We start from the raw sequence: 57,671 nt of genomic DNA on the forward strand, positions 1-57,671 counted from the left end.
TTTTATCCGAAATGGAGATCATTATCCTCGCTATGAAAATATTTATTACATCAGAACAAAAAATCAAACTTGAACGTCTTCACGACACCACTCGTGATGGTCAGGTACGAGACAGAATAAAAGCGATCCTTCTGGCTTCTGAAGGGTGGAGTTCTGTGATGATCGCCCAGGCATTGCGACTCCATCAGACCACCGTTGACCGCCATATCAGTGATTACCTTAATCAAGGTAAACTTAAATCTGACAATGGAGGGTCTGATAGTTTGCTTTCCCGAGAACAAACTGATTTTTTAATCAATCACTTATCTCAACATCTTTTCCATCACACCCATGAAATCGTGGCCTATGTTGCTCAGCTCTGGAATATTACCTTTAGCATTCCCGGCATGAATAAATGGCTACACCGTCAGGGTTTTTCTTATAAAAAACCTTGTGGCGTCCCTCATAAATTCGACGCAGAAAAACAGCGACAATTTATTGAATATTATGAGAATCTTAAAGTCACAGCGAAAGACGAACCCATCCTTTTTCTTGACGCGGTTCACCCGACTCAAGGCACCAAACTCAGTTATGGCTGGATGCGAAAAGGCGAGAAAAAAACCGTCAAGACAACAGGAAGCCGGACTCGCCTGAATATATTGGGTGCGCTCAACCTGAATGCCATTGGTCGTACGGTGTTCCAGGAATATCAAACCATCAATGACTACAATATTTGCTGTTTTTTCAATGAAATAAGAAAGTCTTATCCTGACTATCATCAAAAAATTCATCTTATTGTGGATGGGGCGGGTTACAACAAAGCTCATCTTGTTAAGGAGTGGGCTTATGTTAGCAATATTGAGTTACATTACCTTCCTCCCTATAGCCCAAATTTAAACCCAATAGAGCGATTATGGAAGGTCATGAATGAACAGGTTCGAAATAACCGTTATTTCGCTGATAAACATGAATTTCGAGACAAAGTCTTCAAATTTTTCACCACAACGCTACCGGATATAGCGGACTCGCTGATGTCGAGAATTAACGACCATTTTCAGGTGCTAAAAACTGCATCTTGAAGTTTCTTGGGTATATGCAGAAGAATTCCATCGTCAGGACCAAAAAGCCATTCAAACTATGCAACGCGTCACTTCACTGGAGACACATCAGTTTGGGGGGCATAACATTAAACAAACTTATATTTGTGATAAATTTCCACTTTGTGATGAGAATAATGATTGCATTGGGATCTTCTTTCATATGTATAAACCTCAAAACTTTTCTACTGCTTACTATTATGAAAAAACCTTTCCGGCAACGCTGGAATTCATCCCTCCCAATGACACGTTAACGCAACTTGAATGGGAGGTTCTCTTTCTAACCTTGCGTTCATGGGATGAGGAGAAAATCAGTGAAGAATTGATGATAAGCGCCGAAGATGTGGTTAATCATATTCAATCAATTTACCAAAAATTCAATTTGCCCTTACATGCAGAATTAAAGGATTTCTGTAAAGAAAATAAATTTGATCTCTATGTTCCTGAAAGGTTTGTCACTGTTGGTAACAAAGAATTATAAACTCATTATTAACTGAAAAGTAGGATTCAATTATGAAAAAAATTAATAATATAGATATCTCACTTCAGATCATTAATACAATGCAGCAAAGTAATGAACCCTGGGGGATCAAAGATAAAAATTCATGCTTTATTTATGGCAATCTGGCACTTAAACGTCTTGAAAATCTTCCAGATTCATTTAATTATGAAGGACGGTATGATTATGAGCTTCCTTGGGATGGCGCTGAGTTTGCAAAAGAATTCGTTCTTCATGATCAAAGTGTAATGAAGAGCGAAACAACAGTATGTTCGCTTGAAACACATATGTATGGAAACAATAAATTCTTATCATCTCATATTTGTGAAAAATACCCACTATATAATGATGAAAACGAATGTGTCGGAGTCATTTTCCACGGATGGGAAGCTCAGGATTTCTCATTAACCCGTCTATTTTATGGAAAACTCCCGGCATCTATTATATTTCAACCACCTACTCATTTATTTACCCAACGGGAATGGGATGTCATTTTTCTCTCTTTACATAAATATACCAGTAAACAAATTGGCAGAATATTGAACATTTCTTATCGTACTGTTGAACACTATACGGCACAAATATACAGAAAGGTTGGTGTTAGATCTGCTCAGCAATTGGAGGAATACTGTCGCTTTAACAACTATGATCTTTATGTACCAGAAAAATTTTTACGCTCTGAAAGCAGCATTTTGTTTTGAGTCTCAACGACAGGAAGTGGCCGAACTGAGTTATCGGTATATACCGTATTTATCGGAAAAAGCGGGCATGACTTATTGCGCAACGACCTCATCTACTGCCTATTTTAAGGAAAAAACGGCAGTTTATTTAACGTTGAAAAGCTATCTATGATAATAATGAGATATAAAAATGTGACATATATCTCATAATAAAACAAAATTGTTTAGGTATTTTTTCGCTCAAATATTAATCCATTAATAATAGTGTGTTTTTTGAATTATTTTTAACGACTTTAATAGCGTCTAATCATTCGTGTCGCCCAACAGGGCGAAAATCATTGCCTTGGTGATAAAGGCATTAACCGGCTGATATTGTTATCCGTAGGCATTTTTTTCAATAGGATTATCTATTGAGTCTAATTCATTTCCTGAGCAAATGAGCAAAGTGAAACCGATGATGATAGGAATAGGATCAAGGATTGTGAAAAGATTGACTCTTATTATTATTAATAACATTCTTACCGATCGTTAATAAAATGTTCATAATTTGTTTGTAATATTACATCTTTACTCTATTTTGTGTAATAAAATTACATAAAATAGAAAATATAGCGATAATAACGGCTTAAAAGTGGTCTGATAAGTGGTAAATTTTCATTTTTTGCGATAAAATTTTAAACAATTTACAGATTGATTATTTTTAAGATTCTGCGGAAAAGTGGGATCATTTTAAAGGAGGGCTAATATGTCTTCATATCGTGAATATTCTTGGCATCAGGTTCTTTTACGACGAATTGGCGTTGTCACTTTCGGTATCTTGGCGTTTCCGGTTATGTTGTTTCGTCGTGATCGCGTCCGTTTTTACAGTTATTTGTATCGTGTATGGGTAAAAACCAGCGATAAGCCCGTATGGTTAAAACAGTCAGAGCAGGTTATGGCAGTCAGAAGTAGCTGACAACTGACAATTGGTGGCAGGTAACGGTATATTATTGCAATACAATCAATACACAGGACGAATATGATGCGTAATATTGAGCTGGAAAATGTGATTAACCGAGAACTGAAAATTGATGAGTTTCAGGATTATGCCCCCAATGGTTTACAAGTTGAAGGGCGTGCTCATATTCAGCGGGTTGTTACGGGTGTTACTGCTTGTCAGGCTTTATTGGATGAAGCGGTTCGTCATCAGGCTGATGCCATTATCGTTCATCATGGCTATTTTTGGAAAAATGAGCCAGCAGTGATCCGTGGTATGAAACGTAATCGCCTGAAAACTCTGCTCTGTAATGATATCAATTTATATGGTTATCATCTGCCCCTTGATGCTCATCCATCACTGGGAAATAACGCGCAATTGGCCCGCCTGATTAATGCGAAAGTTGTCGGGTTGATTGAGCCATTCGTGCCGCATGGGGAATTTGAACAGCCGATAACGCCGGTGGAGTTGGCTGCACGTATCGAACAGGCGCTGGGTCGCCAAGCGTTTTATTTGGGCGATAACGCACCGGCAGAGATTCGTAAGCTTGCTTGGTGTACCGGCGGTGGTCAGAGTTTTATTCAGGCAGCGGCCGAATTCGGTGTTGATGCTTTTATTACCGGTGAAGTGTCAGAGCAGACGGTTCATATCGCCCGCGAAATGGGATTGCATTTTTATGCTGCGGGTCATCATGCCACCGAGCGTTATGGTGTTAAGGCGTTGGGAGAGTGGCTGGCTGGTCATTATGGTCTGGATGTCACTTTTATCGATATTCCAAACCCGGTTTAATCACGTTTTCTTAAGACGGAACTCAACAACCACCGACTAAGGTCGGTGGAAGAATACCAACAAAGATGAACTTGATATGACAAAGGGCACTGAGGATATTCATTTTTTGCCTGTTATTGTTGGTAGTAAGCGTGCTGGATTATTTCAAACAATATTAGGGGCTGCGATGTTGCTGGGGTTGCGCATTTAGAGGTACATTATATGTGTAAATTGCCAATCTGGTATTTCGAAAAAGTCTTGGAGGTTTCTATGTTTTGCGAAGAAAAAGTAGCTCAAATGGCTGCCTACCTGCTGCATAAGTGCGGCGGACGCATGGCATATCTGAAACTTATGAAGTTGCTTTATCTGGCGGATAGAGTATCTATGAATGACTACGGATACTCTATCACTGGTGATCGAATGGTATCTATGCCTAAAGGGCCAGTTTTATCGCAAACCTTAAATTTAATTACTGGAGATTACGCCAGTGATGAATTTGGATGGGGGGCGTGGATTAAAAGTGAAAAGAATTATGAAATTTCACTCAAACGGAAAAAAGATGTAACAAGGGATGATTTTGAATCTCTTTCTGATGCTGAATTAGGGGTTCTGGATGCCATTTGGGAACAGTTCGGTCATATGAGCCGCTTTGATATTGTGGAGTATACCCATAAACATTGTACTGAGTGGCAAGATCCAGGCGGCAGTTCTTATCCTATTTCACTAAGTTCTGTTTTTATCGCTGTCGGCAAATCACCAGAAGTTGCTGAGAAATTGGCGCGAGAGTTAATAGAAAGGCAACAACTGGACTGTTTTCTTCAAGGATTGCGGTAATGCCGGGTGGGATTTTAAAGAAAGGAAGTTTACTTATCCCATCCGGGTATACAGATCACTTATACCCGTCATCTTTCAAGTTTCCTCTTTGTTGGCTGCACTCGCTCACCCAGGTCACATAGTTATCTATGCTCCCAAGGATTCACTCCCTTGCCGTCGCGATGCATCTTGAAATCCATAGGGTATATATATTATCTGCTGTGATCCAGTTTTTTACCCTAAAAAAACTAAGACATGTTTTCTGGCTGTAAATATTAGCTCTTTAAAACCGGACATACCGTATGATCGAACATGTATATTGAATTGTGGCGATCATCCTTTTATTAGACATCCGAGTTTTGTTTTCTATGGTCGTGCTGATATTTTTGGTTCAGTAACAGTTGAGCAACATATGGCTGCGGGCGATATTAAAATCCATGAACCATGTGGTGATTCTGTTTTTAATCGGATCCTTTCCGGGTTTGATATATCTCCGCATGTAACTTTAGAAATTCGAAATTTCTATAAAAAATATTGTAACCCGAATTCTGGATAAAAAGTTGAAGAAGAGCCTGTTCCTAGAGCAAAGTTTTGGTGAACGCCAAAAACCGTTCCGGGGAGGAACAGGCAATGAACAAGTTAGTTTAAATTTTCTGCGGTATCGATGATTTCTGCCAAAAATTTATGCCTCATTTGGCATCAACAGTTAATTAAAAACGGATGACTCAAATATCACCGGCAGGGCTTCCCTCTTCCAATTAAATAAAGCCCTAACTATTAAGTTAGAGCTCTTATCGTAATTGGATTTTATTATTATTTTTCAAGCTGGCTGTCAAAATCACGTTTTGTGTAGCCGGTATAGAGTTGACGTGGGCGAGCGATTTTCACGCCAGCATCATGCATTTCATTCCAGTGAGCGATCCAGCCGATAGTACGGGCAATGGCGAAAATAACAGTGAACATAGTGGATGGAATACCCATTGCTTTCAGGATAATGCCTGAGTAGAAATCCACGTTCGGATACAGTTTCTTCTCAATAAAATAGGGGTCGTGTAGAGCAATACGTTCAAGCTCCATGGCAACTTCCAGCAGGCTATCATTCAGGCCAAGTTCATCTAGTACTTCATGGCAGGTTTCACGCATGACGGTTGCACGAGGATCATAGTTTTTGTAAACACGATGACCAAATCCCATCAGACGGAAAGCATCATTCTTATCTTTGGCACGTTTAATAAATTCCGGAATATGTTCGACCGACTGAATTTCTTCCAGCATACGCAGACAAGCTTCGTTTGCACCGCCATGAGCAGGCCCCCAAAGAGAAGCGATACCTGCGGCAATACAGGCAAATGGGTTGGCGCCGGAAGAACCCGCGGTTCGTACTGTTGAGGTAGACGCGTTTTGTTCATGGTCCGCATGTAGAATAAAGATGCGATCCATAGCACGTTCCAGTACTGGGTTCACTTTATATTCTTCACATGGCGTAGCGAACATCATGTTTAGAAAGTTGCCTGCATAGGAGAGATCATTGCGTGGATAAACGAATGGCTGACCAATAGAGTATTTGTAGCACATGGCGGCCACTGTCGGCATTTTTGACAGCAGGCGGTATGCGGTAATGTCACGGTGACGTGGATTGTTCACGTCCAGAGCATCATGATAGAAAGCAGCTAGAGCGCCAGTAACACCACACAGTACGGCCATAGGATGCGAATCACGGCGGAAACCATTGAACAGGCGATGGATCTGTTCGTGAATCATGGTGTGGCGGGTAATGGTTTTTTTGAATTTATCAAACTGTTCTTGTGTTGGTGTTTCACCATACAGCAGGATATAGCAGACTTCCAGATAAGTGGATTTTGTCGCTAGCTGGTCGATAGGGAAACCACGGTGCAGCAATACACCTTCGTTACCATCAATGTAAGTGATCTTGGATTCGCAAGATGCTGTGGAAGTAAAACCAGGGTCGTAGGTATAGAAACCTTGGGAGCCGAGAGTACGAACGTCGATGACTTTAGACCCAAGGGTCGGTGTTAGCACGTCCAATTCAATAGCAACTGAACCATCTGGGGTTAGAGTTGCTTTGTTATCTGCCATTACAGTCTCCTTAGCGCTTTCATTTTTATAACTTTTAACAACCACGGCGGAAAGACACCGTATAGAATTTATCTTAATCAGGCTATTTTATCGATCATTCTTTGTCATCAAGAACGGGCTTGGACGGTGCTCTGACAAAAGCGGTCACTTTTGAATGCACTTTGGTGTGGCCCGCGCCGGTGAGCGATTTGTGAGTGAATCGTCTCTTACAGACTGTGCGCATACTCCGGTTGCTGTGCAATCTGTGTTCCCAATTTATTGACAAAAACGACCTACACCCATGATGCCTGGTGGAATTGGTTCTTATACTGTGTCCCCTGACACTGTACTACCGGGGAAAAGCTGAAATCAGGCCAATATCACATTTAAGGCTGAAATCTCACCCCGGACGACAATGGTTTTTAGGTTGTTAGCGAATTTTTGAGAGTTATGTTTTATGCATTGACTACAAAAATGATTATGATTCGTGTGGACTACACAGTTACATAACTTTAGCTTTTCTTGAGGTCTTTCCTCTTATCAAAAATCAATCTCAAAAGTGTTTTCAACCATATATGTAAGATAAATGTTTAAAGTTTGTCAAACAAGATAATTAATTTTGTGCAATATGTTTGAATCGTGATCTTAATCACTGTTCAGTGGAAATGTAGCTAATCATATTGTGTTGTAATTGTAATAATAATGTGAAGCACATATACTTCCGCCAGGTCTCCGGATTACCCTGCTGTAGGAGCACCCAGCGTAACTAAATCACAACATTTTTTAACATGAAGGATCTATCGTTTGATTAAATGTTGTGTCTTTGTATCCTCTTATCGCTGTCTGATTTCCGCCCAGGTCCGGAGGAAGGAAAATAATAAAAGAGCTGTGTGGGCAAAATTGTGAAAAAACAAAGACCTGTCAACCTTGATTTGCAGACGATACACTTTCCAGTCTCTGCAATAACCTCGATCTTGCACCGTGTCTCCGGCGTCATTACTTTCGTGGCAGTAGGAATTCTCCTCTGGTTGTTAGGAATGTCTCTCTCCTCGCAAGAAGGGTTTCAGCAAGCCGCCGATATTATGACGGGATTTTTCGCTAAGTTTATTGTGTGGGGCATTCTGACCGCACTGGCTTACCATATCTGTGGTGGTGTCCGTCATATGCTGATGGATTTCGGCTACTTGGAAGAAAACTTAGCGGTCGGTAGTCTCTCTGCCAAAGTGGCAATCGGGATTGCTGTTATTCTGTCGATTCTGGCTGGAGTACTGGTATGGTAAGTAACGCATCTGCATTGGGTCGCACGGGTATCCATGATTGGCTATTATTGCGCGCGTCCGCAATGATTATTGTTTTATATGTTCTTTATATGCTGGGCTTTGTCGTCACAACGCCGGATATCACTTATGAAGTTTGGCGGGGTTTCTTCGCCTCATCCATCACTAAAGTCTTCACTGTGCTGGCACTGTTTTCCATTCTGGCTCACGCCTGGATTGGTATGTGGCAAGTACTAACTGACTATGTAAAGCCGTTGGCACTGCGTTTAATGCTGCAATTGGCGATTATCGTTGCACTGATGGCTTACTTGATTTATGGAACAATTGTGGTGTGGGGGGTATAGATGAAGCTGCCAGTAAGAGAGTTTGATGCAGTCGTTATTGGTGCGGGTGGCGCTGGCATGCGCGCTGCACTACAAATTTCACAAATGGGATTATCCTGTGCTTTGATTTCCAAAGTATTCCCAACCCGTTCTCATACTGTATCTGCGCAGGGGGGGATCACCGTTGCGTTGGGTAATTCCCATGACGATAACTGGGAATGGCACATGTATGACACGGTGAAAGGCTCCGACTACATCGGTGATCAGGATGCGATTGAGTACATGTGTAAGACCGGGCCCGAGGCAATTCTGGAACTGGAACACATGGGGTTGCCATTTTCGCGTTTGGATGACGGTCGTATTTATCAACGTCCATTCGGTGGCCAGTCAAAAAACTTTGGTGGTGAACAGGCTGCACGTACCGCTGCGGCGGCAGACCGTACCGGGCATGCCCTGTTGCATACGTTGTATCAGCAAAACTTAAAAAATCACACCACTATTTTTTCTGAATGGTATTCGTTGGATCTGGTTAAAAATCAGGATGGCACTATTGTTGGTTGTACTGCTGTCTGTATTGAAACGGGTGAAGTGGTTTATTTCAAAGCGAAGGCAACTATTCTGGCAACGGGGGGGGCAGGTCGTATTTATCAATCAACAACTAACGCCCACATTAATACTGGTGATGGTGTCGGTATGGCGTTGCGTGCGGGTGTACCTGTACAGGATATGGAAATGTGGCAATTCCACCCAACCGGTATTGCCGGGGCAGGTGTTCTGGTAACAGAAGGCTGCCGTGGTGAAGGTGGTTATTTGCTGAATAAAGATGGCGAGCGCTTTATGGAGCGTTACGCGCCAAATGCTAAAGATCTGGCTGGTCGTGATGTAGTGGCACGTTCCATTATGATCGAAATCCGCGAAGGCCGTGGTTGTGATGGTCCTTGGGGGCCGCATGCCAAGCTGAAACTGGATCATTTAGGCAAAGAGGTGCTGGAATCTCGTCTGCCGGGCATTCTTGAGTTATCCCGTACTTTCGCCCACGTTGATCCAGTAAAAGAACCTATTCCGGTGATTCCAACTTGCCACTATATGATGGGAGGAATCCCCACTAAAGTGACGGGTCAGGCACTGACTATTAACGAGAAAGGCGAAGATGTGGTTATTCCGGGCCTGTTTGCTGTCGGTGAAATTGCCTGTGTATCGGTTCATGGCGCAAACCGTTTGGGGGGTAACTCGCTGTTGGACTTAGTGGTGTTTGGCCGTTCTGCTGGTTTGCACCTGAAAGAATCGTTGATGGAGCAGGGGACTAGCCGTGAAGCCAGCGAATCGGATATTGAAATATCCTTGCAACGTCTGAACCGTTGGAATAGTACCCGTACGGGTGAAGATCCGGTTAAAATTCGTAAAGATTTGCAAGCGTGTATGCAGAACAACTTCTCGGTATTCCGTGAAGGTGATGCAATGGCGAAAGGGCTGGAAGAACTTAAAGTTATCCGTGAACGCCTGAAGAGTGCGCGTTTGGACGATACTTCCTTAGAGTTCAATACTCAGAGAATTGAGTGTCTGGAGCTTGATAACCTGATGGAAACAGCACTTTCCACGGCTGTTGCTGCTAATTTCCGCACTGAGAGCCGCGGTGCTCACAGCCGTTTCGACTATCCGGATCGTGATGATGCGAACTGGTTATGCCATACTCTCTATCTGCCGCAAACTGAGACCATGACTCGTCGTGATGTCAACATGCAGCCAAAACTGCGTGAAGCATTTCCGCCGAAAGCGCGTACTTACTAATGAGTTGCTGATAATCCAGTTGCGGAGGAATAGATTATGAAACTTGAATTTTCGATTTATCGTTACAACCCGGATGTTGACAGCGCTCCTCGTATGCAGGATTACACGCTGGAAGCAGAAGAAGGGCGTGACATGATGTTGCTGGATGCGTTGATCCAGCTTAAAGAGCAGGACCCAACACTCTCTTTCCGTCGTTCTTGCCGTGAAGGTGTTTGTGGTTCTGACGGCCTCAACATGAACGGTAAAAATGGTCTGGCCTGTATTACGCCTGTTTCGGCTTTACGGCGTGGTAGCAAGAAAATTGTTATCCGTCCGTTGCCAGGCTTGCCGGTTATTCGTGACCTGGTTGTAGATATGGGGCAATTCTATGCGCAATATGAGAAGATTCGCCCATATTTGCTAAATGACGGCAAAAACCCGCCGGCACGTGAACATTTACAATCTCCTGCACAAAGGGAAAAACTCGATGGTCTGTACGAGTGTATTCTGTGTGCTTGTTGTTCAACTTCCTGTCCGTCATTCTGGTGGAATCCTGATAAATTTATCGGGCCTGCGGGCTTACTGGCAGCGTATCGCTTCCTGATTGATAGCCGTGATACTGAAACGGCTTCACGATTAGACAAGCTAAATGATGCTTTCAGTGTTTTCCGTTGCCATAGCATCATGAATTGTGTCAGTGTGTGCCCCAAGGGGTTGAATCCAACAAAAGCTATTGGCCATATTAAGTCTATGTTGCTGAAACATAGTGCATAATAGGTCTGCCCTCCGCGAGATTTTCTCTGTGGAGGGCACAAAGAATTGAAGAGTAATGAGTTGCCAACTGCTAATGATGACAAAAGCTTGAAGTAAGGAACCTTTAAAAACGGTTAGGCGGTTTTTAAAGGTTCCTTGAAGGGTTCCGAAACCCAAAAGAGAACATGCATAAAGCACGTCCAAATGAACCTTTTATCGATACCGTATTTAAACGGTAATAGTTAACCACGGCGAAAACTAAAGCTTTTAAAGCTTAAGGGATCACAATGCAGAACGGCGCAATGAAGGACTGGCTGGATTCAAGCTTCCTGGCTGGTTCAAACCAGTCTTACGTAGAGCAGATCTATGAAGACTATATAACCGATCCAAACTCCGTTGATGCAAGTTGGAGAGAGATTTTCCAACAATTGCCGAATGCGGGACTCAGCGGTGAACAACTCCACTCGCAGACGCGTGATTACTTCCGCCGTCTTGCGAAAGATACTACGCGTTATCATTCCTCTGTCAGCGATCCGGCAATGGATGCAAAACAAGTTAAAGTTTTGCAGCTCATCAATGCATTCCGCTTCCGCGGTCATCAAAATGCGAACCTTGACCCGTTGGGATTATGGAAACAGGATAGTGTTCCTGATTTAGATCCTGCTTTCCATAATCTGACGGAAGCTGATTTTGCAGAGACATTTAACGTAGGTTCTTTTGCTATCGGCAAAGAGACGATGAAATTGGCTGATTTGTATGAAGCACTGAAACGCACTTATTGCGGTTCTATTGGTGCTGAATACATGCACATCACCAATACGGAAGAAAAACGTTGGATTCAGCAGCGTCTGGAATCTGTTACTGTCAATTCTCAGTTTAGCGTAGAGGAAAAGCAGCGTTTTCTGGCGGAACTGACGGCAGCCGAAGGTTTGGAGCGTTATCTGGGAGCTAAGTTTCCGGGAGCGAAACGTTTCTCTCTTGAAGGTGGTGATGCGCTTATCCCGATGTTGAAGGATCTTATCCGTCATGCGGGTAAACATGACACACGAGAAGTCGTACTAGGAATGGCTCACCGTGGTCGCCTCAACGTCTTGGTTAATATCTTAGGTAAAAAACCGGCTGATTTGTTTGATGAGTTTGCGGGTAAGCATAAAGAGCACCTTGGTACCGGTGACGTGAAGTATCATCAGGGTTTCTCGTCTGATTTTGCAACCGAGGGGGCTAAGGTTCATTTGGCACTGGCATTTAACCCATCTCACCTTGAGATTGTCAGCCCTGTGGTTATTGGTTCAGTACGCGCCCGCCGTGACCGTCTGGATGAAGGCCGCAGTAATATGGTATTGCCAATCACTATCCATGGTGATGCTGCTGTTACCGGCCAGGGCGTGGTGCAGGAAACCCTGAACATGTCTCAAGCTCGTGGTTATGAAGTGGGGGGTACAATTCGTATCATCATCAATAACCAGATCGGTTTCACAACGTCTAACCCGAAAGATGCCCGTTCAACACAATACTGTACTGATATTATCAAAATGGTACAGGCACCGATTTTCCACGTTAATGCAGATGATCCAGAAGCGGTGGCATTTGTTACCCGTTTGGCGCTGGATTTCCGTAATACCTTCAAATGCGATGTGATGATCGATCTGGTCTGCTATCGCCGTCATGGTCATAACGAAGCTGATGAGCCAAGTGCCACTCAGCCAATGATGTATCAGAAAATTAAGAAGCACCCAACGCCACGTAAAATCTATGGTGACAAGCTGGTGGCGGAAAAGCTGATATCAGTCGATGATGTGACTGAGATGGTTAACCTGTATCGTGATGCGCTCGACCGTGGTGATTGCGTCGTTGATGAATGGCGCTCAATGGGGCTGCATTCGTTTACTTGGGAACCTTATCTTAATCACGAATGGGATGAAGAGTACCTGCATAAAGTTGATGTTAAGCGTTTGCAAGATCTGGGCAGACGCATCAGTTCTGTCCCGGAAGAAGTGACAATGCACTCCCGTGTAGCGAAAATTTATAACGACCGTGCAGAGATGGCGAACGGCGATAAATTGTTCGATTGGGGTGCCGCAGAAACATTGGCCTATGCCACTTTGGTGGATGAGGGGGTTCCGGTACGTTTGTCTGGTGAAGATGCCGGCCGTGGTACTTTCTTCCATCGTCATGCAGTTATCCATAATCAGGCTAACGGTTCTGTTTATGTTCCTCTGGCGAACGTTCATAACGGTCAGGGAGCATTCAATGTTTGGGATTCTGTTCTGTCTGAAGAGGCGGTGTTGGCGTTTGAGTATGGTTATGCAACAACAGAACCTCGTGCTCTGACAATCTGGGAAGCTCAATTTGGTGATTTTGCCAACGGTGCACAGGTTGTTATTGACCAATTCATCAGCTCCGGTGAGCAGAAATGGGGCCGTATGTGCGGTCTGGTGATGTTGTTGCCGCATGGTTATGAAGGGCAGGGGCCTGAACACTCATCAGCCCGTTTGGAGCGTTATCTTCAACTATGCGCAGAACAGAACATGCAGGTTTGTGTACCATCAACGCCAGCTCAGGTCTACCACATGCTTCGCCGTCAGGCTTTGCGCGGTATGCGTCGTCCGTTGATCGTTATGTCGCCAAAATCGCTGTTGCGTCATCCATTAGCCGTTTCCAGCCTGGATGAACTGGCTAATGGTAAATTCCAGACGGTTATTGGTGAAATTGATGAGTTTGATCCGAAAGGTGTTAAACGGGTTGTACTCTGCTCAGGTAAAGTCTACTACGACCTGTTAGAGCAACGCCGTAAAAATGAACAAACTGATGTCGCTATTGTGCGTATTGAGCAACTATATCCGTTCCCTCATCAGGATGTTCAGTCAACACTGGAACAGTATGCTCATGTACATGATTTTGTCTGGTGCCAGGAAGAGCCATTAAATCAGGGGGCCTGGTATTGTAGTCAGCACAACTTCCGTGAAGTGATCCCGTTCGGGGCTTCTTTACGTTATGCAGGTCGTCCTGCATCTGCTTCCCCGGCAGTTGGATATATGTCAGTTCACCAGCAACAACAACAAGAGCTGGTTAATGACGCACTGAACGTTGAATAAATAAAGGATATAAAATGAGTAGCGTAGATATTCTGGTTCCGGATCTGCCTGAGTCTGTTGCTGATGCCACTGTGGCGGTCTGGCACAAAAAAGAGGGTGACCGTGTTGAACGTGATGAAGTGCTGGTTGAAATCGAAACAGATAAAGTTGTGCTGGAAGTGCCTGCCAGTGAAGCGGGTGTTTTAGAGGCTATTTTGGAAGTGAAAGATGCCACCGTTCTATCCCGTCAGCTTCTTGGTCGTATCCGTCTGGGCGATAGCACTGGCAAGCCGACAGAAATAAAAGAAAAAACAGAAGCAACTTTGGCGAAACGCCAGACTGCCGGTTTAGAAGAAGAGAGCAATGATGCGCTCAGCCCGGCGGTCCGCCGTTTGATTGCAGAGCATGATCTTGATGCTAAAGCGATTAAAGGCAGTGGTGTTGGTGGACGTATCGTCCGTGAAGACGTGGAAAAATATATGGCTGATAACGAAAAAGTGGCTAGCAAGCCAGCAGAAGCCCCTGTTTCTTCTGTCCAGGATTCTCTGTTGCCACACCGCAGTGAAAAACGTGTCCCAATGACTCGCCTGCGTAAACGTGTGGCTGAACGTCTGCTGGAAGCGAAAAACAACACGGCGATGTTGACAACATTTAACGAAGTTAACATGAAGCCAATTCAGGAAATGCGTAAGCAGTACGGCGAAGCGTTTGAAAAACGCCACGGTGTGCGTCTGGGCTTTATGTCTTTCTATGTGAAAGCCGTGGTTGAAGCACTGAAACGCTATCCAGAAGTGAATGCTTCTATTGATGGCACTGATGTGGTTTACCACAACTATTTCGATATCAGTATTGCGGTATCGACACCACGTGGTCTGGTAACGCCAGTACTGCGTGATGCGGATGCGTTGAGCATGGCTGATCTCGAAAAACGCATTAAAGAGCTGGCTATCAAAGGCCGCGACGGCAAATTGACTGTTGAAGAGCTAACGGGTGGTAACTTTACCATTACCAATGGCGGTGTATTCGGCTCCTTAATGTCTACACCAATCATTAACCCACCACAGAGTGCGATTCTTGGCATGCATGCTATTAAAGATCGGCCAATGGCGGTTAATGGTCAGGTGGAGATCCTTCCAATGATGTACTTGGCACTGTCTTATGACCACCGTCTGATTGACGGGCGTGAGTCTGTAGGCTTCCTGGTGACCATCAAAGAAATGCTGGAAGATCCTGCACGTTTGCTGCTGGACGTATAGCAACATAATCAGGGCAGATACGCGCTAATATTTGCCCAGTCTGAAGTAAACAAATGTATATGAACAGCCAATCTTTAGAGATTGGCTATATCCAGAGCAACAAAAAAATAAGGGAGCAATTTGCTAATTTGCTCTTATCAGACTAACTATGGATAGAACATCATGAATTTACACGAGTATCAGGCAAAACAGCTTTTTGCACGGTATGGTTTACCCGCTCCGGCTGGTTATGCCTGCACGACACCGCGTGAAGCGGAAGAAGCTGCATCTAAAATCGGCGCTGGCCCTTGGGTGGTGAAGTGTCAGGTTCACGCTGGCGGTCGCGGTAAAGCGGGCGGCGTGAAAGTGGTTAACAGTAAGGAAGAAATTCGCGCTTTCGCTGAACAATGGCTGGGCAAACGTCTGGTCACTTACCAAACAGATGCGCAAGGGCAGCCTGTTCGTCAGATTTTAGTGGAAGCGGCAACTGATATTGCGAAGGAGCTGTATCTTGGTGCTGTGGTTGATCGTGGTACACGTCGTGTAGTGTTCATGGCTTCTACTGAAGGTGGTGTTGAAATTGAAAAAGTTGCGGAAGAGACCCCGGAACTGATTCATAAAGCGATTATCGACCCACTAATTGGCCCTATGTCTTATCAGGGGCGTGAACTGGCATTTAAATTGGGTTTAACCGGTAAACAAGTCAGCCAGTTCACTAAAATTTTCTTAGGGTTGGCAAATCTGTTCCTGGAGCGCGATCTGGCTCTGGTTGAAATTAACCCATTGGTTATCACGACTCAAGGTGATTTGATTTGTCTGGATGGCAAACTGGGCGCTGATGGTAACGCACTGTTCCGTCAGGCTGAACTGCGTGAAATGCATGACCCATCTCAGGAAGATCCGCGTGAAGCTCAGGCGGCACAGTGGGAACTGAACTATGTCGCGCTGGATGGCAATATTGGCTGCATGGTAAACGGTGCGGGCCTGGCAATGGGAACGATGGATATCGTTAAATTGCATGGTGGCGCACCAGCAAACTTCCTTGATGTCGGTGGTGGCGCAACCAAAGAACGCGTTACAGAAGCGTTTAAAATCATTCTGTCAGATGAAAATGTGAAAGCGGTATTGGTTAACATCTTTGGGGGTATTGTCCGTTGTGACCTGATTGCTGACGGTATTATTGGTGCGGTGGAAGAAGTCGGGGTTCACGTACCGGTTGTTGTTCGTTTGGAAGGGAACAATGCTGATCTGGGCGCGAAAAAACTGGCTGACAGTGGTTTAAATATCATTGCCGCAACCAGCTTGACAGACGCAGCTAAGCAAGCAGTAGCAGCAGTGGGGGCAAAATAAATAATGTCTATTTTAATTGATAAAAACACCAAAGTTATCTGTCAGGGTTTCACTGGCAGCCAAGGTACTTTCCATTCAGAACAAGCGATTGCTTACGGTACCCAAATGGTTGGTGGGGTAACGCCGGGTAAAGGTGGTACTGAACATCTAGGGCTACCTGTTTTCAATACCGTTCGTGAAGCGGTGGAAGCAACAGGAGCAACGGCTTCTGTTATCTATGTTCCTGCGCCTTTCTGTAAAGATTCCATTCTGGAAGCTATCGACGCAGGTATCAAACTGATCATCACGATTACTGAAGGTATCCCGACGCTGGATATGCTAACGGTTAAAGTGAAGCTGGATGAAGCAGGCGTTCGTATGATCGGCCCTAACTGTCCGGGTGTTATCACACCGGATGAATGTAAGATCGGTATTATGCCGGGGCACATTCATCGAGCAGGTAAAGTTGGCATTGTTTCCCGCTCAGGAACATTGACTTATGAAGCAGTAAAACAGACCACGGATGCCGGTTTAGGACAATCTACTTGTGTTGGTATCGGTGGTGACCCTATCCCCGGTTCTAACTTCATTGATATCCTGAAATTGTTTGAGGAAGATCCGCAAACAGAAGCCATCGTAATGATTGGTGAAATTGGTGGAACAGCGGAAGAAGAAGCGGCGGCTTATATTAAAGAGCATGTCACTAAGCCGGTTGTTGCCTATATTGCCGGTGTGACTGCACCAAAAGGTAAGCGTATGGGGCATGCTGGTGCCATTATTGCAGGTGGTAAAGGAACGGCGGACGAAAAATTTGCTGCTCTGGAAGCCGCTGGCGTGAAGACCGTTCGCAGCTTGGCAGACATTGGTGATGCAGTAAAAGATTTACTTGCTGGCAAGTAAATACAATAAATAAATCTTATCTATTAGGCCGCTGGAAAGTGGCCTTTTTATTTGTATGGACAGTATTCACCGCAATTAAATTCATTAAATCTTTATTTTCACTTTGTTATCCTCCAATTAAATTAAACTGAATTTCATTAATGCTCTTTATCAAAATTAAATTTAATAAAAACGAAGTTAATAATAATATTTTCTTAAGGATCAAAATAAGAAGTTAATTTTAAAAGCCATTTCACAGCAATATAGAAATCAATATTTATCTAAATAAACAAATAATTAACAATATATCAACCAAAATGAAATAATAGACAAGCTAATTAACACTAACCAGAAAAAGATGACTAAAATCAAGTTATTACTATGGCATTATTGCTTTAATTTGCTTAAATTGACTCTAATCAAATGAGTTCCTATTAAACAGAGGTTGCAATTCTTGATCTATATTCAGAATTCTAATCTGAATCACGTAAAACCTATTTATTGTATGGGAATATAAGCGTACTATACTATTAGTCTAATTAGTTTTTAATTTACTTGGTAATGCGTTGTCATTTTAGAGGCACTTATTGCTGGTAGTTATAAGGTTTTCGTTTTAGTGCCCTGAATAGGTTCTTATACGAAGTCAGGTTGCCGCAAGTCGGTGTCTTCCTGCTAGGAGCAAGGAGTCAAGATGTTTGATATTGTCGAACTGTCACGATTACAGTTTGCCTTAACTGCAATGTATCACTTTCTATTCGTTCCACTAACGCTCGGTATGGCGTTTTTGCTGGCGATCATGGAAACGGTATATGTGCTCTCCGGTAAACAAATTTATAAAGATATGACAAAATTCTGGGGCAAGTTATTTGGTATTAACTTTGCTCTGGGGGTTGCAACAGGGTTGACTATGGAGTTCCAGTTCGGGACTAACTGGTCATATTTCTCTCACTATGTCGGTGACATTTTCGGTGCGCCTCTGGCGATTGAAGGCCTGATGGCGTTCTTCCTGGAGTCTACATTCGTAGGCTTGTTCTTCTTTGGTTGGGATCGTCTCAGTAAGACACAACATCTGGCGGTAACTTGGTTGGTCGCATTAGGATCTAATTTCTCTGCACTTTGGATTTTAGTTGCTAACGGTTGGATGCAAAACCCAATTGCTTCTGATTTCAACTTTGAAACCATGCGTATGGAGATGGTAAGTTTTGCTGAACTGGTCCTGAACCCAGTTGCTCAGGTGAAATTTGTGCATACCGTTGCCGCGGGTTATGTGACAGGGGCGATCTTCGTTCTCGGTGTCAGCTCTTACTACCTGCTTAAAGGCCGTGATATTCCATTTGCTAAGCGTTCATTTGCGATTGCTTCAAGTTTTGGTATCGCCGCTGTGTTGTCTGTTATTGTGTTGGGTGATGAATCTGGTTACGAAATGGGCGACGTACAGAAGACTAAGCTGGCCGCCATCGAAGCTGAATGGGAAACCCAGCCACCGCCGGCAGCTTTTACACTGATAGGTATCCCGGATCAGGATAAAATGGAAAACAAATATGCCATTCAGATCCCTTATCTTATGGGGCTGATTGCTACCCGTTCTGTTGATACTCCGGTCATTGGCCTGCGTGATCTGATGGATCAGCATGAGCAGCGTATTCGTAATGGTATAAAGGCTTATCATCTGTTGGAAGAATTGCGTGCAGGTAACACAGACCCGACTGTTCGTACAGCATTCAATGAAAATAAACAAGATCTGGGTTATGGCATGTTGCTGAAACGTTATACCAGCAAAGTGACTGATGCCAGTGAAGAACAGATCAAAGCAGCCGCGAAAGATTCTATTCCTCGGGTTGCACCGCTCTATTTTGCATTCCGTATCATGGTTGCAGCAGGTTTCCTGATGTTACTGTTGATCGGTCTGGCGTTTTGGAGTGTTGTCCGTGGCCGCATTGGTAAACAAAAATGGTTGCTACGCGCAGCACTGTACAGTATTCCATTGCCGTGGATTGCCATAGAATCAGGCTGGTTTGTGGCGGAATATGGTCGTCAACCGTGGGCAATTGGTGAAGTTCTACCAACTGCGGTGGCGAGTTCAAATTTAGCAGCCGGCGATATCTTGTTCTCTATGGCGCTGATTTGTGGCCTTTATACCTTATTCCTGATTGCGGAAATGTTTCTGATGTTCAAATTTGCCCGCCTTGGCCCAAGTAGCCTAAAAACGGGGCGTTACCATTTTGAACAGAAAACAGCGTCAGCACCTGAAGCTCAGTAAACAGGAGTCCACTTATGTTTGATTATGAAGTACTACGATTTATATGGTGGCTACTGATTGGTGTATTGCTAATCGGTTTTGCGGTAACTGATGGTTTTGATATGGGAGTCGGTATCCTATTACGTATCATCGGCAAAAACGATACTGAGCGTCGCATCATGATTAACTCAGTGGCACCGCATTGGGATGGTAACCAGGTTTGGCTGATTACTGCCGGTGGAGCGTTGTTCGCCGCATGGCCGATGGTCTATGCCGCGGCGTTCTCTGGCTTCTATGTTGCTATGATCCTGGTGTTGTCTGCGTTGTTCTTCCGTCCGGTTGGTTTTGATTACCGCTCCAAATTGGAAAATCGCAAGTGGCGTAACATGTGGGATTGGGGAATATTTGTCGGTAGCTTTGTTCCACCATTAGTTATCGGTGTGGCATTCGGTAATTTATTACAGGGGGTGCCGTTTAACGTTGATTCCCAACTCCGTCTGTTCTATACCGGCTCCTTTTTTGGATTGCTTAACCCGTACGGTTTATTGGCGGGAATTATCAGCTTGATGATGATTGTGACTCAGGGGGCAACTTATCTGCAAATGCGTACTACGGGTGAGCTGCGTCTGCGTTCTTGTGTCGCAACTTATCTCTGTGCGCTGGTGACAATGGTGGCTTTCCTGTTGGCAGGTGTATGGCTGATTTATGGTATTGATGGTTATGTTGTAACTGGCGGCTTGGATACAATGGCTCAGTCTAACCCATTACATAAAGAAGTCGCTCATCAGGCGGGTGCTTGGTTGACTAACTTTAACAACTATCCGTGGTTGTGGGTACTACCGGCACTGGGTGTGGCTTCGCCTTTGCTGACGATGCTGATGACGCGTATGAATAAAGCTGGGTGGGCATTCCTGTTCTCTTCACTGACAATTGCTGGCATCATTCTGGCCTGCGGTGTAACGATGTTCCCATTTGTGATGCCTTCAATCACTGATCCTAATGTCAGCCTGACGATGTGGGATGCTACTTCAAGCTTGATGACACTGCGTGTCATGTTTGTAGTTGCATTGATTTTTGTCCCAATCGTTCTTGGATATACCATTTGGTGTTACTACAAAATGTTCGGGCGTTTAGATAAAAGTTTTATTGAAGATAACAAACATTCACTGTACTAAGGAACATAAAGCATGTGGTATTTTGCTTGGATTCTCGGAACGCTCTTGGCTTGTAGTTTCGCTATAATCGCTGCCTTAGCTCTTGAGCATAATGAAGAAGAAAAAGCCGCTAAAAATAGATAAATACTATCGGCTAATGGATAATGCCCCTGTTCGGGGCCTTATCCTTGTTGTGGCATTAACGTTTGCTGCTTGTATATTTTGGGACCCAGCTCGTTTTGCGGCTAATACCAGTTCATTGCAGATATGGCAAGGTATTTTGCTAATATGGTCTGTATGTACAGGTGTGACTTTCGGGGTAGGTTTTCAGCCAAGAAATATCATCTGGCGTATCTTTTTTTCTCCTTTGCCGGCATTCTTGATTTTGATTTGGGGTTTGTGTCATTTCTTTATGAGTTAATTCTGTATGTTATGCGGCTTCTAACCCATAAATTTTTTATTTGCACATTATTCCAAAGCCGCATTGTCTTGAGTATAGTGGCAGCGTTAATTCGCCTTATGTAGGATTGAAAGTGAGTAATACGTTGTTCCGGTGGCCCATTCGTATTTATTACGAAGATACAGATGTGAGTGGGATAGTTTATAATGGCCGTTATGTGGTCTTTTATGAAAGAGCACGTACTGAGATGTTACGTCAGCATGGAGTTCATCAACAGCGTCTACTTGATGAACAAATTGCATTTGTTGTTCGGCGTATGGTGGTTGATTACCGAGCTCCGGCCCGGCTTGATGATATGTTGGAAGTGCAGAGTGAAATTACGGATATTCGTAGAGCGTCTTTGACATTTATTCAACGCATTGTTGATGGAAATGGAACAATTATTAACAGCGCAGAAGTTTTAATCGCCTGCGTGAATACATCTCAAATGAAGCCGATTGCGCTTCCAAAGTCTATTGTCGCGGAGTTTAAGCAGTGACTGACATGAACATTCTAGATTTATTCCTGAAAGCGGGCCTTTTGGTGCAGCTGATCATGCTTATTTTGATCTGCTTTTCCGTTGCTTCATGGGCGATCATTATTCAAAGGACCAAAATTCTCAATGCAGCAACTCGAGAAGCGGAAGCGTTTGAAGATAAATTCTGGTCGGGTATTGAATTATCACGCTTATATAAGGAAAGTCAGTCGCGTCGAGATTCTTTAGGTGGAACAGAACAAATTTTTTATTCTGGATTTAAAGAATTTGCCCGTCTGCACCATGCAAATAATCATGCTCCAGAAGCGGTAGTAACAGGGGCTTCGCGTGCAATGCGTATCTCAATGAATCGTGAATTGGAATCGCTGGAAAGCCATATTCCATTCTTGGGGACAGTTGGCTCAATTAGTCCATATATCGGTCTATTTGGTACAGTTTGGGGGATCATGCATGCATTTATCGCGTTAGGTGCGGTAAAACAGGCCACTCTCCAAATGGTAGCGCCGGGTATTGCGGAAGCGTTGATTGCAACGGCGATTGGTCTGTTTGCGGCGATTCCGGCAGTTATGGCATACAACCGCTTGAATCAACGTGTTAATAAGCTGGAGCAAAATTACGATAACTTTATGGAAGAGTTTCTGGCTATTTTGCACCGTCAGACTTTCGCTGCTGAAAATAAAGCAGAGAACAAGTAGTAGGAGAGGCTATGGCACGCACTCGTAGTCGCAAGCGTGAGCTGAAATCTGAAATCAATATCGTTCCCTTACTGGACGTATTGCTGGTTCTGTTGCTTATATTTATGGCAACAGCGCCGATTATCACTCAAAGCGTAGAGGTTGATCTGCCGGATGCGGTGGATTCTAAAACGGTTTCTAACTCTGATAATCCACCGGTAATCGTGGAGGTTTCTGGTGTTGGTCAGTACACCATGATAGTTAACCATGAACGATTGGAATTATTGCCTGAGCCGCAGATTATTGCGGAAGCGCAGGCACGAATAAAAGAGAATCCAAAAACCGTTTTCTTAATCGGTGGTTCGAAGGAAGTGCCTTACGATGAGATTATTAAGGCACTCAACATGCTGCATCGGGCAGGTGTGAAATCCGTTGGTTTAATGACTCAGCCTATCTGAGTTTAGCCGGCAGTTGCTGTTATTTGAAGATCTTGGATATCGAGCGTGGGAAAGACAAACGGGCAAAACAATAAATTAAATCGCGCTGTTATCGTTTCGGTTGTGTTGCATATTATTTTGATTGGGTTACTTATTTGGGGTTCCCTGACACGAAAAACTGAAATGGGTGGCGGTGGTCAGGATGGTTCTGTTATTGATGCTGTGATGGTCGATCCGAATGCGGTAGTACAACAGTACAACCAACAGCAACAACAACAGGCTGATGCTAAACGTGCAGAGCAGTTACGAAAGAAGAAAGCCGAACAGCAGGCTGCTGAATTAAGGGAAAAACAGGCCGAAGAGCAGGAGCGTTTAAAGGCGGTAGAAGAAGAACGAATTAAGGCGCAACAGGCAGCGGAAGAACAGAAAAAGCAGGCTGTAGAAGCTGCAAACAAAGCCCGTGAAGAGCAAAAACAGGCAGAAGAAGCGGCGGCAAAGGCTAAGGCTGAAAAAGAAAAACTGATTAAAGAGCAGGCTGAGGCGCAGAAGAAAGCCGAAGCTGAAGCTAAGAAAGAGGCTGAAGCCGCTGCTGCTAAACAAAAAGCCGCGGAAGAAGCGAAAGCCAAAGCAGACGCTGAGGCTAAAGCAAAAGCCAAGGCTGAAGCGGATGCTAAAGCCAAAGCTGAGGCGGATGCAAAGGCTAAAGCTAAGGCCGAAGCTGACGCTAAGAAGAAAGCTGCGGCGCAAGCCGCTAAACAGGAAAGTGAAGTTGATGACTTACTGGGTGGCTTAACTTCCAATGCACCGAAACAGCAGGGAGGGGCTTCTGCCGCCGGTAAAGGTGGCGGTAAGAAAAGTGGAGCTTCAAATGCTGACATTAATAACTATTTGGGGCAGATCCAGATAGCGATACAGAATAAGTTTTACGATCCAAGCATGTATCGTGGACGTACCTGTACATTACGGATTAAACTTGCTCCTGATGGATTGTTAATTGATGTAAGGTCAGAGGGGGGAGACCCGGCGTTGTGCCAGGCAGCGGTAGCGGCGGCTAAACAAGCGAAAATTCCTAAACCGCCAAGTAAGGAGGTTTACGAAGTGTTTAAAAACGCGCCGCTTGATTTCAACCCTCAATAAAGTTGTTATTTAAAAGTTATTAATAATAAACAGAACCATTCAATGTTATTAAGCTATACCCAATGGATTTCAAGATGGATCGCGACGGCAAGGGAGCGAATCCCCGGGAGCATAGATAACTATGTGACCGGGGTGAGCGAGTGCGGCCAACAAAGAGGCAACTTGAAAGATAACGGGTATATCTGGTTTTGTTTGTTGACGTTTGTTAATATTCTGCGAATTATTGCGACTATTCCATCGTGATAAGGGAGAGATTAATGAGGCAGGCTTTTAAAGTAGTACTAGGTATTTTAATGTTGTGGGCCACGGTTGCTTACGCGGAAGTTCGTATCGAGATCACTCAAGGTGTCGATTCTGCGCGTCCTATTGGTGTCGTGCCATTTAAATGGACTGGAGCGGGTAATGCACCGGAAGAGATAGGGGTGATCGTTGGGGCCGATCTTCGCAACAGCGGTAAATTTAACCCTATTGATATCAGCCGTATGCCACAGCAACCAACGACGGCATCTGAGGTAACACCTGCTGCGTGGTCGGCGTTGGGGATTGACGCTGTTGTTGTTGGGCAGATCCAACCAAGTGCGGATGGTGGTTTTTTAATCTCTTATCAATTGGTTGATACTGCGAGCGCTCCGGGTACAGTACTTGCTCAGGATCAATTTAAAGTGACCAAACAATGGTTGCGTTATGCTGCGCATACAGCCAGTGATCAAGTATTTGAAAAACTGACGGGCATCAAAGGCGCATTCCGTACTCGTCTGGCTTACATTGTAAAGACTAACGGCGGTAAATATCCGTATGAACTGCGTGTATCTGATTACGATGGTTACAACCAGTTCACTGTTCACCGTTCGCCAGAACCGTTGATGTCGCCGGCATGGTCTCCTGATGGCGCCAAACTGGCTTATGTGACATTTGAAAGTGGTCGTTCTGCCTTGGTTATCCAGACCTTGGCGAGTGGTGAGGTACGTCAGGTTGCCTCCTTCCCGCGTCATAACGGCGCGCCTGCATTTTCCCCTGATGGCAGTAAATTGGCATTTGCTCTATCTAAATCGGGTAGTTTGAATCTTTACGTGATGGATTTGGGTTCAGCTCAGATTCGTCAGGTTACAGATGGCCGCAGTAACAATACTGAGCCAAGTTGGATGCCGGATAACCAGACTTTGGTTTACACCTCTGATCAGGGTGGTCGTCCACAGTTATATAAAACCGATATTAATGGCGGTGCTCCGCAACGCCTCACTTGGGAAGGCACACAAAACCAGGATGCTGATGTAAGCGCGGATGGTAGTTTTGTGGTGATGGTCAGCTCAGAGAGTGGTAAGCAGCACATAGCTAAACAAGATCTGGCAACGGGAGCCGTTCAAATTTTGACGGATACGTTCCTGGATGAAACGCCGAGTATCGCACCTAACGGCACTATGGTGATTTATAGCTCCAGCCAAGGGTTGGGGACTGTATTGCAGCTAGTTTCGACTGACGGGCGTTTCAAAGCGCGTCTTCCGGCAACCGATGGACAGGTAAAATTCCCTGCCTGGTCGCCGTATCTGTGATGCATAATAATATGTATGGCAAATTTTAAAAGGATCAAAGAGATGCAACTGAACAAAGTGCTAAAAGGGCTGATGTTAGCTTTACCAGTTATGGCCGTAGCAGCGTGTAGTTCTAACAAGAATGCTGATAACGATCAGACTGGTGTCGGCACTGTTAACGAAACTAATGCGGGTCTGTCAGCAGAGGAATTAGCTCGTCAGCAAATGCAAGAGCTACAAAACAACAACATCGTATATTTCGGTTTTGACAAATACGACATTGGCTCAGATTTTACTCAGCTGTTAGACGCTCACGCGGCATTCCTGCGCAGCAACCCATCTTACAAAGTTGTTGTAGAAGGTCATGCTGACGAACGTGGTACTCCTGAGTACAACATCGCATTAGGTGAGCGCCGTGCTAATGCAGTGAAAATGTACCTGCAAGGCAAAGGTGTTTCCGGTGAGCAAATCTCTATCGTCTCTTACGGTAAAGAGAAACCTGCTGTACTGGGTCACGACGAATCAGCTTATGCTAAGAACCGTCGCGCAGTACTGGCATACTAAGAGTAGTTCATGAACAGTAACTTCAGACATCATTTTTTGGGTCTGTCGTTACTGGTTGGCGTAGCGGTTCCTTGGGCCGCTATTGCCCAAGCGCCAATCAGTAATGTCGGCTCGGGTTCCACCGATGAGCGCCTTACCCAATTAGAGCGTATTTCCAACGCTCACGGTCAGCTATTAACGCAACTCCAGCAACAACTTGCTGATTCTCAACGTGACATTGACATGCTTCGAGGGCAGATTCAGGAGAATCAGTATCAGCTCAATCAAATTATAGAGCGGCAGAAGGACATTTATCAGCAACTGGAAGGGGCTACTAGTTCTGAGGGGAGCAAACCTGCTGCAAATACAGCTTCTTCAACGGCAAGTAATAGTGGCAATCAGGCATCATCATCTGTCGGCACGGGCAGTGAAAAAGGTGATTATGACGCTGCTGTTCATTTGGCGGTGAATACCAAAGAGTATGATAAAGCGATTGTCGCCTTTCAAAGTTTCGTGAAGAGTTATCCAAAGTCGAGTTATATGCCTAATGCCAATTACTGGTTAGGGCAGATTAATTACAACAAGGGTAAAAAAGACGAAGCCGCGTATTACTTTGCTACGGTAGTCAAAGAGTATCCGAAGTCGCAGAAGAGTGGCGAATCGCTTTATAAAGTTGGTTTAATCATGCAGGACAAGGGTCAGAAGGATAAAGCGAGATCGGTTTATCAACAGGTCATGAAGCAATACCCTGGTTCGAGCGCGGCTAAACTGGCGGAGAAAAAGCTTTCCACACTATAATTATTGGCCCCGGAAGGGTGTAGTCATTACATTTTCGGGGTTGATTGAGTGCTTAATAAGCATTTAAACGTAATTTAAAAAAATAATCATTGCGTAGCGCGGAAAAATCAGTAATATATGCCGCCGTTGCCGAGAGAAGTCACAAGATGGGTCGTTAGCTCAGTCGGTAGAGCAGTTGACTTTTAATCAATTGGTCACAGGTTCGAATCCTGTACGACCCACCATCTTAAAGCTTCATTCAAAACCAATTCCCTAGATGGGTCGTTAGCTCAGTCGGTAGAGCAGTTGACTTTTAATCAATTGGTCGCAGGTTCGAATCCTGCACGACCCACCATCTTGAAACTTCATTCGAAAACAAATCCCTCAGATAAGTCGTTAGCTCAGTCGGTAGAACAGTTGGCTTTTAATCAATAGGTCGCAGGTTCGAGCCGAGCGAAGCGAGACAACAGCGCGTAAGCGCTGGCCCGAAGGGCGAGGCCACAGGCCGAGTCATCCTGCACGACCCTCCATCTTGAAACTTCATTCAAAAACAAATCTCTCAGATAAGTCGTTAGCTCAGTCGGTAGAACAGTTGGCTTTTAATCAATAGGTCGCAGGTTCGAGCCGAGCGAAGCGAGACAACAGCGCGAGAGCGCTGGCCCGAAGGGCGAGGCCACAGGCCGAGTCATCCTGCACGACCCACCATCTTAAAGCTTCATTCAAAACCAATTCCCTAGATGGGTCGTTAGCTCAGTCGGTAGAGCAGTTGACTTTTAATCAATGGGTCGCAGGTTCGAGCCGAGCGAAGCGAGACAACAGCGCGTAAGCGCTGGCCCGAAGGGTGAGGCCACAGGCCGAGTCATCCTGCACGACCCACCATCTTAAAGCTTCATTCAAAACCAATTCCCTAGATGAGTCGTTAGCTCAGTCGGTAGAACAGTTGACTTTTAAATCAATGGGTCGCAGGTTCGAGCCGAGCGAAGCGAGACAACAGCGCGTAAGCGCTGACCCGAAGGGCGAGGCCACAGGCCGAGTCATCCTGCACGACCCACCATCTTAAAGCTTCACTTAAAACCAATTCCCCTAGATAAGTCGTTAGCTCAGTCGGTAGAACAGTTGACTTTTAATCAATGGGTCGCAGGTTCGAGCCGAGCGAAGCGAGACAACAGCGCGTAATCGCAAAATTTTCAATAAATTCCTTAAAAGAATACGAACTTATTTACTTGCAGGGTAATTATGTTGCACTTACTATTCGAAACTATCATGCGAATATAATTAGTCAAGAAATATATGAAGAAAGTAAGGGTTTACTGACTGGATTTCCACCTAATACTATTTCAATCGATTTATTAAATAAAGTTCTTCGCCAGTCATCAATTATATCATCTGTGGTAGCTGATTTTATCGCTACACAATCTAGCGATGATATTCTGGATGATGGTGATATAATTAAACTCACAGCCCAATTAAACAGAGCATTAGAGCAAAAAATCACAGCAGAAGTTCCAAATGCTTCATTAACACAGAAAGGTATTGTTCAGCTTACAGATGTAGCAGGCAATAGTGATACATTGGTTGTCACTCAAAAGCTAGCCCAGGAAATAATAGATTCATTGCGTGAAAATATTAATGACAGAGTGCCCAATAGCCGAAAGGTGAATGGAAAAGCATTGTCTGCTGACATTAGTCTAGAGGCTGGGGATATAGGTGCATATACCAAGGCAGAAGTTAATAATCTAATCAATGCAGTTAATAATATTCCTGTGGGAGTTCCTATTCCTTGGCCTACAGCTATACCACCAGATGGGTGGCTGCAATGTAACGGAGCAGAGTTCGATAAAACAGCTTACCCACAATTAGCGGCAGCGTATCCTACAGGAAAATTACCTGACCTGCGCGGAGAATTTATTCGTGGTTGGGATGATAGCCGAGGTGTTGATAGTGGTCGTATTATTTTAAGCACACAGACTGACAACACAAAAAGAATACAACTTTCTCAAGGGAATGAGAGAAGAAAATGTCTTTCTAATTATCAAGGACCTGTAGATGGATACCAATACCCGCTCGGTAGGGATGTTACAGGCGACGCAACTGTTACATCAATTGCTAACAATACAGGCGGTCACGAAACCCGTCCCCGCAATATTGCATTTAATTACATAGTGAGAGCAGCATAATAGCCGAATAAAAATACTCTTTGAAAGCCAAAAATATAAGAAGCCGTTTTGCTTGAATGGAAAAAATATCGGATATTACTGAGCAGAACAGATATTTTACAAGCTTACGATATTGAATGGCAGGATAAACTGAGGTAATAACAAAGCCGGTTAGCCCGGCTTTATTTTTTTATTCTGAAAACTAAATCTGTCACTGGTGAGCTATTTCTTTTCTGGCTAACTCAGCTAGAAAAGCAGAGCGGTTTTTGTAGTGTCCGTTTTTTTCAATGTAGCGATCTATGGCAGTTAATAGATTGCCAGGCATAGTTAAATTGAACTTTATGGCTTTTGACTCATATTTCGCTGGATCTAACTCGATGAGGGCAATAACCCCTCCATCTTCAGACAAGCGAGGATCACCGATGTAATCAGAAGAGTTTTTAGGGGCGGGGACATAGCCGCCGTGTTCGATTAAAACTTCCATGTGCTGCGCGAACGCTTTTTCAGCATCCCGAATAGCATCTTCTAAGGTATTGCCAGCAAAGAAACAGCTTTCAACATCGGGGAAGTAACCGTCAAACCCATCTTCTGTTTTAAATATAAAGAGTGGATAAATCATAGTATTACCTCTTAATTTGATCATGAGCTTTGCATAGAAAGGGCGGCATAACTGTGCCCGTTATCATAGTAATTTCAGCCCTGAAATATTTTGTGCCTGCCGGATAACACCTTTTGATGAGTCTTTTCTTGGGTGCGGTATTGTGATTATTTTTACAACACCGGGTTTAGTTAGAGTGATGTGACTACCGTCTTGTCTGGCCTTAACCCATCCGTCAGCTATTAGGAGTTTTATTAGCTCTGCACTACCCATAAATCCTCCGTTTGGTTAATGTATGAGTATAATACCTATACATTAATTCTATTATCAATATATTTGTGGGTGTTATGCCTACTTTTTATGGGTGTGAAACATGATCAATGTAACAATCAGAGGCCGAAAAGGTGATAACGGACATCCAATTACACTAATTGAAGCTTCAAATATCATTGATAATTGGTTATCAGAAATATATAAAAAGGAGGAAAGGTGTGGTTAGTAAATAACATCGGTTAGTCCGGCTTTATCTTTTTAGATTTTGAGGTGTACTGGCTAGGGAAACCAGTTAGGATTACGATAGGCTAAGACCCTCACATAAAGTCATCAGAGTAATTCACAAAAGAGGCACTCAGAATTAGATGCTTGTTGTCATTTCGAAAAATTCAACCTTTCGGTCCAATACCCCGTTTCCGTAGTTTCTTACGCTAATTACTTGCGAAACTTTTCTATGAGATGACAGGAATAAGAGAAAAATAATTTTCAGATATTAAATATAAATTGGTGGGATATTTTCGACTCCAAAATATTGAACTATTTATTACTGCTAATGATACAAAAACGGTTAACCTTATAAGTAATAAGAACACAGTATTATATTTTTCCTGAACTAGACTTTTATTAGCCTGAATTATAGGGGGTTATTTTTACAATAATTTAAGGTGTTGATTATAAAATAACATGATTTAATTTAAGGAAAGTATATGAGTCAAAAGAATGATTTTAAGGCTTTTTCTATTAGTAATAATGCAAATGTCATTAGTCAAGAAAAATATGAACAAAGCCAGGGGTTGCAGACAGGATTTTCTCCGGATAATGTTCCCACACACTTGTTAAATAAGGTATTACGTCAAGCATCAACCATATCATCTGTCGTCGCTGATTTTATCGCGACACAATCTGGCAATGATATTCTTGATGATGGAAATGTAGCCAAACTCACCGCTCAATTAAATAAAGCGATAGAACAAAAAATTACAACAGACATCCCTAGTGCTTCATTAACACAAAAAGGAGTTGTTCAGCTGACAAATGTGATTGGCAATAGTGATACATTGGCAGTGACGCAAAAGTTTGTTAAGGAAGAAATAAATTCATTACGTGAGTATACTTATACTCGTGAAGAGATAGATAACCGGATTAAAGCTGCCAGTGAAATTCCTGCTGGTTCTCCTATTCCGTGGCCGTTGCCTTATCCACCTGTTGGCTATCTCACTTGTAATGGTGCATTTTTCAATAAATTACAGCATCCGAAGTTGGCGGAAGCTTATCCTGACGGTAGATTACCTGATTTAAGAGGCGAATTTATCCGGGGATGGGATGATGGCCGTGGTGTTGATCCCGGTCGCATGTGCGGTACGTGGCAAACAGATACAATGCAGAAATTAGGTGGGGCACTTGAAGGCGGTAATAACATCGGCATGATGACGCGACCGCATGACAGCACGAGCGGCGTGTTTTCGGAAGGACCGGCTCGTACAATCGTTTATCAGCAAGTTGCAGGTACCGGGTATGTAATCTATTTTGATAATTCAAATGTTGCGAGAACAGCACATGAAAATAGACCCCGTAACATTGCATTTAACTACGTTGTAAGGGCTGCATGATTATAGTGGCCGAAGCAGCTTGAAGTAAGAATAAAGCCGGTTAGTCTGGCTTTATTTTTTTATTCTGAAAATAGAGAAAAGGATAATGTGTCGTATTTATGCTATGAAATTGTAGAATAGTATCAATATCCTTAGATACTTGTGTCTAGATGCCAGAAGATTCAGTCTGGAATTTAAAATAGAAAAAGTCACAGGACGATATAGAAAGAATAAGAGAAAAATAATTTCCAGATGTTAAATATAAATTTGAGGAGTATATTTTCGAGTTAAAAATGTTGAACTACATTCTTTTTCTGAACTAGACTTTAATTGGATTAAATTGCAGGAGGATTATTTTTACAATAATCCAATATATTGATTATAAAATAACATGATTTAATTTAAGGAGAAAGTACATGAGTCATAAGAATGATTTTAAAGCTTTTTCTATTAGTGATAATGCAAATGTAGTTAGTCAAGAAGGATATGAAGAAAGTAAGGATTTGCTGACAGGTTTTGCACCACATGATGTTCCCACTCATATGTTAAATAAAGTATTACGTCAATCATCAACAATATCATCAGTCATTGCTGATTTTATCGCGACACAATCTGGTGATGATGTTCTGGATGATGGTGATATAGCCAAACTTACCGCTCAACTAAATAAAGCGTTAGAACAAAAACTTACAACAGAAATTCCCGGTGCTTCATTAATACAAAAAGGTGTTGTTCAACTGACTGATGAGGTCGGTGACAGTGATACATTGGCAGTGACGCAAAAATTGGCTCAAGAAATAGTAAAATCACTGTATGAAAATATTAATAGCAGAGTGCCTAATAGCCGAAAAGTGAATGGTAAGGTGTTGACTGAGGATATCAATTTAAATGCAACGGATGTGGGAGCATATTCGAGAGAGGAAATAGATAGGCAAAATAAAGAAGCTAATAATGTTCCTGTTGGTGTTCCAATTCCTTGGCCATTGCCTTATCCACCTATTGGCTATCTCACTTGTAATGGTGCATTTTTCAATAAATTACAGTACCCAAAGTTAGCAGAAGCTTATCCTGATGGCAGATTACCTGATTTAAGAGGAGAATTTATCCGCGGATGGGATGATAATCGAGGTGTTGATGGTGGTCGTGGGCTTTTGTCTTGGCAGGGAGATGCAATCAGAAATATTACGGGGACAACTCAAATGATACATGCCCAAATGGGCGGTGCTCCTCAGACGCCTGTTGTGAGTGGGGTCATGGCATCGTCGCGATATGCTACGGCAGAAACACGTTCAGCAAATGGCGGCGCTAGTTCTGATCTTACCTATTTTGATATTGATGCATCAAGACAAGTCCCAACCGCTAACGAAAATAGACCTCGTAACGTGGCATTTAACTACATTGTAAGGGCAGCGTAATTTTAGTGGATGGTACAGCTTAAAGTAAGAATAAAGCCGGCTAGTCTGGCTTTATTTTTTTTATATCCAGATGACCTTAATTCAGAAATACAAAAAGTGCTACCATTTCCAGCGAATATTGACACTAGCAATGCTGGTTTATGCACTAATTCGTTATCACTACATAATAAAATTAAATCAAGTAAATCACCGACTTTACCTGAATTAGAGTGCGATCTATGGCTTCCTGAAATAATTCCCAATTTCATTACGTTTCCTCACGTGATATATTTTGAATACCTTTTAACACCAATATCAAAAACCAATTTCGCTATAAAAATTAAAATCAATGTGACCAGAGTTTGAATAAAAAACCATTTCATACTCATTATTCCACTTGCTACTGAAGCGGGAACACCAGTTATAAATAGACACGGAAGTATGAACATTAAAATAAAACGAACTGCACCATGAAAAGATTGTTCAGGTCTCACCAATACTTTAAAACAAGGATTTGAGTTTTTAATACTAACTAGTGAAGCTGTCCAAAATATTGTTGTTCTTATGATCCATGTAATTGAAGTAAGTATTAAGACTCCTTCTAATGCCATTATAAAATGTAGAAAAACCAACAAAATATTAGTACCAAGGTAAATATGTACAGTAAAAAATAATACTAAAGATAGGAATGACAACAAAAAATGCTCAAATGCAATATTTGTAGTAACATATAGAAATTGAGTATTTATAGGTAACGCCAAATGAGGTTCTAATTTTAATGATTTGACTTTTTTAACCAGCAAGAGGCTTCCTTTTCCAAATAAGAAGAGATAAAAATTATCGACTAAACATATCGTAGTAAAAAATATAATAATAAAATCATCAGATAAAATATAACCTGAAGATTGTGAATTTAAAATAGCATACCAAAAGAAAGCTTGTGCTATATAGTAACTAAAATTAACAAAAGCGGATAACCAAAAATTTAATGGGCTTTTTTTTGCTTCTGACAATCCACTTTTAAAACCAATAAATATAATTTTAAGCATTGCCATTATACCCTTGATTGTATTTTAACATATAATTCCAGATAAAATTAAAAATCATCATTAAGAGCATCATGATTAAAAATCCATTAAATATAAAATAAATAGATGTTGAATTTGTCGCAATTTTAACTGGAATATAGGTGATATATTGAAATGGAATATAGTTAAATATTGATTTTAAAGAATCACTAAATACATCTAATGGTATTAACGCACCTGAAAGGACCCATGACAAAGTATCCTTAATAATTATAAAAGAATACGAGCCTCTAAATTTGAATGCCATACATGACAATATCATTGTTAAGTACAAGTTGATAAACAATCCTATGCATAAAGAAATAAATAGATATATAAAATTAGGAATGTCATTTTGGTATATAATTATGAATAAAATTAATGGTGACATTATAAATAATCTAGCTAATATCTGTCCCAAAGCATATTCTGAATAATATAATAGTATTGATTTTGGCATTATAATTAGTTTATCTATACTACCATCTTCAATATGGAACGATAAATTTTCTGGAAATCCGGTAATACTTGTCAATTGAAATATAATAACAGACCATAATATATAAACTATTATTTCATCATGCGTATAGTTAACAAAACCATTTGATTTTGTCATGGTATCCCAAAAAGATAGTTCAACCGCATATAATGTTATAATTATAAATAAGTAACCAAATATTATATTCTTCGCCCTAATGGTTTCAATGAAAGAAAATTTAATTATCACAGAAAAGGCCCTCTAGATATAGCGCATTCTTTTCTTTCGAATTATTTTTATTTAGATTTATTTTTGATATTTTACCATCCTTTAAGAAGATAATATCCTTGCAAACATCCGCAATATCTATCATATTATGTGATGTAATTAGTATTTTACTTTCATTATTTTGAGCATAATCTTTTAAGATATTTCGTAATAGAATTTGTGACTCTATATCTAATCCGATTGTTGGTTCATCCAATATCAGTAATTTTGGCCTATTAAGAAAGTGTATTAATAAGTTAGATTTCACAGATTGACCTAAAGAACACGTTTTTGCAGGTTTTTTTGCTATACTTCTAAGGTTCAACATTTCTATCATATTATCGACACTATTCTTATCATAATTACGTTTATATATCTTAGAAAAAAGCTCAATATTTTCATAGAGAGATAACTCCTCCCAAAGCATTGATTTATTGCCAAAAACGATACCAAGATTAGATAAAAGATTAAGAGGTCTTCCACTTGAATTAATGCCAAAAACGGTAATATTTCCAGAATTTGGAGTTAAAATACCGGAAATCAGTTTTATTAAAGTTGTTTTTCCAGCGCCATTTTTCCCTAGTAATCCTATAATCTTGCTATCGTCAAATATTTCAATATTTATATTTTCAAATAAAACTACTTCGATCTCATTTAATGAAAATATATTTTTAAAAATATTGTTTTTAATTTCTCTACTTTTATAACTAAAGCATAAATCAGTGATTTTTATCATTTTAATTCACTATTTTTGTAAGTAATATGTAATTGTTATGCATGATATATTCTTTTACTTTACTATTTATACTATAAACAATAAATTTCTCTTTATCTATATTCATTATTCTTTTCGCATAATATTGATCTCAAAATAACTTACTTAATACTTCACCAATTGCTAAATGCCAACTTAAAATATAGCGACTGTAAATTAATTTATATTAAATTTAATATTTGTTGTCAAATTAGAAAACATGTTTGTTAACAAAAATGCTGAACCACATCACAGAGCGGACTCCTTATTAGACGATATACTTACTCTTTTATGTAAAAAGTTAAAACCACCGGCTTTAACTGATGGTTTTATGATGGATGGGTTTTAAGCGATTGTTAAAAGTCATAGTTTTAACTCCAGGATTTAATCGGTATAAGGTTTTAACAGTTGTTTTACCACTTTTTACGTCTGCTTTTTATTAATTTTAATCATTATAGTATATCGTATTTTATGTTTAAAAACATTGATCATACCCGCTTTTTATCTTTACTGACGCTGTTTTACTGGCAATCCTAAGTAGTTTTCATCAGTCGCTATCCTTTCAACTCACTGTTAATGGTTAATGGTTAATGGTTAATGGACTTCGACTGAATTTAATTAACTATCTTTCTAGAAAGCGCATTTATTATTAATTTGAATTCGCTGTTAAAAAGATGATAAACCGGTAAAATGATTCTCATGCCGAGAGTTTTCTTACTGTTTAATTAAAAAATAATTTAATAAATGGCTTTAATAAAACAGCATTTACAAATATAACAATGTTTTCTGTTTTCTGTTTTCTGTTTTCTGTTTTCTGTTTTCTGTTTTCTGTTTTCTGTTTTCTGTTTTCTGTTTTCTGTTTTCTGTTTTCTGTTTTCTGTTTTCTGTTTAGCCATCATAGACAAAATATTCTGTGATAAAGTGCTATAAATCGATCATTTTGTTTAGTATATTAAACAAATCTAGGCGAATTTTCGGACTGAAAACCAAAATTTTCGCTTTTTAAAACTATATACTAAACAGAGAGTCAAAGTAATGAACCAGTATATTGATTTTAATTCAACCATTTATCCATTCCCTCCCAAACCTGCTTTTCTCAGTAAGGATGAAAAAAAACATTGCCGTGAAAAAATTAAACGCCTTCTGAAACAGCAGGATGCTGTTATGGTTGCACATTATTACATCGATCCTGAGATCCAAGCTTTAGCTGAAGAGACAGGAGGGTGTGTTGCAGATTCATTGGAAATGGCACGTTTTGGCAATAATCATCCGGCCTCTACTTTATTAGTTGCCGGTGTGCGATTTATGGGTGAAACCGCCAAAATTCTCAACCCTGAAAAGCGTGTTTTAATGCCAACGTTGGAAGCTGAGTGTTCCCTAGATCTTGGTTGCCCTGAAAAAGAGTTCACCCAGTTTTGTGATAACAATCCTGATCGTACCGTAGTGGTTTATGCAAATACATCAGCAGCCGTTAAAGCACGAGCGGATTGGGTTGTGACTTCAAGTATTGCTGTTGAACTGATCGATTATTTGGATAGTCAGGGAAAGAAGATAATTTGGGCACCCGATCGCCACTTGGGGAATTATGTCCGTAAACAAACAGGAGCCGATATTCTTTGTTGGCAGGGGGCTTGTATTGTTCATGATGAATTTAAAACTCAGGCCTTGCTAAGGATGAAAGGTCTGCATCCCGATGCTGCGGTATTGGTTCATCCTGAATCACCGCACGCTGTTATTGATCTGGCTGATGCTGTTGGTTCGACCAGCCAATTAATCAAAGCAGCGCAATCTTTACCGCATCAGAAACTGATTGTGGCAACAGATAAAGGCATTTTTTATAAAATGCAGCAAGCGTGTCCTGAGAAGCAGTTATTTGCAGCACCTACGGCTGGAGAAGGCGCGAGTTGCCGTAGCTGTGCTCATTGTCCATGGATGGCAATGAATGGTTTACAAGCCATCGTTCAGGGGTTGGAACAGGGAGGGGTTCAGCATGAGATATTGGTTGAAAAAGAATTACGGGAAAAGGCACTTATTCCTTTAAATAGGATGCTTGATTTTGCAACTCAGTTAAAATAGAAAATTGAATAATGAGAGTAATATTTTATTGTAGATAATAATAGGATATAACAGATGGATTTTTTCAGTATTAACAACATATTAGTAAATATACCTCTGGGAAAAGGAGGGTATGATTTATCGTGGATTGAAGCGGTAGGTACGATTGCTGGCTTGTTATGTATTTGGTTTGCCAGTCAGGAGAAGATAATTAACTATTTGTTTGGGCTAATTAATGTCACATTATTTGCGGTGATTTTCTTCCAAATTCAACTTTATGCCAGTTTATTGCTGCAATTGTTCTTCTTTGCGGCAAATATTTATGGTTGGTATGCTTGGAGCAGGGTTAATGATCAGCAGCAGATTGAACTTAAAATACGTTGGTTAAGTTTGAATAAGGCGGTAATAATTAGTCTAATTTCTGTGCTATTGATTGCCATTATGACTTTTAATATTGATCGAGTCTTTGGCTATCTGACTCAGATTGCCGTTACGATTATGCAAAAATTTGGCTTTAATGTTCAGATGCCGATATTGGAGCCCGATGCATTCCCATTCTGGGATTCGACAATGACGGTGCTATCTATTGTGGCAATGATTCTGATGACTCGTAAGTATGTTGAAAACTGGCTGATATGGATGGTTATCAATGTGATAAGCGTTGTTATCTATTTCCATCAAGGCGTGCTGGCAATGTCGTTGCAGTATGTGATTCTCTTGGGCATTGCATTTAATGGCTTCCGTTTGTGGGTTCAGGCAGCCAAGGAAAACCATTCTTTGCCATTATCTCATGTGAAATAGTTTGCTAACTATGCCAGAGAATTGTTTTGTTGATTTCTGGCATATTTTTAGGTATTTACTTTGATAATTCTCATTTCTAAAGATATTTCAACCATAAGAATAGAGCTAACCACATATTGACAATATCTTGCTATGTTTTGAGTTAAGCATTGATTTATTTATTCTCTACAAAGAATATTTACAGTTTGGCTTCTAACAGTTAGATTGAAATCACAAGATTGCTTTAATTAAATATACAAAGATGTTAGATGAGAGAGGGCTATGAATTATCAGAATGATGATATAAGAATTAAAGAGATAAAAGAATTATTACCTCCTGTGGCACTACTTGAAAAATTTCCAGCAACTGAAAAGGCTGCATTTACCGTACGTAAGGCGCGTAAAACGATTCATCAAATTCTGACGGGTGAAGATGATCGTCTGTTGGTTGTGATTGGGCCATGTTCTATTCATGATCCTAAAGCAGCAATGGAATATGCCGAGCGGTTGAATGAATTGCGTGAGGAGCTGAAAGAGGATCTGGAAGTTGTCATGCGAGTTTATTTTGAAAAACCGCGTACAACCATTGGCTGGAAAGGGTTAATTAATGATCCTCATATGAATCACAGTTTTGATATTAATGATGGTTTGCGTTTAGCTCGTCAGTTGTTACGGGATATTAATGACATGGGGCTGCCGGCTGCGGGGGAATATCTGGATATGATTTCTCCACAGTATTTAGCCGATTTGATGAGTTGGGGAGCAATTGGCGCTCGTACAACGGAATCTCAGGTCCATCGTGAGTTGGCTTCTGGCCTTTCCTGTCCGGTTGGTTTTAAAAATGGTACTGATGGTGCGATAAAAGTTGCCATTGATGCGATTAATGCAGCGGGTTCCCCTCATAGTTTCCTTTCTGTCACTAAGTGGGGACATTCCGCGATTGTAAATACCAGCGGAAACAATGATTGTCATATTATCTTGCGTGGTGGTAAAGAACCTAATTACAGTTCCGAACATGTCGCTGCCGTGAAGCAAGATTTGGAAAAAGCCGGTTTGCCGGCAAGAATTATGATTGATTTCAGTCATGCCAATAGTTCTAAGCAATTTAAAAAGCAGATGGATGTGTGTTCAGATGTGAGTCGGCAGCTTATCGCTGGGGAGAAAGCGATTATTGGTGTCATGGTGGAAAGTCATTTGGAAGAAGGAAATCAGAATCCGGATAGCGGTCTGCCATTGGTATATGGTAAAAGTATTACTGATGCTTGCATTGGTTGGGCTGACACTGAAATTTTGTTACGTCAATTGTCGTCGGCAATAAAAGCGCGTCGTGGCTGATAACATTTTTCCAATGTAAAAAAACCGGAATCGACAACTCCGGTTTTTTATGTTTGCTGGAAAATAGGGTGTCAGCAGTTTGTTATATACCTTATGGATTTCAAGATGCATCGCGACGGCAAGGGAGTAAATCCCCGGGAGCATAGATAACTATGTGACCGGGGTGAGCGAGTGCAGCCAACAAAGAGGCAACTTGAAAGATAACGGGTATAGGCAATGAATTATTTCGCCTTACCTTGGTTTGCTACAGCCGCGGCTTTTGCCGCGATTTCATCAGCGTTACCCAGATAGTAATGTTTGATTGGTTTCATGTTTTCGTCGAATTCATAAACCAGAGGTACTGCTGTTGGGATGTTTAGCTCAAGAATAGTTTCTTCGCTCATATTATCCAGATATTTAACCAAAGCACGCAAAGAATTACCGTGCGCTGCGATAATTACTTTTTCACCTTGAGCAACACGCGGTTTGATAACTTCTTCCCAGTAAGGGATCACGCGTTCAATAGTCGTCGCCAGGCTTTCAGTCACGGGTAACTCTTCTGGCTTCAGGTTTGCGTAACGTGGATCATGGCCTGGGAAACGTTCATCATCTTTAGTTAAATCTGGTGGGGTGATAGCAAAACCACGACGCCACAGTTTAACCTGATCATCGCCGTATTTAGCTGCGGTTTCTGATTTGTCCAAACCTTGCAGAGCACCATAATGACGTTCATTTAGTTTCCAGCTTTTTTCAACAGGTAACCACTGTTGATCAACCTGATCCAGAATGTTCCACAGCGTATGGATAGCGCGTTTTAGCACGGAGGTGTAGGCAAAATCAAAAACAAAACCTTCTTCTTTCAACAGTTGCCCTGCTTGTTGAGCTTCGGCGCGACCTTTTTCAGATAACGCGACGTCAGTCCAGCCAGTGAAACGGTTCTCTCTGTTCCACTCGCTTTCGCCATGTCTTACCAGAACCAGTTTAGTGACAGCCATAGCTTAAACTCCTTAAAAATCAAACTTAATGATAACTGAGCGCATTATATTGCCCTATGCACTAGAACAGCAATCAATAGTCTTGTTTCAAACTTTATTTGCTTGAAAAGCTGAATTTCTTGAGATTGCTGAATAGATGCCGGGCAAGTTTGACACGTTTATAGTGCGGTCACCAACTTGATTGGGTAAGTAAAGAACAGCAAATGAACTAAGTTGAGGGCGAAATGGAACCCAACAGCGACCCACAGACGGCCACTCCACATCCATGCTAGCCCATATATTAATCCGGCAAGTGTAGCAAACATTATCAGTAATGGGCCGCCGGCGAAGTGTGCGCCACCAAAAATCAAAGCGGTGATGATCAGGGCAAAATAGGGATTAATCCACTGACTTAACCTCTGTTGGATATAGCCACGGAATAGCGCTTCTTCTGCCAGCGAAACGAAGAAAATATTGGCTAATATAAACATCGGTAACCATTGTGGCATGTGCAGTTCAACTGCGAGTCCTCCGAGGGCCGTTGCTATGCTTAACAATACAGGAATAACGATAGCTAAGATTATCCATGCATAAGGTCGAATTTTGGTCAGTGGTTTTGTTGTAAATAGGCTAGGCATGCAACATAACAGCAGGAAAGGAATGAGTGCTTTGTCAAAGTTGAAATACATTGAGAATGGAGCACTATGAGGGCCTACCTGAACTTTATCGAGATATTTCAGATTATTAAAACCTGGGAGCAGATGTAGGAATAATGCCACTGCAAAGGCGAGTAATAGCAGTTCAGTTGTGATTTTAATGATGTTATTTTGTTGAAAATAGATACGTAGCGCACCTAACAAAAAAATAATTGCAATAGTGGCGACTGCCGGATAAATCATAGTTTGTGTGACAAATCCGGTAATAACTGCGGCCAGTAGAGCAATCAGTGCAGTAGTGCGGTGTATAGCTAATAATGCCAGTGATGTAGCAAGTAAACCCCAAATCATATATTTCCCTTTATTTTTAACAAATTAAAAAAGGATCTGAAAAGCAGACCAAAAATTGGTGATGGATGTTATTTAGTGAGCGAAAATAATAACGCATGATAACTAAATTGCGATGTTTTTTCACTGGTCGAAGCTCTCATGCTGGTAATAATCGTTCCTTAATTCAGATTGTTTGGTCAAGGATTAATCACCTTATTAAGGTACTAATAGAAATGGCTGTGATGAAGATTGGCTAGACTCATAAGTAAGATCCCCGCATAACGGGGAACTTTTAGAAATCAATCAGAAACTTTCTCCGTTTTGTAGCGGTATAGATCACCATCAGGAATAAATATCATTCGGTGAGTAATGCATTGCGGCGCATCTTCCTGATGATGAGAAACAAACAGTAGTTGGGTATCGCCATCAGCGATCATAACATCAATAAAACGTAATACTAACTGGCGGTTGAGTGGATCAAGCCCCTGGAGAGGTTCATCAAGGATTAATAAAGCCGGATGTTTAACCAGTGCGCGAGCTATCAGAACAAGTCGTTGTTGTCCCCATGAAAGGCTGTGAAACGGGCCGTTGGCAATCTGAACAGATAATCCCAATAAAGCCAGCCATTCATCAGCAAGTTGCTGCTGGCGATCTGATACTGTCTGATAAAGACCAATTGAATCGAAGAAACCGGACAGAATCACATTACGAACGCTGGTGCTGACACGATATTCCAGATGAATGCTGTTGCTAATATAGCCAATATGGCGTTTGATATCCCAAATGGTTTCGCCGCTACCGCGTTGACGGCCAAACAGGATCAGCTCATTACTGTAGCCTTGAGGATGATCTCCGGTAATCAGACTCAGAAGCGTTGATTTTCCGGCACCATTTGGGCCAATAATTTGCCAATGTTCACCTGAATTCACTTGCCAATCTAGCCCATGCAAAATTGGCTGATCATTATACTGAACGATACCATTACGTAGGATAATCAGCGGTTGATCGGGCGGTAGCTGATTATCGACAGGAAATTCATCTGTTTCAGGTAAATGAATACCGTTCAGTTTTTCACTGTGTGCCAGTTGAGCCACCAAGGAATCTGCCATCACTTTTTCTTTGGTGCCAACAGAGGTTAGCTGGCAATCCGCTAGTACGCCAATCTGATCAACAAAATCTGGGATTTCACTGAACCGGTTAAGGATAAGTACCAAAACGATTCCTTTTGATGACAATTTTTCCAGTAATTCAGCGAGTTGACCACGGGAAAATAGATCAAGACCATTAAAAGGTTCATCCAGAATCAGCAAATCAGGTGAAGCCATCAGTGCCTGGCAAAGTAATGTCTTGTGGGTTTCACCAGTAGAAAGATATTTAAAACGACGGGAAAGTAGATCCATAATACCGAACTGTTTCGCCAGTTCCAGGCAAAGTTCATTATCTTTATGATAAAGCTGGATAATTTCTGCCGCAGTGCGGCCGGTATCATCTTCATCATCACTGAGCATATCAGTATTATTGCGTTGCCATTCTTCTTCCGTCAGTTTTTGTAATTGTTCTAGAGAGACGCGGGCGCACCTGCGAAATGAGCAATTTTGTTCGCCGGAAAGTAGGACTAATTCATTTGAAAGCGCACGGGCCAATGATGATTTTCCGCTACCATTAGCGCCAATAAAAGCCCAATTTTCGCCAGAGGCTATTTTTAGTGATGATAACTGCAAGGTACGAGTATCACTTAAACGGAAACAGCCTTGCGTTATTTGCAATTCAGACATCTTTTATTCCTTTTTAAGCAACGCAAATATCTTTCCACAAATAAGCGGAATGCCGCGGAATGTCAATATTAACTTTTAATTAACATTTAATATCGGACACTAGGGGATGTGTAAGGTACATAACACCATAATATTCCTGGATATTTCGAATTATTCAGTGATAATAGAGTCAATTCTTAACACAGAGTTGCAATAATTACTTGGTCAGCATTAAAAAGTGCAGTGATTTTATCTCCAGAATGTAGTTTCAGGTTATTTGCTTCTTGATTGGGCAGAGTAGAACAGAGGATTTCACCGCCATCAAGAACAATAATAATTTCTGTGTTCTCTTCGCTCGTTTCAATTTTACTGATAAGCCCTGTCAGGGCATTGTCGAAATGACCGATAGAGAACGGCTCTTTAGTGAGTTTTACCCAAGGTGCTTTAATGAGCGCCAATACCTCTTTACCTTTTACCAAGCCAAGACGGTTAGCGCTTTGTTCTGTTAATGCCGCATTCAGTGATGTTTGACCATCTGTCAGCAAGATGCGGATATGTTGCTGCACCTGATTATGGTCACGGTCAGTAATTGTGCCAAAGAATTGGTTACGGGCGCTGGTTTGCAGAGAAAAACGGGAAATGGCCGCTAACAGACTGTCGAGGGGAAGTTGGTCATCTTTTAGCTCATCAAAGGCTTTTTGCTGAATTTGTGTCAGTAGATCGTAAAGTTGCAATAGACGTTCGCCATAATGGGTAAGATTTGTCCCGCCTCCTCCTTTACCACCGGTAGCACGGTCTACCAGTATTTCGTCTGCTAGCTGATTCATTTCGTTAATTGCGTCCCAAGCGCTTTTATAACTGATGCCGGCCAGTTTTGCTCCCTGACTGATAGAACCCGTTGTTTTAATCTGTTTTAGTAATAATATTCGCCGTGGATCCGCGAATAACCGTTGTTGTAATTTCAGTGTCAGTAGAATTTCGGCTTGCATGATAGTTTTTTTTAGTAAATATAATCGTAAATTTTGATAGGCTAACCCGAAAAACGCACGTTTAGCCGGTTACTGTTGTCTGTCTTTGTCTAGAATGGTACTAATTATAGCGGTATTACCCGCTATGGTTAAAAATGTGTTATGTTGCTGGCTCATTTAATGAGCCATTGTGTGAGGCTACCATGTTTGAGTTGATTAAAAGTATGGCTTTCGCCCTGGTCATGGTACCGGTAGTGACGGCCGGAATTTTAGGTTTAATTTATGGTCTTGGGGAACTGTTTAATCTCGTTTCCCGTATTGGTCGTTCTGAAAAGTAAAACTAATATTTCTTTTACACCAGATGCTATTCTGATTACCCGGTGATTAACCGGGTAATTTGTCTTAATTAATCATAATCAATTCCATTTTATTCATTTGGCTTTCCTATTACAGTATTTTACTTCGAATTAAATTAGATAGTAAAAGTTGCTCACAATTTGCCGATTAATATTGGAACACTCTTCCAATTGACGTTATATCTTGTTATACACGATGAACTAATAGGTAAGAAGCAGGTGGAAAACAAATGAAAAAGAGTTTTGGCAAACTGCTAGTCGGCGTTGTCGTTTCTTTTGCTTTAACGTGGCAAGCGTGGGCTACGGAAAAAGTCACGTTATTCGCTGCCGCCTCGTTGACTAATGCACTTGATGATATTGCGGCGCTGTATAAGCGAGAGAAAAAAGGTGAAGTGGTGGCTTCTTATGCCGCCTCTTCCATTTTGGCTCGCCAGATTGAGCAAGGTGCGCCGGCGGATATTTTTATTTCCGCTGATCAACAGTGGATGAATTATGTTGCCGGGAAGAAACTGATTATTGATGAAACTCGGTTGACTATGTTGGGCAATCAACTCGTTCTGATTGCACCGAAAGCGAGTAAACTCAATAAAGTTGATATTAATAAAGAAACCAAATGGAAATCCTTATTAGAGGACGGTCGTCTTGCTGTTGGTGATCCAGATCATGTTCCAGTGGGTATTTACGCTAAAGAGTCTCTGCAATATTTAGCAGCATGGGAGAAGGTTAATCCTCTGCTGGCGCGTACCAGCAATGTGCGCAGTGGTTTGGCGCTGGTGGAACGTGCTGAAGCCCCATTGGGCATTGTTTATGGTTCGGATGCCGTTGCCAGTGATAAAGTCAAAGTGGTGGGGATTTTCCCGGCAGAGAGCCACAAACCGATTGAATACCCAATGGCGATTATCAAAGATCATAGTAATCCCACCGTTCTCGATTTTTATGAATATTTGAAAACCCCTAAAGCCGTTGAAATTTTTAAACGTTATGGTTTTCACCCACTTTAGGAATAAATTTTTTGGCGATGTTGAGTGAATACGAATGGCAAGCCATCATCTTGAGCCTGAAAGTGTCCGGTATGGCAGTGTTACTTAGTCTGCCATTTGGGATCTTGATGGCATGGATTCTTGCTCGTTTCCAGTTTCCCGGTAAATCATTACTTGACAGCATTATCCATCTGCCGCTGGTGTTACCACCCGTGGTAGTGGGTTATTTGCTGCTGATCAGTATGGGACGTCGTGGATTTATCGGTGAATGGTTATATGACTGGTTTGGCATCAGCTTTGCGTTCAGTTGGCGTGGTGCTGCGCTGGCTTCTGCTATTGTTGCTTTTCCGTTGATGGTCAGGGCGATACGTCTGGCGCTGGAAGGTGTTGATCGGCGACTGGAACAGGCTGCTCGTACTTTGGGTGCGAATCCGTTGAAAGTATTTTTTACTATCACATTGCCGCTCTCTTTGCCTGGGATTATTGTGGGCACTGTGTTGGCATTTGCCCGTTCATTGGGTGAATTTGGCGCAACTATCACTTTTGTATCCAATATTCCAGGCGAAACGCGGACGATCCCTCTGGCAATGTATACCTTGATTGAAACACCTGGAGCAGAAACGGCTGCGGCTCGTTTGTGCATCATTGCCATTATTCTAGCGTTGATGTCACTGATGGTTTCTGAATGGCTAACCCGTTGGGGAAGGAGACGTTTGGGAGCAACATGTTAGAGCTAGATTTTGAGCAACAACTTGGTGATCTTCATTTACAGGTCAATACACAGCTACCCACTGAGGGGATCACGGCTGTTTTTGGTCTTTCAGGCGCTGGGAAAACTTCACTGATAAATGTTATTGCCGGCTTGATACGCCCGCAGAAAGGGCGGATTGCCCTTAATGATCATGTGTTGGTGGATATTGGAAAAGGTATCTGCTTGCCATCAGAGCAGCGTCGTATAGGCTATGTTTTTCAGGATGCCCGGCTTTTTCCTCACTATCGAGTAAAAGGTAATCTCCAATACGGGATCTCTCCGGAGATGAAGCCAGAATTTGATAGCATTGTTAGTTTGCTAGGAATTGGGCACTTACTATCACGTTTTCCTCTTACCTTGTCCGGCGGTGAAAAGCAGCGGGTTGCTATTGGTCGTGCTTTATTGACGGCACCGGATCTGTTGTTAATGGATGAACCGTTGGCATCGCTGGATCTCCCCCGTAAAAGAGAACTACTGCCTTATCTTGAAAAGCTTTCTGAAGAGGTCAACATCCCGATTTTATATGTCAGCCATAATCTGGATGAGATTCTTCGTCTGGCAGAAAATGTACTCGTCATGGATAACGGAAAAGTCAGGGCAACGGGAAAATTGGAAGAGGTTTGGTCCAGTAGTGCATTACGTCTTTGGTTACAAAAAGAGACGCTTAGCAGTATTCTGAATGTTTCAATGGTTGAACACCATAATCGTTATGAAATGACAGCGGTGGCATTAGCTGACCAGGCTTTATGGTTGCCGAAAATTGATGTTCAACCGGGAACCGATTTGCGTATCAGAATAGATGCTTCAGATGTTTCATTAGTACTGGAACCTCCTCGCGGCAGTAGTATCCGTAATATTTTAGCGGTGAAAGTGGTTGAGTTCTTTGATGATGATGGACACATTGATGTCAAATTGGTGTTGAGTGGCCACTATTTATGGGCAAGGATCACTCCGTGGGCAAGGGATGAACTTAATTTGCGGTCTGGGCAGTGGCTTTATGCTCAGATAAAAAGTGTTTCTCTTAATCGGCAACTGTAGTCTCTGCTATAAATAACAACGGGGAGCTTATCGGAGGGTTCCCCGGACAGTCATTTTGTCAGACAAGCAATTAAAGGACATACTTGCGAATAACTTCGGCAATACCTGGCTGAGTATTATCCAGTGTTACCAGATCGGCTTGTTCTTTAATCGCATCCACACTGTTACCCATGGCGACACCGAGTCCGGCGGCTTTCAGCATGCTCAGATCATTAAAGTTATCACCAAAAGCAATGACATCTTTCATCTTCATTCCCTGTGATTCAACCCACTGTTTCAAGCGCGTACCTTTACTGTTACCTTTCTTGGTAATATCCACTTGATCGAACCATGACCATTCACACGAAAGACCTGTGTCATTTGCGATTTGTGCAGTCACTTCCCGCAGTTTTGCCAAATCAGGAGAACAGGTTGCAAATTTCCAGATAGACTGTACTTCGTCAATAGCATGTTGAAAGCTATTAACATGTCGCATGGTTGGGCGTTGAGATTCAGGTAGGGTTTCAGACCATTTTATGGTACGGACAACTGTGTCATACGGTTCTTCATATAACATGGCATCATCTACATACATCAGACGGTGAATATCTGTGTTTTTTAAGTGGGTGAGAACTTTTATAGCTTCCTGAGTTGACAGTGGGTCTGAGGCTAAGACTTTCTTTTCATGGCAATCATACAGATAAGTACCATTACAGCAGATGGCAGGAGTGTCGAGTTGCAAAGCCTGATAAAAAGGGTGGATAGCAACATGATGACGACCAGTGGCAATTAGCACCTTAATACCAGCTTTACGTGCTTCATTTAGTACAATGAGTGATTCTGGCAGGATATTTTTTTGAGGATTGAGTAGTGTACCATCCAGATCCAGTGCAATGATGCGATATGACATAAATTAGCCTCATAACTATATATAATGTAAGGATATTACATTAGAACTGAATAAAGCTACACCAATTGTGCGGTGAGTTTAACCGATAAAACCAATCGAGTCGTTACAGCACAATAAAATGGTAATGGATAATTAAGGAGTGAAGATGAAACAAGTGGTTTATACGGCGAGTCCAAACAGTTGTCAGATTCATGTTTGGAGCTTGAATAATGAAGGTGAGTTATCACTCATTCAGACAGTTGATGTACCAGGGGAAGTACAACCCATGGTGGTTAGCCCGGATCGTAAACATCTTTATGTTGGCATCCGACCACAATTCAGTATTGTCACTTACCAGATTGGTTCTAGAGGAGAACTGGTACAACAGGGGATTTCATCAATACCGGGTAGCCCGACTCATATCTCTACTGATAAACAGGGCTGTTTTCTATTCTCTGCCTCCTATAGTTATAACAATTTGAGTGTCAGCCTAATTGATGATCAAGGTATTGTGGGCGAACCTGTTCAGGTTATCGCAGGTTTGCAAGCACCGCATTCGGCTAATATTGACTGGGATAATAAACAACTATTGGTTCCTTGTCTGAAAGAAGATCGCATCCGTATTTTTGAGATGGCAGAAGAGGGCTATCTAACAGAAAAACGCGCTGAGGAAATCACTACGGCAATGGGTGCGGGTCCTCGTCATATGGCATTTCATCCAAATCAGCAGGTGATTTACTGTATTAATGAACTGGATTCTACGGTGGATGTTTATCGCAAGTGGGAAAAATACCGGCTTATTCAGACGATTGATTCATTGCCGGCGGATTTAGCCGGTGTTCGTTGGTCTGCTGATATTCATATTACACCGGATGGTCGTCACCTTTATACCAGTGAACGGACTTCAAGTTTGATCAGCCATTTTGTTATTTCACAAGATGGTTCTAATTTGGCGCTGGCTGGGCACTATAAAACTGAAACTCAGCCGCGTGGTTTTGCTATCGATCAGAGTGGAAGATATCTGATTGCATCCGGTCAAAAATCTGACCATATTTCAGTCTATTCTATTGATAAATATACCGGTAAATTGACTGAATTGGCGCATTATCCAGTAGGTAAAGGCCCAATGTGGGTCACGGTGCTGGCCCTGTGAATTTGATAAGATTGTTGGGTGTTAACGGCGGTTGTATACCCTATGGATTTCAAGATGCATCGCGACGGCAAGGGAACGAATCCCCGGGAGCATAGATAACTATGTGACCGGGGTGAGTGAGCGCGGCCAACAAAGAGGCAGCTTGAAAGATGACGGGTATATGTGCTAGTTACGGTTTAATCTGGTAGACATTGATGTAAAGAACCGGTAATTATCAGATCAAGTTTGAGCTAATACAACTCCAAATTTCGCAGTCATACAACCGGACAGATGCAGAAATGGTTTTCTGTGTCTGCTCGGTTGCACTAAACTCATCCACTAAATTTTCTGGTCATTTCTGTTGCAAAATTTCTTGTGAAAGTTTTCTACAAGATTTTTGCATTGAAATTGCCATTTTCGTCGGATTGTACATGCGGAAATAAATTTGCAAACAGTTTTTCACTATGATTTGTTGCGTTTATTTATGGTTAGCCACGCTAATGAAGTTAAGCTTGTTCAACATTTTTTGCATTGGGATATTGATTCTTACTCGCTTCTGGGGTAAATCTCACCAGTGTTCCAGTACTATAGTTTTGAATATTATTTTTCATATCGTTAGAGTTGGCAAAAAATATAGCTTTATCCTTTTGGCTTTTTATCAAGGCATATCGGGTATCGACTATTTTTACTATTTCTCCTATATGAGTAACATCTATACCTTATGGATTTCAAGATGCATCGCGGCGGCAAGGGAGCGAATCCCCGGGAGCATAGATAACTATGTGACCGGGGTGAGTGAGTGCAGCCAACAAAGAGGCAACTTGAAAGATGACGGGTATAGTTTATTTTCATCCCCCCATCCTGTTATTATTGGTAGAGATGATAGCCCCGTGGATAATTGTTTATTTTTCCAAAGAGAATGAATACTGCATAATTCACTCATTTTGATGTTATTTTCAATAATGGATAACAGTTTTAAATTAGATGGATTGATCCACCGGATAACCTTTAAGCACTTCTCATAACTTTCAACAACGGTAGATTCACATAATAAGTGCACCAGAGACAGCCTTTGTCAGGCGTGAAAGTTGCTCTGGTTGAATAATATAAGGCGGCATCAAATAAATCAGCTTGCCAAATGGTCTTATCCAGACACCTTGAGAAACAAAATAGTGTTGTAGCACCGCCATATTCACGGATTGCTTCATCTCCACGACGCCAATTGCACCTAATACCCGAACATCAGCCACTTTTTCATGATGTTTTAGTGGCATCAACTCAGTCTTTAATTGGTTTTCAATTGATTTAATACGTTGTTGCCAAGGGATTTGTAATAACAAGTTCAAACTGGCTTCTGCCACGGCACAAGCTAATGGATTGCCCATAAACGTTGGGCCATGCATAAAACAGCCTGCTTCACCATTGCTAATCGTTTCGGCTATCTTACGGGTTGTCAGTGTTGCTGATAGTGTCATGTAGCCGCCTGTCAGCGCTTTCCCTACACATAAAATATCTGGCTCAATTTCAGCATGTTCACAAGCAAACAATTTTCCTGTGCGGCCAAAGCCGGTGGCAATTTCATCTGCAATTAATAGAATCCGGTGCTGATCACAAAGCATTCTGACCTGACGCAGATATTCAGGATGATAAATTCGCATTCCTCCAGCACCCTGTACGATAGGTTCAAGGATCACCGCGGCAATATTAAGGGAATGCTGTTCCAGCAAAGTGCGAAATGGCATGATATCTCGCTCGTCCCATTGAGAATCAAACCCGCACTGAGGCGATTCGGCAAACAGATGGGGTGGCAGGTAGCCTTTGTAGAGATTATGCATTGAATTGTCGGGATCACAGACAGACATAGCGCCGAATGTGTCACCGTGGTAACCGTGGCGTAATGTCAAAATACGCTGGCGTTTCTCACCTTTTGCCTGCCAGTATTGCAATGCCATTTTCAGAGCCACTTCCACTGCGACAGAACCTGAATCAGCCAGAAAAACACATTCCAATGATGGCGGGGAGATTGCCACTAATTGCCTGCAAAGTGCGATTGCGGGTGGATGGGTAATTCCACCAAACATGATATGGGACATCTGATCAATCTGAATTTTAGCGGCTTGGTTCAGTACCGGATGGTTATATCCATGAATGGCGGCCCACCAGGAAGACATACCATCCACTAGCTTACGGCCATCAGCCAACTCGATTTCCATCCCAGAAGCGCCAACGACAGGGTAAACCGGAAGAGGGTTGGTCATGGAGGTATAGGGATGCCAAATATGGTGTAGATCAAATTCAATATCAGAAGAAGTCATAAAGCTTAACGTAAACCAATTTTATTAAAATTGGTTGACAGTATAGCGGCATTATTTAAACTGACTAGACTTTTTTTACACTGGAGATGTTATTGTGATTGAGCGTAAGCAATGGACAATTAAGCAGGCGCAAGAACTGTTTGATAAACCTTTTTTCGAATTATTATTTCAAGCACAGCAGGTTCATCGTATTTACTTTGACCCACAGCAAGTACAGGTCAGTACACTACTTTCCATCAAAACCGGGGCTTGTCCGGAAGATTGCAAATATTGCCCGCAAAGCTCCCGTTACAAAACAGGTCTTGAAAAAGAGCGGTTGATGGAAGTGGAACAGGTGATTGATTCTGCTCGTAAGGCTAAAAATGCGGGTTCAACACGTTTTTGTATGGGTGCCGCGTGGAAAAATCCCCATGAGAGGGATATGCCTTATCTGGAGAAAATGGTTAAGGAAGTCAAAGCATTGGGAATGGAAACCTGCATGACACTGGGCATGCTCAATGGGTTACAAGCGCAGCGGCTGGCGGATGCAGGATTAGATTACTACAACCACAACCTTGATACCTCCCCGGAATTTTATGGCAACATCATTACGACTCGGACCTATCAGGACAGGTTGGATACCCTTGATAAAGTACGAGAGGCCGGAATAAAAGTGTGCTCTGGTGGTATTGTTGGTCTGGGTGAGGCGATACGTGATCGGGCCGCGTTATTGGTTCAACTGGCAAATCTGCCAAAACCGCCGGAAAGTGTACCCATCAACATGTTGGTTAAGGTCAAAGGCACGCCATTGGCTGAGAACGAAGATGTAGACCCTTTCGATTTTATCCGCACGATTGCTGTTGCCAGGATCATGATGCCGTCTTCTCATGTTCGGTTATCCGCAGGTCGTGAACAGATGAATGAGCAGACACAGGCAATGTGTTTTATGGCTGGCGCTAATTCTATTTTCTATGGCTGTAAGTTGCTCACTACACCTAACCCTGCGGAAGATAAAGATTTACAACTATTTCGCAAGTTGGGCATTAATCCTCAGCAGACTCAGACAGCATTTGGTGATAATCAGCAACAGCAGCATTTGGCAGAAGCCATTATCAATGCGGATAACGAACAATTTTATAATGCGGCACTATAATGGACTGGTCATCTTATCTTTCCCGACAATTGTCTGAGCGTCGGGACACTTCGCTATGGCGTCAGCGGCAGGTCAATCAGAAATCAGATGGGCGTTTCCTGTATGCCACTGATGGCAAATATCTTAATTTTTCCAGTAATGATTACCTTGGGTTAAGTGCAAATCCCGCAATCATTTCCGCATGGCAGCGGGGAGCTGAACAATATGGTGTTGGTAGTGGAGGTTCCGGTCATATTACGGGTTATACAAAGGCTCATCAGCTATTGGAACAACAATTGGCTGACTGGCTGGGTTATCCAAAAGCATTACTGTTTATTTCGGGGTATTCTGCTAATCAGGGGGTCATTGCCGCGTTAATGACGGAACAGGATCGGATTATTGCCGATCGCCTGAGTCATGCTTCATTAATGGAAGCGGCTATGCATTCCCCCGCTCAGCTACGGCGTTTTCTGCATAATCAACCTGAATCACTTGCAAATTTACTGGCAACGCCTTGTGTTGGAAAGACGCTGGTGGTAACCGAAGGTGTGTTCAGTATGGATGGTGACTGCGCACCGCTAGCCGATATTCATCAGCAAACCAGAATTTCTGGCAACTGGTTAATGGTGGATGATGCTCACGGTATTGGTGTCTGTGGTGAGCAGGGAAGGGGAAGCTGTTGGCAACAGGGAATCAAGCCGGAAATTTTGATTGTCACTTTTGGCAAAGCATTTGGGTTGAGTGGTGCGGCGGTGCTTTGTGATGAGCAGGCGGCAGAATATCTAATTCAGTATGCCCGTCATCTGATCTACAGCACTTCTATGCCTCCTGCACAGGCTCAGGCGCTTTCTGAAGCTGTTCGGCAGATACAATCTGGTGATGAATTGCGCCAACGATTACAGCAGAATATCAATTACTTCCGCCGGCAAGCTCAGAAACTGCCATTCAATCTGACAGATTCAATTACCGCAATTCAGCCATTGATTGTGAGTGATAATGAGCTGAGTGTGTCCTTGTCTCAGTATCTGCAACAAAAAGGGATTTGGGTTAAAGCCATCCGCCCACCAACAGTACCACCGGGCAGCGCCAGATTACGTATTACTTTGACGGCCAGTCATATGCCACAGGATATTGATATGTTGATGGAGGCGTTGCATGGGTTCCGTAGCTGAATTTGCCAATAAACAGGCGATTGCTGGAGCGTTTGGACGAGCGGCCGCCAATTATGATGTGGTAGCGAAATTACAGCAGCAAACCGGTGAATTCCTCATGCAACAAGCCGCTGGACATCCTGGTCAGTTAATATTGGATGCTGGTTGCGGTACGGGTTTTTTTAGTCACCGCTGGCGACAACAGGGGAAACAGGTTATTGGGTTGGATTTAGCATCAGGCATGTTAGCTCATGCCCGTAAGCAATTGGCGGCTGACTATTATTTACAAGCGGATATTGAACATTTAGGGCTTGCTGACAACAGTGTTGATATCTGTTTCAGTAATCTGGTTGTTCAGTGGTGTGATAATTTATCCAGCGCTTTAAGAGAACTTTATCGGGTAACCCGCCCTGGTGGATTAATTCTATTTTCCACCTTGGCTAAAGGTTCATTGCATGAATTGAAGCAAGCTTGGAGTGTGGTTGATAACTATCAGCATATTAATCAGTTCCTACCGCAACAGACAATTAAAGATGCCTGTCAAGGGTTCCGGCATTGTCTTATTAGTCAGGTTTATCGCCAGCAATATTCTCATATATTGCCGTTATTGGGTTCTCTGAAAGGGATTGGCGCGACTCACCTTCATTATGGGCGACAGCAAGGACTGATGACGCGTGGACGACTGACTGCTCTGGAACAGGCTTATCCACGAGAAAATGAACAGTTACCTCTTAGCTATCAGGTTGTTTTTGGAGTGATTCATCGTGACTAAGCGCTGGTTTTTGACAGGTACAGATACCGAAGTGGGTAAAACAGTTGTAAGTTGTGCTTTGTTACAAGCGGCAACTAAAGCAGGATATAAAACAGCAGGTTATAAACCCGTTGCTTCTGGTAGTGAAATAACACCGGCAGGTATTCGTAATTCCGATGCACTGGCATTGCTGGCAAATAGTTCTGTATCTTTGCGATATGAAGAAGTGAATCCGTTAGTATTTGTTGAAGCAACATCACCCCATATTGCCAGTGATGATTTGAATCAACCTATTGATTTTACTGTTATGTCTACGGGGTTGCATCAGTTAGAAAAGAAATCAGACTGGGTTTTAGTTGAGGGCGCTGGTGGTTGGTATACCCCTTTATCAGAATCGGTGACTTTTGCTGACTGGGTGGTTAAAGAGCAACTGCCGGTTATTTTGGCAGTGGGGGTGAAGTTGGGCTGTATTAATCATGCGCTACTTACCGTGGAAGCTATTATAGGTTCAGGGTTACATTTTGCAGGCTGGATAGCTAATGAGGTTGAACCCGCAGGCAAACGTCAGCAAGAATATTTGGCGACATTAGAGCGTATGTTACCGGCTCCTTTATTAGGTACGATTCCTCATTTAACGCAAGAATATTTTAATCATTTAGGGGAATATATAGATTTAAAATTACTGAATAATTAATTTGAAAATTTAATCTGGTGGAATGTTATTTCAATGTCATGATGAATGATTACACTACTCATATCTATACCCGTTATCTTTCAAGTTGCCTCTTTGTTGGCTGCGCTCACTCCGGTCACATAGTTCGCTATGCTCCCGGGGATTCACTCCCTTGCCGTCGCGATGCATCTTGAAATCCATAGGGTATAGGTTATTTTAGGACAATATGCCGGAATGACATTCCGGCATAAAAATAATATTTTTCAACGAGTTTGCTCTATTTTGAAAAAACGTTATCTCTATTTATACTTCAGCGAGTTTTTTATTCACTGGCGCATCTGCTGGCCGATTTATATAATTTCTGAATATCTTCCTTACCAGATAAATAGGGCCTACACCCAAGATAGAATAAGCCACTTTAATGAGGAACTGGGCGATAATCATTTCTTTTATGATGTCTATGCCGAGAACACCATAGAAAGCGATTGAACAGAATATGATACTGTCGAATGCTGAAGCGATAACAGTACTGGTTATTACTCGCAGGAAAAGATACTTTGAGTTTGTGAGAGATTTTATTTTGCAGAGGAGATACGAGTTTATATTCTCAGAGATAAAATAAGCAAGAGATGATGCCAGTAATACAGATACGATACTATTCACTATTCCATTATAAGTCGTACCAAACTCCCATCCAGGAACACCTGGCATCAGTGCGGTTCCCCAAAGCCCTAGAACAAATAATAAGTTCGCTGTAAAAGAGATAATAATCGTTCTTCTTGCCAGACGTAATCCATAGAATTCGTTTAGAATATCGACCAGTAAGAAGGTTATAGGGTAAATAAAAACCCCAGGAGGCGTGACAATATTAAGGATCGGGATATGAATGGGCTTCACACCACATATGGTAGAGAAAATATAGATAACACTGAGTGCGATGCTAATGAGTAAATAGGCTTGCCATGAACGCTCATGACGATCCCCAAGTTCATAAGCTGTTACGATATTACTGTGGCTGTATAGTTTCCGATATATCGTACTGAGCTCATGTCTGCTCAGATCTTCTGAAATATCACTGTCAGCGAGCTCTTTTAACCCCATAGTAATGGTCTTACCTGTCGCTAGCACCATGACATTTGCCGATAATTTACCATACCTTGAAAATCCCAGTAACTTAAACTTTTGATTTACCGTCATTTATAGTCTTTCTCCTACGATGCAGCCTAAAAAGTAAGCATTTTTGTAGGGTTTCCTATCGAGGCTGTCATCATTTTTCTCTTGCCGGATAAAGAACCCAATTTCCTTAGAGTAATACAATAATGGCGTATTGGTGACTAATGCGGGGGGACGTTTTATAATGATCACCTCACCGGGTATGAATGTATCTTCTATTGCCGATTCGACTTTAAGAGCCAACATGTTTGATTCATCACCAAAGAAATAGGTAAGCGGATACTCGGTAACAAGCTGACCTATTTTTTTCTCAGAAACGGCTAGAAATTCAGATTGTGGGACGATAGGGATAGCCGAAGGGTTTTTATTGCCTTCGGTTGAAAGTGTTTCATTGAGCCGTTCTAATTGTTCAAGGTCATAATATTCTATCTCTTCACAGGAAACACCGAAAAAATCGGAGATCCGAAGAACAGTAGATTGTTGAACGTTATTGACTTGTCCTTCCAGGATTTTATAAATGGTGGTACGGGTCAATCCTGTTCGATTGGAAAAAGAGCTCTTGGTTTCTCCACGGGTACGTATCAAATATTCTATATTTTTAATGATATTTGTTTTTCGCTGTGCATTAGACGTTTTCATGAGAATCCTTTATATAAAGATAACAGCATTACTATATATTACTTGATGGTATTGTCCAGTGTGAAAAAACCACCCATTGTGATAATTTATTGATTTTACTTTTAATATCTTATTTTTATGATTATCTATATTAGCACATCCTATATCAGAAAATGCTCATGGATTTACCTTTATATTCTAAAAATGAAAGTTAAATCATATAATTAAGTAAAATTTATTATAAAGTTTACACAAAACTGAACTTTATGTTTATTTTTGTGTTGACTTTATGGATTTTATTATAATAATGTTAAGTTGTGTTGATGTGTTTTTGGGGTATCAGATAGCATCAAACAAAATATTATTCTTATTATAAATCTCTCGGGGAAGAGCTACT

60 protein-coding genes, 4 tRNA genes and 2 other RNA genes are annotated in these 57,671 nt (G+C 42.0%); 50 read left to right on the plus strand and 16 right to left on the minus strand.

Annotated elements, in window-relative coordinates:
- Nucleotides 1-32: 32 nt before the first annotated feature.
- The 6 genes from CKY02_RS14110 to CKY02_RS14140 all read left to right on the plus strand — a co-directional run bounded on the left by CKY02_RS14110 (nt 33) and on the right by CKY02_RS14140 (nt 4,833).
- A complete protein-coding gene (locus CKY02_RS14110; RefSeq protein WP_112895812.1) occupies nt 33-1,058 on the plus strand; it encodes an IS630-like element ISPlu3 family transposase in 1,026 nt (341 codons plus the stop codon).
- Nucleotides 1,048-1,557 carry a helix-turn-helix transcriptional regulator gene (locus CKY02_RS14115; protein WP_338047385.1) on the plus strand — a complete coding sequence of 170 codons (510 nt, stop codon included), beginning with the start codon at nt 1,048-1,050 and terminating at the stop codon, nt 1,555-1,557. The genes CKY02_RS14110 and CKY02_RS14115 overlap by 11 nt, the downstream gene beginning before the upstream one ends.
- A gap of 32 nt (nt 1,558-1,589) precedes the next feature.
- Nucleotides 1,590-2,276: a helix-turn-helix transcriptional regulator gene (locus CKY02_RS14120; protein ID WP_112895767.1), complete on the plus strand. Its 687-nt coding sequence runs from the start codon at nt 1,590-1,592 to the stop codon at nt 2,274-2,276.
- Nucleotides 2,277-3,000: 724 nt separating this feature from the next.
- Nucleotides 3,001-3,210 carry a YbfA family protein gene (locus tag CKY02_RS14125; protein WP_112895768.1) on the plus strand — a complete coding sequence of 70 codons (210 nt, stop codon included), beginning with the start codon at nt 3,001-3,003 and terminating at the stop codon, nt 3,208-3,210.
- 66 nt (nt 3,211-3,276) lie between these two features.
- Nucleotides 3,277-4,020 carry a type 2 GTP cyclohydrolase I gene (locus tag CKY02_RS14130; protein ID WP_162120198.1) on the plus strand — a complete coding sequence of 248 codons (744 nt, stop codon included), beginning with the start codon at nt 3,277-3,279 and terminating at the stop codon, nt 4,018-4,020.
- Between the two features lie 249 nt (nt 4,021-4,269).
- The gene (locus tag CKY02_RS14140) at nt 4,270-4,833 is read left to right on the plus strand and encodes a Panacea domain-containing protein (protein WP_112895770.1); all 564 of its coding nucleotides are present in this window, start codon (nt 4,270-4,272) and stop codon (nt 4,831-4,833) included.
- Nucleotides 4,834-5,625: 792 nt separating this feature from the next.
- Here the strand turns inward: CKY02_RS14140 and CKY02_RS14145 are convergent.
- On the minus strand, nt 5,626-6,909 hold the full coding sequence (locus tag CKY02_RS14145; RefSeq protein ID WP_112876198.1) for a citrate synthase: 1,284 nt from the start codon (nt 6,907-6,909) through the stop codon (nt 5,626-5,628).
- A gap of 869 nt (nt 6,910-7,778) precedes the next feature.
- Between CKY02_RS14145 and sdhC the strand changes: the two genes are divergently transcribed.
- From sdhC to CKY02_RS14285, 28 genes are all read left to right on the plus strand, one after another.
- The gene (gene sdhC / locus CKY02_RS14150; protein ID WP_112876197.1) at nt 7,779-8,168 is read left to right on the plus strand and encodes a succinate dehydrogenase cytochrome b556 subunit; all 390 of its coding nucleotides are present in this window, start codon (nt 7,779-7,781) and stop codon (nt 8,166-8,168) included.
- Nucleotides 8,162-8,509: a succinate dehydrogenase membrane anchor subunit gene (sdhD, locus tag CKY02_RS14155; RefSeq protein ID WP_112876196.1), complete on the plus strand. Its 348-nt coding sequence runs from the start codon at nt 8,162-8,164 to the stop codon at nt 8,507-8,509. Before sdhC ends, sdhD begins: the two co-directional genes overlap by 7 nt.
- Nucleotides 8,510-10,276, plus strand: coding sequence for a succinate dehydrogenase flavoprotein subunit (sdhA, locus tag CKY02_RS14160; protein ID WP_112895771.1), 1,767 nt, complete (start codon nt 8,510-8,512; stop codon nt 10,274-10,276).
- Nucleotides 10,277-10,312: 36 nt separating this feature from the next.
- Complete coding sequence (locus CKY02_RS14165; RefSeq protein ID WP_036780842.1) at nt 10,313-11,029, plus strand: succinate dehydrogenase iron-sulfur subunit; 717 nt, start codon at nt 10,313-10,315, stop codon at nt 11,027-11,029.
- A 266-nt stretch (nt 11,030-11,295) separates the two neighbouring features.
- Nucleotides 11,296-14,103 carry a 2-oxoglutarate dehydrogenase E1 component gene (gene sucA / locus CKY02_RS14170; RefSeq protein ID WP_112895772.1) on the plus strand — a complete coding sequence of 936 codons (2,808 nt, stop codon included), beginning with the start codon at nt 11,296-11,298 and terminating at the stop codon, nt 14,101-14,103.
- 14 nt (nt 14,104-14,117) lie between these two features.
- Nucleotides 14,118-15,338 carry a 2-oxoglutarate dehydrogenase complex dihydrolipoyllysine-residue succinyltransferase gene (gene odhB / locus CKY02_RS14175; RefSeq protein WP_112895773.1) on the plus strand — a complete coding sequence of 407 codons (1,221 nt, stop codon included), beginning with the start codon at nt 14,118-14,120 and terminating at the stop codon, nt 15,336-15,338.
- Nucleotides 15,339-15,500: 162 nt separating this feature from the next.
- On the plus strand, nt 15,501-16,667 hold the full coding sequence (gene sucC, locus CKY02_RS14180; RefSeq protein WP_112895774.1) for an ADP-forming succinate--CoA ligase subunit beta: 1,167 nt from the start codon (nt 15,501-15,503) through the stop codon (nt 16,665-16,667).
- A 3-nt stretch (nt 16,668-16,670) separates the two neighbouring features.
- Nucleotides 16,671-17,546, plus strand: a complete 876-nt coding sequence (gene sucD / locus CKY02_RS14185; protein ID WP_112895775.1) for a succinate--CoA ligase subunit alpha — start codon at nt 16,671-16,673, stop codon at nt 17,544-17,546.
- A gap of 670 nt (nt 17,547-18,216) precedes the next feature.
- Nucleotides 18,217-19,785, plus strand: a complete 1,569-nt coding sequence (gene cydA, locus CKY02_RS14190) for a cytochrome ubiquinol oxidase subunit I (protein ID WP_112895776.1) — start codon at nt 18,217-18,219, stop codon at nt 19,783-19,785.
- 14 nt (nt 19,786-19,799) lie between these two features.
- Nucleotides 19,800-20,939, plus strand: coding sequence for a cytochrome d ubiquinol oxidase subunit II (gene cydB / locus CKY02_RS14195; RefSeq protein WP_112895777.1), 1,140 nt, complete (start codon nt 19,800-19,802; stop codon nt 20,937-20,939).
- A gap of 12 nt (nt 20,940-20,951) precedes the next feature.
- Nucleotides 20,952-21,062 (plus strand): cytochrome bd-I oxidase subunit CydX, encoded by a 111-nt coding sequence (gene cydX / locus CKY02_RS14200; protein WP_112895778.1) that lies wholly within the window; start codon nt 20,952-20,954, stop codon nt 21,060-21,062.
- Nucleotides 21,031-21,339: a cyd operon protein YbgE gene (ybgE, locus tag CKY02_RS14205; RefSeq protein ID WP_112895779.1), complete on the plus strand. Its 309-nt coding sequence runs from the start codon at nt 21,031-21,033 to the stop codon at nt 21,337-21,339. Before cydX ends, ybgE begins: the two co-directional genes overlap by 32 nt.
- Nucleotides 21,340-21,451: 112 nt before the next feature.
- Nucleotides 21,452-21,856, plus strand: coding sequence for a tol-pal system-associated acyl-CoA thioesterase (gene ybgC, locus CKY02_RS14210; RefSeq protein WP_112895780.1), 405 nt, complete (start codon nt 21,452-21,454; stop codon nt 21,854-21,856).
- A complete protein-coding gene (gene tolQ, locus CKY02_RS14215; protein WP_112895781.1) occupies nt 21,853-22,548 on the plus strand; it encodes a Tol-Pal system protein TolQ in 696 nt (231 codons plus the stop codon). The genes ybgC and tolQ overlap by 4 nt, the downstream gene beginning before the upstream one ends.
- Before the next feature lie 11 nt (nt 22,549-22,559).
- The gene (tolR, locus tag CKY02_RS14220; protein ID WP_036780822.1) at nt 22,560-22,985 is read left to right on the plus strand and encodes a colicin uptake protein TolR; all 426 of its coding nucleotides are present in this window, start codon (nt 22,560-22,562) and stop codon (nt 22,983-22,985) included.
- Nucleotides 22,986-23,030: 45 nt separating this feature from the next.
- Nucleotides 23,031-24,101 carry a cell envelope integrity protein TolA gene (tolA, locus tag CKY02_RS14225; RefSeq protein WP_046395041.1) on the plus strand — a complete coding sequence of 357 codons (1,071 nt, stop codon included), beginning with the start codon at nt 23,031-23,033 and terminating at the stop codon, nt 24,099-24,101.
- Nucleotides 24,102-24,143: 42 nt separating this feature from the next.
- Nucleotides 24,144-24,344: a hypothetical protein gene (locus tag CKY02_RS23935; protein ID WP_146747448.1), complete on the plus strand. Its 201-nt coding sequence runs from the start codon at nt 24,144-24,146 to the stop codon at nt 24,342-24,344.
- A 14-nt stretch (nt 24,345-24,358) separates the two neighbouring features.
- Complete coding sequence (tolB, locus tag CKY02_RS14230) at nt 24,359-25,651, plus strand: Tol-Pal system beta propeller repeat protein TolB (protein ID WP_112895782.1); 1,293 nt, start codon at nt 24,359-24,361, stop codon at nt 25,649-25,651.
- A 42-nt stretch (nt 25,652-25,693) separates the two neighbouring features.
- Entirely contained in the window at nt 25,694-26,194 is a 501-nt protein-coding gene (gene pal / locus CKY02_RS14235) for a peptidoglycan-associated lipoprotein Pal (RefSeq protein ID WP_112895783.1), read from the plus strand.
- Nucleotides 26,195-26,203: 9 nt separating this feature from the next.
- Nucleotides 26,204-26,971: a cell division protein CpoB gene (gene cpoB / locus CKY02_RS14240; RefSeq protein ID WP_112895784.1), complete on the plus strand. Its 768-nt coding sequence runs from the start codon at nt 26,204-26,206 to the stop codon at nt 26,969-26,971.
- Between the two features lie 148 nt (nt 26,972-27,119).
- Nucleotides 27,120-27,195: transfer RNA gene (locus tag CKY02_RS14245), tRNA-Lys, on the plus strand.
- Nucleotides 27,196-27,229: 34 nt separating this feature from the next.
- Nucleotides 27,230-27,305: transfer RNA gene (locus CKY02_RS14250), tRNA-Lys, on the plus strand.
- 45 nt (nt 27,306-27,350) lie between these two features.
- A non-coding RNA gene (locus CKY02_RS14255) (RtT sRNA) lies at nt 27,351-27,480 on the plus strand.
- 45 nt (nt 27,481-27,525) lie between these two features.
- A non-coding RNA gene (locus CKY02_RS14260) (RtT sRNA) lies at nt 27,526-27,655 on the plus strand.
- A gap of 34 nt (nt 27,656-27,689) precedes the next feature.
- A tRNA-Lys gene (locus CKY02_RS24715) sits at nt 27,690-27,829 on the plus strand.
- Between the two features lie 34 nt (nt 27,830-27,863).
- Nucleotides 27,864-28,004, plus strand: a tRNA-Lys gene (locus CKY02_RS24720).
- Between the two features lie 163 nt (nt 28,005-28,167).
- The gene (locus CKY02_RS14280) at nt 28,168-29,127 is read left to right on the plus strand and encodes a tail fiber protein (RefSeq protein ID WP_112895813.1); all 960 of its coding nucleotides are present in this window, start codon (nt 28,168-28,170) and stop codon (nt 29,125-29,127) included.
- Between the two features lie 48 nt (nt 29,128-29,175).
- The gene (locus CKY02_RS14285) at nt 29,176-29,265 is read left to right on the plus strand and encodes a tail fiber assembly protein (protein WP_112895785.1); all 90 of its coding nucleotides are present in this window, start codon (nt 29,176-29,178) and stop codon (nt 29,263-29,265) included.
- Nucleotides 29,266-29,317: 52 nt separating this feature from the next.
- On the opposite strand, the gene CKY02_RS14290 is transcribed toward CKY02_RS14285, so the two are convergent.
- Nucleotides 29,318-29,725, minus strand: coding sequence for a type II toxin-antitoxin system HicB family antitoxin (locus CKY02_RS14290; protein WP_036812864.1), 408 nt, complete (start codon nt 29,723-29,725; stop codon nt 29,318-29,320).
- 63 nt (nt 29,726-29,788) lie between these two features.
- Complete coding sequence (locus CKY02_RS14295; protein WP_112895786.1) at nt 29,789-29,977, minus strand: type II toxin-antitoxin system HicA family toxin; 189 nt, start codon at nt 29,975-29,977, stop codon at nt 29,789-29,791.
- Between the two features lie 707 nt (nt 29,978-30,684).
- On the opposite strand from CKY02_RS14295, the gene CKY02_RS14300 reads away from it, so the two are divergent.
- Together CKY02_RS14300 and CKY02_RS14305 are read left to right on the plus strand one after the other, a co-directional pair.
- The gene (locus CKY02_RS14300) at nt 30,685-31,587 is read left to right on the plus strand and encodes a tail fiber protein (protein ID WP_112895787.1); all 903 of its coding nucleotides are present in this window, start codon (nt 30,685-30,687) and stop codon (nt 31,585-31,587) included.
- A gap of 395 nt (nt 31,588-31,982) precedes the next feature.
- Nucleotides 31,983-32,981 carry a tail fiber protein gene (locus CKY02_RS14305; RefSeq protein WP_112895788.1) on the plus strand — a complete coding sequence of 333 codons (999 nt, stop codon included), beginning with the start codon at nt 31,983-31,985 and terminating at the stop codon, nt 32,979-32,981.
- Nucleotides 32,982-32,983: 2 nt separating this feature from the next.
- Here the strand turns inward: CKY02_RS14305 and CKY02_RS14310 are convergent, their stop codons facing one another.
- The 5 genes from CKY02_RS14310 to CKY02_RS26735 all read right to left on the minus strand — a co-directional run bounded on the left by CKY02_RS14310 (nt 32,984) and on the right by CKY02_RS26735 (nt 36,425).
- Nucleotides 32,984-33,229 (minus strand): hypothetical protein, encoded by a 246-nt coding sequence (locus CKY02_RS14310; protein WP_112895789.1) that lies wholly within the window; start codon nt 33,227-33,229, stop codon nt 32,984-32,986.
- Nucleotides 33,230-33,238: 9 nt separating this feature from the next.
- On the minus strand, nt 33,239-34,015 hold the full coding sequence (locus CKY02_RS14315) for an ABC-2 family transporter protein (RefSeq protein ID WP_238399235.1): 777 nt from the start codon (nt 34,013-34,015) through the stop codon (nt 33,239-33,241).
- The gene (locus tag CKY02_RS14320) at nt 34,002-34,754 is read right to left on the minus strand and encodes an ABC-2 family transporter protein (RefSeq protein ID WP_112895791.1); all 753 of its coding nucleotides are present in this window, start codon (nt 34,752-34,754) and stop codon (nt 34,002-34,004) included. Before CKY02_RS14320 ends, CKY02_RS14315 begins: the two co-directional genes overlap by 14 nt.
- The gene (locus CKY02_RS14325) at nt 34,744-35,508 is read right to left on the minus strand and encodes an ATP-binding cassette domain-containing protein (protein ID WP_112895792.1); all 765 of its coding nucleotides are present in this window, start codon (nt 35,506-35,508) and stop codon (nt 34,744-34,746) included. The genes CKY02_RS14320 and CKY02_RS14325 overlap by 11 nt, the downstream gene beginning before the upstream one ends.
- A gap of 755 nt (nt 35,509-36,263) precedes the next feature.
- Nucleotides 36,264-36,425, minus strand: coding sequence for a hypothetical protein (locus tag CKY02_RS26735; RefSeq protein WP_112895793.1), 162 nt, complete (start codon nt 36,423-36,425; stop codon nt 36,264-36,266).
- Between the two features lie 136 nt (nt 36,426-36,561).
- Here CKY02_RS26735 and nadA point away from each other — a divergent pair, with 136 nt between their 5' ends.
- The 3 genes from nadA to aroG all read left to right on the plus strand — a co-directional run bounded on the left by nadA (nt 36,562) and on the right by aroG (nt 39,696).
- Entirely contained in the window at nt 36,562-37,602 is a 1,041-nt protein-coding gene (gene nadA / locus CKY02_RS14340; RefSeq protein ID WP_112895794.1) for a quinolinate synthase NadA, read from the plus strand.
- A gap of 54 nt (nt 37,603-37,656) precedes the next feature.
- Nucleotides 37,657-38,382, plus strand: a complete 726-nt coding sequence (pnuC, locus tag CKY02_RS14345; protein WP_112895795.1) for a nicotinamide riboside transporter PnuC — start codon at nt 37,657-37,659, stop codon at nt 38,380-38,382.
- Nucleotides 38,383-38,643: 261 nt separating this feature from the next.
- Complete coding sequence (gene aroG / locus CKY02_RS14350; RefSeq protein ID WP_112895796.1) at nt 38,644-39,696, plus strand: 3-deoxy-7-phosphoheptulonate synthase AroG; 1,053 nt, start codon at nt 38,644-38,646, stop codon at nt 39,694-39,696.
- 221 nt (nt 39,697-39,917) lie between these two features.
- Here aroG and gpmA read toward each other — a convergent pair whose 3' ends face one another.
- The 4 genes from gpmA to modE all read right to left on the minus strand — a co-directional run bounded on the left by gpmA (nt 39,918) and on the right by modE (nt 44,378).
- On the minus strand, nt 39,918-40,670 hold the full coding sequence (gene gpmA, locus CKY02_RS14355; protein WP_112876171.1) for a 2,3-diphosphoglycerate-dependent phosphoglycerate mutase: 753 nt from the start codon (nt 40,668-40,670) through the stop codon (nt 39,918-39,920).
- Nucleotides 40,671-40,828: 158 nt separating this feature from the next.
- Nucleotides 40,829-41,653 (minus strand): CPBP family intramembrane glutamic endopeptidase, encoded by an 825-nt coding sequence (locus CKY02_RS14360; protein ID WP_193493137.1) that lies wholly within the window; start codon nt 41,651-41,653, stop codon nt 40,829-40,831.
- A gap of 281 nt (nt 41,654-41,934) precedes the next feature.
- Nucleotides 41,935-43,410: a molybdate ABC transporter ATP-binding protein ModF gene (gene modF, locus CKY02_RS14365; protein WP_112895798.1), complete on the minus strand. Its 1,476-nt coding sequence runs from the start codon at nt 43,408-43,410 to the stop codon at nt 41,935-41,937.
- A 176-nt stretch (nt 43,411-43,586) separates the two neighbouring features.
- Nucleotides 43,587-44,378, minus strand: a complete 792-nt coding sequence (gene modE, locus CKY02_RS14370) for a molybdenum-dependent transcriptional regulator (RefSeq protein WP_112895799.1) — start codon at nt 44,376-44,378, stop codon at nt 43,587-43,589.
- 182 nt (nt 44,379-44,560) lie between these two features.
- Between modE and CKY02_RS14375 the strand changes: the two genes are divergently transcribed.
- From CKY02_RS14375 to modC, 4 genes are all read left to right on the plus strand, one after another.
- Nucleotides 44,561-44,695, plus strand: coding sequence for an AcrZ family multidrug efflux pump-associated protein (locus tag CKY02_RS14375; protein WP_112895814.1), 135 nt, complete (start codon nt 44,561-44,563; stop codon nt 44,693-44,695).
- A 248-nt stretch (nt 44,696-44,943) separates the two neighbouring features.
- Nucleotides 44,944-45,714 carry a molybdate ABC transporter substrate-binding protein gene (modA, locus tag CKY02_RS14380; RefSeq protein ID WP_112895800.1) on the plus strand — a complete coding sequence of 257 codons (771 nt, stop codon included), beginning with the start codon at nt 44,944-44,946 and terminating at the stop codon, nt 45,712-45,714.
- 17 nt (nt 45,715-45,731) lie between these two features.
- On the plus strand, nt 45,732-46,424 hold the full coding sequence (modB, locus tag CKY02_RS14385) for a molybdate ABC transporter permease subunit (RefSeq protein WP_112895801.1): 693 nt from the start codon (nt 45,732-45,734) through the stop codon (nt 46,422-46,424).
- Complete coding sequence (gene modC, locus CKY02_RS14390; protein WP_162120727.1) at nt 46,418-47,482, plus strand: molybdenum ABC transporter ATP-binding protein ModC; 1,065 nt, start codon at nt 46,418-46,420, stop codon at nt 47,480-47,482. The genes modB and modC overlap by 7 nt, the downstream gene beginning before the upstream one ends.
- A gap of 70 nt (nt 47,483-47,552) precedes the next feature.
- Here modC and CKY02_RS14395 read toward each other — a convergent pair whose 3' ends face one another.
- Nucleotides 47,553-48,371, minus strand: a complete 819-nt coding sequence (locus CKY02_RS14395) for a pyridoxal phosphatase (RefSeq protein WP_112895803.1) — start codon at nt 48,369-48,371, stop codon at nt 47,553-47,555.
- A gap of 145 nt (nt 48,372-48,516) precedes the next feature.
- Here CKY02_RS14395 and pgl point away from each other — a divergent pair, with 145 nt between their 5' ends.
- The 3 genes from pgl (at nt 48,517) to CKY02_RS24730 (ending at nt 50,405) form a co-directional block, all read left to right on the plus strand.
- On the plus strand, nt 48,517-49,503 hold the full coding sequence (gene pgl, locus CKY02_RS14400) for a 6-phosphogluconolactonase (protein WP_112895804.1): 987 nt from the start codon (nt 48,517-48,519) through the stop codon (nt 49,501-49,503).
- A 31-nt stretch (nt 49,504-49,534) separates the two neighbouring features.
- Entirely contained in the window at nt 49,535-49,672 is a 138-nt protein-coding gene (locus tag CKY02_RS24725) for a hypothetical protein (RefSeq protein ID WP_162120729.1), read from the plus strand.
- 403 nt (nt 49,673-50,075) lie between these two features.
- Nucleotides 50,076-50,405 carry a hypothetical protein gene (locus CKY02_RS24730; RefSeq protein WP_205068468.1) on the plus strand — a complete coding sequence of 110 codons (330 nt, stop codon included), beginning with the start codon at nt 50,076-50,078 and terminating at the stop codon, nt 50,403-50,405.
- A gap of 120 nt (nt 50,406-50,525) precedes the next feature.
- On the opposite strand, the gene bioA is transcribed toward CKY02_RS24730, so the two are convergent.
- Nucleotides 50,526-51,797, minus strand: a complete 1,272-nt coding sequence (gene bioA / locus CKY02_RS14410) for an adenosylmethionine--8-amino-7-oxononanoate transaminase (protein WP_112895805.1) — start codon at nt 51,795-51,797, stop codon at nt 50,526-50,528.
- A 94-nt stretch (nt 51,798-51,891) separates the two neighbouring features.
- On the opposite strand from bioA, the gene bioB reads away from it, so the two are divergent.
- From bioB to bioD, 4 genes are read left to right on the plus strand one after another with little or no spacing between them, the layout of a single operon-like run.
- Entirely contained in the window at nt 51,892-52,929 is a 1,038-nt protein-coding gene (bioB, locus tag CKY02_RS14415; RefSeq protein ID WP_112876161.1) for a biotin synthase BioB, read from the plus strand.
- Nucleotides 52,929-54,080, plus strand: a complete 1,152-nt coding sequence (gene bioF / locus CKY02_RS14420) for an 8-amino-7-oxononanoate synthase (RefSeq protein ID WP_112895806.1) — start codon at nt 52,929-52,931, stop codon at nt 54,078-54,080. The genes bioB and bioF overlap by 1 nt, the downstream gene beginning before the upstream one ends.
- A complete protein-coding gene (bioC, locus tag CKY02_RS14425; RefSeq protein ID WP_112895807.1) occupies nt 54,064-54,831 on the plus strand; it encodes a malonyl-ACP O-methyltransferase BioC in 768 nt (255 codons plus the stop codon). Before bioF ends, bioC begins: the two co-directional genes overlap by 17 nt.
- Nucleotides 54,824-55,504 carry a dethiobiotin synthase gene (gene bioD, locus CKY02_RS14430; RefSeq protein ID WP_112895808.1) on the plus strand — a complete coding sequence of 227 codons (681 nt, stop codon included), beginning with the start codon at nt 54,824-54,826 and terminating at the stop codon, nt 55,502-55,504. Before bioC ends, bioD begins: the two co-directional genes overlap by 8 nt.
- Nucleotides 55,505-55,786: 282 nt before the next feature.
- Here the strand turns inward: bioD and CKY02_RS14435 are convergent, their stop codons facing one another.
- Together CKY02_RS14435 and CKY02_RS14440 are read right to left on the minus strand one after the other, a co-directional pair.
- Entirely contained in the window at nt 55,787-56,680 is an 894-nt protein-coding gene (locus CKY02_RS14435) for a queuosine precursor transporter (RefSeq protein WP_112895809.1), read from the minus strand.
- Nucleotides 56,681-57,295: a helix-turn-helix domain-containing protein gene (locus CKY02_RS14440; RefSeq protein WP_112895810.1), complete on the minus strand. Its 615-nt coding sequence runs from the start codon at nt 57,293-57,295 to the stop codon at nt 56,681-56,683.
- Nucleotides 57,296-57,671: the final 376 nt, after the last annotated feature.

The organism is Photorhabdus bodei (genome assembly GCF_003287735.1).
GTDB classification, from domain to species: domain Bacteria; phylum Pseudomonadota; class Gammaproteobacteria; order Enterobacterales; family Enterobacteriaceae; genus Photorhabdus; species Photorhabdus kayaii.

Bases quoted from the DNA above. Each gene is read 5' to 3' on its own strand.
- CKY02_RS14110 (WP_112895812.1), top strand. From the start codon at position 33: ATGAAAATATTTATTACATCAGAACAAAAAATCAAACTTGAACGTCTT.
- CKY02_RS14120 (WP_112895767.1), top strand. From the start codon at position 1,590: ATGAAAAAAATTAATAATATAGATATCTCACTTCAGATCATTAATACA.
- CKY02_RS14125 (WP_112895768.1), top strand. From the start codon at position 3,001: ATGTCTTCATATCGTGAATATTCTTGGCATCAGGTTCTTTTACGACGA.
- CKY02_RS14130 (WP_162120198.1), top strand. From the start codon at position 3,277: ATGCGTAATATTGAGCTGGAAAATGTGATTAACCGAGAACTGAAAATT.
- CKY02_RS14140 (WP_112895770.1), top strand. From the start codon at position 4,270: ATGTTTTGCGAAGAAAAAGTAGCTCAAATGGCTGCCTACCTGCTGCAT.
- CKY02_RS14145 (WP_112876198.1), bottom strand. From the start codon at position 6,909: ATGGCAGATAACAAAGCAACTCTAACCCCAGATGGTTCAGTTGCTATT.
- sdhD (WP_112876196.1), top strand. From the start codon at position 8,162: ATGGTAAGTAACGCATCTGCATTGGGTCGCACGGGTATCCATGATTGG.
- sdhA (WP_112895771.1), top strand. From the start codon at position 8,510: ATGAAGCTGCCAGTAAGAGAGTTTGATGCAGTCGTTATTGGTGCGGGT.
- CKY02_RS14165 (WP_036780842.1), top strand. From the start codon at position 10,313: ATGAAACTTGAATTTTCGATTTATCGTTACAACCCGGATGTTGACAGC.
- sucA (WP_112895772.1), top strand. From the start codon at position 11,296: ATGCAGAACGGCGCAATGAAGGACTGGCTGGATTCAAGCTTCCTGGCT.
- odhB (WP_112895773.1), top strand. From the start codon at position 14,118: ATGAGTAGCGTAGATATTCTGGTTCCGGATCTGCCTGAGTCTGTTGCT.
- sucC (WP_112895774.1), top strand. From the start codon at position 15,501: ATGAATTTACACGAGTATCAGGCAAAACAGCTTTTTGCACGGTATGGT.
- sucD (WP_112895775.1), top strand. From the start codon at position 16,671: ATGTCTATTTTAATTGATAAAAACACCAAAGTTATCTGTCAGGGTTTC.
- cydA (WP_112895776.1), top strand. From the start codon at position 18,217: ATGTTTGATATTGTCGAACTGTCACGATTACAGTTTGCCTTAACTGCA.
- cydB (WP_112895777.1), top strand. From the start codon at position 19,800: ATGTTTGATTATGAAGTACTACGATTTATATGGTGGCTACTGATTGGT.
- cydX (WP_112895778.1), top strand. From the start codon at position 20,952: ATGTGGTATTTTGCTTGGATTCTCGGAACGCTCTTGGCTTGTAGTTTC.
- ybgE (WP_112895779.1), top strand. From the start codon at position 21,031: ATGAAGAAGAAAAAGCCGCTAAAAATAGATAAATACTATCGGCTAATG.
- tolR (WP_036780822.1), top strand. From the start codon at position 22,560: ATGGCACGCACTCGTAGTCGCAAGCGTGAGCTGAAATCTGAAATCAAT.
- CKY02_RS23935 (WP_146747448.1), top strand. From the start codon at position 24,144: ATGTTATTAAGCTATACCCAATGGATTTCAAGATGGATCGCGACGGCA.
- tolB (WP_112895782.1), top strand. From the start codon at position 24,359: ATGAGGCAGGCTTTTAAAGTAGTACTAGGTATTTTAATGTTGTGGGCC.
- pal (WP_112895783.1), top strand. From the start codon at position 25,694: ATGCAACTGAACAAAGTGCTAAAAGGGCTGATGTTAGCTTTACCAGTT.
- cpoB (WP_112895784.1), top strand. From the start codon at position 26,204: ATGAACAGTAACTTCAGACATCATTTTTTGGGTCTGTCGTTACTGGTT.
- CKY02_RS14290 (WP_036812864.1), bottom strand. From the start codon at position 29,725: ATGATTTATCCACTCTTTATATTTAAAACAGAAGATGGGTTTGACGGT.
- CKY02_RS14295 (WP_112895786.1), bottom strand. From the start codon at position 29,977: ATGGGTAGTGCAGAGCTAATAAAACTCCTAATAGCTGACGGATGGGTT.
- CKY02_RS14300 (WP_112895787.1), top strand. From the start codon at position 30,685: ATGAGTCAAAAGAATGATTTTAAGGCTTTTTCTATTAGTAATAATGCA.
- CKY02_RS14305 (WP_112895788.1), top strand. From the start codon at position 31,983: ATGAGTCATAAGAATGATTTTAAAGCTTTTTCTATTAGTGATAATGCA.
- CKY02_RS14310 (WP_112895789.1), bottom strand. From the start codon at position 33,229: ATGAAATTGGGAATTATTTCAGGAAGCCATAGATCGCACTCTAATTCA.
- CKY02_RS14315 (WP_238399235.1), bottom strand. From the start codon at position 34,015: ATGGCAATGCTTAAAATTATATTTATTGGTTTTAAAAGTGGATTGTCA.
- CKY02_RS14325 (WP_112895792.1), bottom strand. From the start codon at position 35,508: ATGATAAAAATCACTGATTTATGCTTTAGTTATAAAAGTAGAGAAATT.
- CKY02_RS26735 (WP_112895793.1), bottom strand. From the start codon at position 36,425: ATGATGGCTAAACAGAAAACAGAAAACAGAAAACAGAAAACAGAAAAC.
- nadA (WP_112895794.1), top strand. From the start codon at position 36,562: ATGAACCAGTATATTGATTTTAATTCAACCATTTATCCATTCCCTCCC.
- pnuC (WP_112895795.1), top strand. From the start codon at position 37,657: ATGGATTTTTTCAGTATTAACAACATATTAGTAAATATACCTCTGGGA.
- aroG (WP_112895796.1), top strand. From the start codon at position 38,644: ATGAATTATCAGAATGATGATATAAGAATTAAAGAGATAAAAGAATTA.
- gpmA (WP_112876171.1), bottom strand. From the start codon at position 40,670: ATGGCTGTCACTAAACTGGTTCTGGTAAGACATGGCGAAAGCGAGTGG.
- modF (WP_112895798.1), bottom strand. From the start codon at position 43,410: ATGTCTGAATTGCAAATAACGCAAGGCTGTTTCCGTTTAAGTGATACT.
- modE (WP_112895799.1), bottom strand. From the start codon at position 44,378: ATGCAAGCCGAAATTCTACTGACACTGAAATTACAACAACGGTTATTC.
- CKY02_RS14375 (WP_112895814.1), top strand. From the start codon at position 44,561: ATGTTTGAGTTGATTAAAAGTATGGCTTTCGCCCTGGTCATGGTACCG.
- modA (WP_112895800.1), top strand. From the start codon at position 44,944: ATGAAAAAGAGTTTTGGCAAACTGCTAGTCGGCGTTGTCGTTTCTTTT.
- modB (WP_112895801.1), top strand. From the start codon at position 45,732: ATGTTGAGTGAATACGAATGGCAAGCCATCATCTTGAGCCTGAAAGTG.
- modC (WP_162120727.1), top strand. From the start codon at position 46,418: ATGTTAGAGCTAGATTTTGAGCAACAACTTGGTGATCTTCATTTACAG.
- CKY02_RS14395 (WP_112895803.1), bottom strand. From the start codon at position 48,371: ATGTCATATCGCATCATTGCACTGGATCTGGATGGTACACTACTCAAT.
- pgl (WP_112895804.1), top strand. From the start codon at position 48,517: ATGAAACAAGTGGTTTATACGGCGAGTCCAAACAGTTGTCAGATTCAT.
- bioA (WP_112895805.1), bottom strand. From the start codon at position 51,797: ATGACTTCTTCTGATATTGAATTTGATCTACACCATATTTGGCATCCC.
- bioF (WP_112895806.1), top strand. From the start codon at position 52,929: ATGGACTGGTCATCTTATCTTTCCCGACAATTGTCTGAGCGTCGGGAC.
- bioC (WP_112895807.1), top strand. From the start codon at position 54,064: ATGGGTTCCGTAGCTGAATTTGCCAATAAACAGGCGATTGCTGGAGCG.
- CKY02_RS14435 (WP_112895809.1), bottom strand. From the start codon at position 56,680: ATGACGGTAAATCAAAAGTTTAAGTTACTGGGATTTTCAAGGTATGGT.
- CKY02_RS14440 (WP_112895810.1), bottom strand. From the start codon at position 57,295: ATGAAAACGTCTAATGCACAGCGAAAAACAAATATCATTAAAAATATA.